Source organism: Sphingobacterium sp. UBA6320, assembly GCF_002440335.1.
Lineage (GTDB): Bacteria > Bacteroidota > Bacteroidia > Sphingobacteriales > Sphingobacteriaceae > Sphingobacterium.
Genome location: NZ_DJTA01000032.1, coordinates 1 through 57,671, shown reverse-complemented (window position 1 = coordinate 57,671; position 57,671 = coordinate 1). Strand labels below are relative to the sequence as shown.

Annotated in this window: 43 protein-coding genes and 1 CRISPR repeat array; of the genes, 22 read left to right on the top strand and 21 right to left on the bottom strand. The window is 38.9% G+C overall.

The genetic code is table 11. The features are described from left to right. The first annotated feature begins 177 nt into the window (after nucleotides 1-177). The 3 genes from B3P23_RS20685 to B3P23_RS20675 are packed head-to-tail and all read left to right on the top strand — an operon-like array spanning nucleotide 178 to nucleotide 5,913. Complete coding sequence (locus tag B3P23_RS20685; RefSeq protein WP_293929240.1) at nucleotides 178-1,326, top strand: efflux RND transporter periplasmic adaptor subunit; 1,149 nt, start codon at nucleotides 178-180, stop codon at nucleotides 1,324-1,326. A 19-nt stretch (nucleotides 1,327-1,345) separates the two neighbouring features. After that, nucleotides 1,346-4,501 (top strand): efflux RND transporter permease subunit, encoded by a 3,156-nt coding sequence (locus B3P23_RS20680; RefSeq protein WP_293929238.1) that lies wholly within the window; start codon nucleotides 1,346-1,348, stop codon nucleotides 4,499-4,501. After that, a complete protein-coding gene (locus B3P23_RS20675) occupies nucleotides 4,501-5,913 on the top strand; it encodes an efflux transporter outer membrane subunit (protein ID WP_293929236.1) in 1,413 nt (470 codons plus the stop codon). Before B3P23_RS20680 ends, B3P23_RS20675 begins: the two co-directional genes overlap by 1 nt. Nucleotides 5,914-6,076: 163 nt before the next feature. Here B3P23_RS20675 and B3P23_RS20670 read toward each other — a convergent pair whose 3' ends face one another. From B3P23_RS20670 to B3P23_RS20615, 12 genes are all read right to left on the bottom strand, one after another. After that, complete coding sequence (locus B3P23_RS20670; RefSeq protein WP_248754374.1) at nucleotides 6,077-6,832, bottom strand: LytR/AlgR family response regulator transcription factor; 756 nt, start codon at nucleotides 6,830-6,832, stop codon at nucleotides 6,077-6,079. Then, complete coding sequence (locus B3P23_RS20665; protein ID WP_260946293.1) at nucleotides 6,807-7,949, bottom strand: sensor histidine kinase; 1,143 nt, start codon at nucleotides 7,947-7,949, stop codon at nucleotides 6,807-6,809. Before B3P23_RS20665 ends, B3P23_RS20670 begins: the two co-directional genes overlap by 26 nt. Nucleotides 7,950-8,477: 528 nt before the next feature. Then, entirely contained in the window at nucleotides 8,478-10,646 is a 2,169-nt protein-coding gene (locus tag B3P23_RS20660) for an IPT/TIG domain-containing protein (RefSeq protein WP_293929231.1), read from the bottom strand. 156 nt (nucleotides 10,647-10,802) lie between these two features. Next, nucleotides 10,803-14,117: a TonB-dependent receptor gene (locus B3P23_RS20655; RefSeq protein WP_293929229.1), complete on the bottom strand. Its 3,315-nt coding sequence runs from the start codon at nucleotides 14,115-14,117 to the stop codon at nucleotides 10,803-10,805. Between the two features lie 31 nt (nucleotides 14,118-14,148). After that, nucleotides 14,149-15,147 carry a fasciclin domain-containing protein gene (locus tag B3P23_RS20650; RefSeq protein WP_293929227.1) on the bottom strand — a complete coding sequence of 333 codons (999 nt, stop codon included), beginning with the start codon at nucleotides 15,145-15,147 and terminating at the stop codon, nucleotides 14,149-14,151. 106 nt (nucleotides 15,148-15,253) lie between these two features. Next, complete coding sequence (locus B3P23_RS20645; RefSeq protein WP_293929225.1) at nucleotides 15,254-16,606, bottom strand: fasciclin domain-containing protein; 1,353 nt, start codon at nucleotides 16,604-16,606, stop codon at nucleotides 15,254-15,256. A 17-nt stretch (nucleotides 16,607-16,623) separates the two neighbouring features. Beyond that, entirely contained in the window at nucleotides 16,624-17,712 is a 1,089-nt protein-coding gene (locus tag B3P23_RS20640) for a fasciclin domain-containing protein (protein WP_293929224.1), read from the bottom strand. A gap of 23 nt (nucleotides 17,713-17,735) precedes the next feature. Further along, nucleotides 17,736-18,941: a hypothetical protein gene (locus B3P23_RS20635; protein ID WP_293929222.1), complete on the bottom strand. Its 1,206-nt coding sequence runs from the start codon at nucleotides 18,939-18,941 to the stop codon at nucleotides 17,736-17,738. A gap of 49 nt (nucleotides 18,942-18,990) precedes the next feature. After that, nucleotides 18,991-20,787 (bottom strand): DUF4397 domain-containing protein, encoded by a 1,797-nt coding sequence (locus B3P23_RS20630; protein ID WP_293929220.1) that lies wholly within the window; start codon nucleotides 20,785-20,787, stop codon nucleotides 18,991-18,993. Nucleotides 20,788-20,789: 2 nt separating this feature from the next. Then, on the bottom strand, nucleotides 20,790-24,269 hold the full coding sequence (locus B3P23_RS20625) for a TonB-dependent receptor (protein ID WP_293929218.1): 3,480 nt from the start codon (nucleotides 24,267-24,269) through the stop codon (nucleotides 20,790-20,792). 206 nt (nucleotides 24,270-24,475) lie between these two features. Beyond that, nucleotides 24,476-25,672, bottom strand: a complete 1,197-nt coding sequence (locus B3P23_RS20620) for a FecR family protein (RefSeq protein WP_293929216.1) — start codon at nucleotides 25,670-25,672, stop codon at nucleotides 24,476-24,478. Between the two features lie 50 nt (nucleotides 25,673-25,722). Beyond that, on the bottom strand, nucleotides 25,723-26,352 hold the full coding sequence (locus tag B3P23_RS20615; protein ID WP_293929214.1) for an RNA polymerase sigma factor: 630 nt from the start codon (nucleotides 26,350-26,352) through the stop codon (nucleotides 25,723-25,725). Between the two features lie 632 nt (nucleotides 26,353-26,984). Here B3P23_RS20615 and B3P23_RS20610 point away from each other — a divergent pair. From B3P23_RS20610 to B3P23_RS20590, 5 genes are all read left to right on the top strand, one after another. Further along, nucleotides 26,985-28,226 carry a GTP-binding protein gene (locus tag B3P23_RS20610; RefSeq protein WP_293929212.1) on the top strand — a complete coding sequence of 414 codons (1,242 nt, stop codon included), beginning with the start codon at nucleotides 26,985-26,987 and terminating at the stop codon, nucleotides 28,224-28,226. A 310-nt stretch (nucleotides 28,227-28,536) separates the two neighbouring features. Then, nucleotides 28,537-29,274, top strand: coding sequence for a type II CAAX prenyl endopeptidase Rce1 family protein (locus tag B3P23_RS20605; RefSeq protein ID WP_293929210.1), 738 nt, complete (start codon nucleotides 28,537-28,539; stop codon nucleotides 29,272-29,274). Nucleotides 29,275-29,415: 141 nt separating this feature from the next. Next, nucleotides 29,416-30,594: a sensor histidine kinase gene (locus B3P23_RS20600; protein WP_293929208.1), complete on the top strand. Its 1,179-nt coding sequence runs from the start codon at nucleotides 29,416-29,418 to the stop codon at nucleotides 30,592-30,594. Beyond that, nucleotides 30,587-31,294, top strand: coding sequence for a LytR/AlgR family response regulator transcription factor (locus B3P23_RS20595; protein ID WP_248754392.1), 708 nt, complete (start codon nucleotides 30,587-30,589; stop codon nucleotides 31,292-31,294). The genes B3P23_RS20600 and B3P23_RS20595 overlap by 8 nt, the downstream gene beginning before the upstream one ends. A gap of 35 nt (nucleotides 31,295-31,329) precedes the next feature. Continuing rightward, nucleotides 31,330-31,848 carry an STM3941 family protein gene (locus B3P23_RS20590; RefSeq protein WP_293929205.1) on the top strand — a complete coding sequence of 173 codons (519 nt, stop codon included), beginning with the start codon at nucleotides 31,330-31,332 and terminating at the stop codon, nucleotides 31,846-31,848. Between the two features lie 16 nt (nucleotides 31,849-31,864). Here the strand turns inward: B3P23_RS20590 and B3P23_RS20585 are convergent, their stop codons facing one another. The 5 genes from B3P23_RS20585 to B3P23_RS20565 form a co-directional block, all read right to left on the bottom strand. Continuing rightward, nucleotides 31,865-34,537: a hypothetical protein gene (locus B3P23_RS20585; protein WP_293929203.1), complete on the bottom strand. Its 2,673-nt coding sequence runs from the start codon at nucleotides 34,535-34,537 to the stop codon at nucleotides 31,865-31,867. A 1-nt stretch (nucleotide 34,538) separates the two neighbouring features. Beyond that, on the bottom strand, nucleotides 34,539-35,420 hold the full coding sequence (locus B3P23_RS20580) for a GLPGLI family protein (RefSeq protein ID WP_293929201.1): 882 nt from the start codon (nucleotides 35,418-35,420) through the stop codon (nucleotides 34,539-34,541). A gap of 322 nt (nucleotides 35,421-35,742) precedes the next feature. Further along, complete coding sequence (locus B3P23_RS20575) at nucleotides 35,743-36,837, bottom strand: hypothetical protein (protein ID WP_293929198.1); 1,095 nt, start codon at nucleotides 36,835-36,837, stop codon at nucleotides 35,743-35,745. A gap of 17 nt (nucleotides 36,838-36,854) precedes the next feature. Then, nucleotides 36,855-37,667, bottom strand: coding sequence for a hypothetical protein (locus B3P23_RS20570; protein ID WP_293929196.1), 813 nt, complete (start codon nucleotides 37,665-37,667; stop codon nucleotides 36,855-36,857). 2,134 nt (nucleotides 37,668-39,801) lie between these two features. After that, the gene (locus tag B3P23_RS20565; protein ID WP_293929194.1) at nucleotides 39,802-40,059 is read right to left on the bottom strand and encodes a hypothetical protein; all 258 of its coding nucleotides are present in this window, start codon (nucleotides 40,057-40,059) and stop codon (nucleotides 39,802-39,804) included. Between the two features lie 639 nt (nucleotides 40,060-40,698). On the opposite strand from B3P23_RS20565, the gene B3P23_RS20560 reads away from it, so the two are divergent. Then, nucleotides 40,699-41,160 carry a helix-turn-helix domain-containing protein gene (locus B3P23_RS20560; RefSeq protein ID WP_293929192.1) on the top strand — a complete coding sequence of 154 codons (462 nt, stop codon included), beginning with the start codon at nucleotides 40,699-40,701 and terminating at the stop codon, nucleotides 41,158-41,160. A gap of 101 nt (nucleotides 41,161-41,261) precedes the next feature. Here the strand turns inward: B3P23_RS20560 and B3P23_RS20555 are convergent, their stop codons facing one another. Further along, nucleotides 41,262-41,759 carry a hypothetical protein gene (locus B3P23_RS20555; RefSeq protein ID WP_293929190.1) on the bottom strand — a complete coding sequence of 166 codons (498 nt, stop codon included), beginning with the start codon at nucleotides 41,757-41,759 and terminating at the stop codon, nucleotides 41,262-41,264. A gap of 57 nt (nucleotides 41,760-41,816) precedes the next feature. Here B3P23_RS20555 and B3P23_RS20550 point away from each other — a divergent pair, with 57 nt between their 5' ends. The 3 genes from B3P23_RS20550 to B3P23_RS20540 all read left to right on the top strand — a co-directional run bounded on the left by B3P23_RS20550 (nucleotide 41,817) and on the right by B3P23_RS20540 (nucleotide 43,211). Further along, the gene (locus tag B3P23_RS20550; protein ID WP_293929188.1) at nucleotides 41,817-42,284 is read left to right on the top strand and encodes a hypothetical protein; all 468 of its coding nucleotides are present in this window, start codon (nucleotides 41,817-41,819) and stop codon (nucleotides 42,282-42,284) included. Beyond that, the gene (locus B3P23_RS20545; RefSeq protein ID WP_293929186.1) at nucleotides 42,277-42,804 is read left to right on the top strand and encodes a hypothetical protein; all 528 of its coding nucleotides are present in this window, start codon (nucleotides 42,277-42,279) and stop codon (nucleotides 42,802-42,804) included. The genes B3P23_RS20550 and B3P23_RS20545 overlap by 8 nt, the downstream gene beginning before the upstream one ends. A 221-nt stretch (nucleotides 42,805-43,025) precedes the next feature. Continuing rightward, the gene (locus B3P23_RS20540; protein ID WP_293929184.1) at nucleotides 43,026-43,211 is read left to right on the top strand and encodes a hypothetical protein; all 186 of its coding nucleotides are present in this window, start codon (nucleotides 43,026-43,028) and stop codon (nucleotides 43,209-43,211) included. 616 nt (nucleotides 43,212-43,827) lie between these two features. On the opposite strand, the gene B3P23_RS20535 is transcribed toward B3P23_RS20540, so the two are convergent. The 3 genes from B3P23_RS20535 to B3P23_RS20525 all read right to left on the bottom strand — a co-directional run bounded on the left by B3P23_RS20535 (nucleotide 43,828) and on the right by B3P23_RS20525 (nucleotide 45,406). Continuing rightward, entirely contained in the window at nucleotides 43,828-44,043 is a 216-nt protein-coding gene (locus B3P23_RS20535; RefSeq protein ID WP_293929182.1) for a hypothetical protein, read from the bottom strand. A gap of 9 nt (nucleotides 44,044-44,052) precedes the next feature. Continuing rightward, on the bottom strand, nucleotides 44,053-44,316 hold the full coding sequence (locus tag B3P23_RS20530) for a hypothetical protein (protein ID WP_293929180.1): 264 nt from the start codon (nucleotides 44,314-44,316) through the stop codon (nucleotides 44,053-44,055). A 640-nt stretch (nucleotides 44,317-44,956) separates the two neighbouring features. Further along, nucleotides 44,957-45,406, bottom strand: a complete 450-nt coding sequence (locus B3P23_RS20525) for a nuclear transport factor 2 family protein (RefSeq protein WP_293929178.1) — start codon at nucleotides 45,404-45,406, stop codon at nucleotides 44,957-44,959. Nucleotides 45,407-46,099: 693 nt separating this feature from the next. On the opposite strand from B3P23_RS20525, the gene B3P23_RS20520 reads away from it, so the two are divergent. The 10 genes from B3P23_RS20520 (at nucleotide 46,100) to cas2 (ending at nucleotide 56,508) form a co-directional block, all read left to right on the top strand. After that, nucleotides 46,100-46,408 (top strand): hypothetical protein, encoded by a 309-nt coding sequence (locus tag B3P23_RS20520; protein WP_293929176.1) that lies wholly within the window; start codon nucleotides 46,100-46,102, stop codon nucleotides 46,406-46,408. A 573-nt stretch (nucleotides 46,409-46,981) separates the two neighbouring features. Then, nucleotides 46,982-47,764 carry a CRISPR-associated endoribonuclease Cas6 gene (gene cas6, locus B3P23_RS20515; protein ID WP_293929174.1) on the top strand — a complete coding sequence of 261 codons (783 nt, stop codon included), beginning with the start codon at nucleotides 46,982-46,984 and terminating at the stop codon, nucleotides 47,762-47,764. A 54-nt stretch (nucleotides 47,765-47,818) separates the two neighbouring features. Then, nucleotides 47,819-49,753 (top strand): hypothetical protein, encoded by a 1,935-nt coding sequence (locus tag B3P23_RS20510; RefSeq protein WP_293929172.1) that lies wholly within the window; start codon nucleotides 47,819-47,821, stop codon nucleotides 49,751-49,753. A gap of 6 nt (nucleotides 49,754-49,759) precedes the next feature. Continuing rightward, complete coding sequence (locus B3P23_RS20505) at nucleotides 49,760-50,674, top strand: type I CRISPR-associated protein Cas7 (RefSeq protein WP_293929170.1); 915 nt, start codon at nucleotides 49,760-49,762, stop codon at nucleotides 50,672-50,674. Nucleotides 50,675-50,685: 11 nt separating this feature from the next. Beyond that, nucleotides 50,686-51,459 (top strand): type I-B CRISPR-associated protein Cas5b, encoded by a 774-nt coding sequence (gene cas5b / locus B3P23_RS20500; RefSeq protein ID WP_293929168.1) that lies wholly within the window; start codon nucleotides 50,686-50,688, stop codon nucleotides 51,457-51,459. Continuing rightward, on the top strand, nucleotides 51,443-54,220 hold the full coding sequence (cas3, locus tag B3P23_RS20495; RefSeq protein ID WP_293929166.1) for a CRISPR-associated helicase Cas3': 2,778 nt from the start codon (nucleotides 51,443-51,445) through the stop codon (nucleotides 54,218-54,220). Before cas5b ends, cas3 begins: the two co-directional genes overlap by 17 nt. Continuing rightward, a complete protein-coding gene (cas4, locus tag B3P23_RS20490; protein WP_293929164.1) occupies nucleotides 54,217-54,750 on the top strand; it encodes a CRISPR-associated protein Cas4 in 534 nt (177 codons plus the stop codon). The genes cas3 and cas4 overlap by 4 nt, the downstream gene beginning before the upstream one ends. A 21-nt stretch (nucleotides 54,751-54,771) precedes the next feature. Then, nucleotides 54,772-55,146: a virulence RhuM family protein gene (locus B3P23_RS20485; RefSeq protein WP_293929162.1), complete on the top strand. Its 375-nt coding sequence runs from the start codon at nucleotides 54,772-54,774 to the stop codon at nucleotides 55,144-55,146. Between the two features lie 86 nt (nucleotides 55,147-55,232). Then, a complete protein-coding gene (gene cas1b / locus B3P23_RS20480) occupies nucleotides 55,233-56,243 on the top strand; it encodes a type I-B CRISPR-associated endonuclease Cas1b (protein ID WP_293929160.1) in 1,011 nt (336 codons plus the stop codon). 1 nt (nucleotide 56,244) lies between these two features. After that, on the top strand, nucleotides 56,245-56,508 hold the full coding sequence (gene cas2 / locus B3P23_RS20475) for a CRISPR-associated endonuclease Cas2 (protein WP_293929158.1): 264 nt from the start codon (nucleotides 56,245-56,247) through the stop codon (nucleotides 56,506-56,508). Nucleotides 56,509-56,727: 219 nt separating this feature from the next. Further along, a CRISPR array of direct repeats spans nucleotides 56,728-57,610; the repeat unit is 30 nt; unit sequence CCTTTAATCGCACCATCTTGGAATTGAAAT. Nucleotides 57,611-57,671 lie beyond the last annotated feature (61 nt).

Below are 57,671 nucleotides of genomic sequence, written 5' to 3'. Positions count from 1 at the left end.
GCCTGCAACTTTTAATTATGCGGCATACGGGTTCCATCCTATACAGCAATATACCGTGTTGATTCAGATGACAACAGTTTCGTTTCAGAAGCCATTTTCGCCAGTTCAGTCACTTATCTCTTTCTTAAATGATAATAACTCTTGTTATTTGTATCTGAAATTTTAATCGTATATAAAATGGTAAAGCAAGAATTCAAAGCAAGGATCAATTTCAATCTATACATAGCCGTATTTGCTTTCGGTATTTTGTTTAGTTCATGTGGAGGACAACAACAGGAAGGATCATACGAACAACAGGCATTACATGCTGATTTCATCGCATTACAAGAGACTCCGACGACCATCGTCGAGACTTATCCTGGTACTATAGAAGGAACAGTCAATGTCGATATTCGGGCACAAGTATCGGGCTATCTAGAGGCTAGTTATGTCAAAGAAGGAGAATATGTACAAAAAGGACAATCGCTGTTCAAAATCAAGAGCGATGTCTTCAATGAGCAGGTGACTAATAGTAAAGCATCATTACAATCGGCCTTAGCGTCGCAGGCCAACGCGCAGATCGAATTGGAAAAAATAAGACCTCTAGTTCAGGGAAAAGTAGTTTCAGACCTACAGTTAAAAAGTGCACAGGCGCAGTATGATGCTGCAACTGCTCAAGTCGCACAGGCAAAATCTGCTTTGAGCTCTTCGCAGTTAAATGCTGCTTTTGCCATTATTAAAGCACCAGTAAGTGGTTACATAGGACGTATTCCAAGTCGGGTCGGCAATTTGGTCACCCCTACCGATGCAAATCCATTGACCACTTTATCGGAGATCGACCAAGTCTTTGTTTATTTCAATCTCAATGAAGCTAAATTCATCGCCTTTATGAACGATCGAAAAACAGATGCAGGGATGAATACCGTAGAGATCATCATGGCAGACGGTAACCGCTACAACCAAAAAGGTCGGGTAGAAATTGCTAGTGGTAACATTGACCGTAATACAGGAACGATATCATTAAAGGCTTTATTTGCAAACCCCGATAAAATTTTACGTTCCGGTGGTGCTGCGCGTGTGGTTTTGACCAAAAATCTGACTAGTGCTCTGACACTACCAATGGCTGCAGTGAAAGATATACAAGACAAATTTTTTGTTTATGTACTCGCTGACAGCAATAAGGTGGCGATGAAAACGATCGAAATAGATGGCCGCACAGGTTCAGATTATATCATCAAATCGGGTGTAAAATCGGGTGATAAAATCGCTATTAACAGTATAGACCAATTAACAGAAGGAGTCGTGGTCGTACCTAAGATCGTGAGCCAAGACTCTTTGAAACATTAATTTCTAGACTAGTATCAACATGTTAAAAAAAATTATAGATAGACCCGTCATGGCCACCGTAATTTCGGTTGTGCTATTGATATTGGGTATTATAGGGTTGTTAAGACTCCCTGTAACGCGTTTTCCGGATATTTCTCCGCCTACCGTGATGGTATCGGGCAGTTATCCCGGAGGGAACAGTGAGGCGGTTATTCGCTCGGTGGTCACACCGCTCGAAGAGCAGATCAATGGAGTGGAAAATATGCAGTATATCAAATCCACTGCGAGTAATGATGGTTCATTTTCTATTTCCATTATCTTCAAGCAGGGCGTGGATCCTGACCAAGCGGCTGTAAACGTACAAAACAGGGTGCAGCAAGCTACGCCAATCCTTCCACAAGAGGTGATCCGGATGGGATTGACGACTTCCAAGCAGCAAAATAGCATGATCCTCATTTTCAACGTATATACGGATGATAATGAAAAATATGATGAGCTTTTTCTGCAAAACTTTGTCAATATCAACGTCATTCCACAGATCAAACGTGTTTCTGGAGTGGGACAGGCACAAGTTTTTGGCGTCAAAGATTATTCCATGCGTGTATGGCTCAATCCGCAGAAAATGGCTGCTTATGGCTTAGAGCCTGCTGATGTCAGTAATGCCATCGGCACACAAAGTATAGAAGTCGCACCAGGTAAGCTGGGCGAAGAATCCAATGCTGCGCTGGAATATGTCATGCGCTATAAGGGTAAAAAGAATCAGCCCCAGGAGTACGAAAATATTGTCGTGAAACGCGATGGTGAGCTTTTGGTACGATTGAAAGATGTCGCCCGTATCGAATTTGGCTCGCTTAATTATAGCGGCAATACGACCATGAGTGGAAAGAATGCCGTAACAGTGGCCATTCTACAGACCACAGGGTCTAATGCCAACGATATTGAGATTGGGGTACAGGAAGTGTTGAAGAGTGCATCTAAAAACTTTCCCCCAGGCGTAGACTATACGAGCTTGATGAGTACAAAAGAACGTTTGGACGAAGCAACAGGACAAGTAAAATCGACTTTGATCGAAGCCTTTATATTGGTGTTTATCGTCGTATTCTTATTTCTTCAAGATTTTAGATCGACTATTATACCCGCTATTGCGGTACCGGTAGCGATTATAGGTACATTTTTCTTCCTGCTCGCTTTTGGATTCACCATCAATGTGCTGACCTTATTTGCTTTGGTACTCGCTATCGGGATTGTCGTCGATGATGCCATCGTAGTCGTCGAAGCCGTCCATAGTAAAATGGAAGGCACGAACATGACCGGAAAAGAGGCGACACATAGTGCCATGGGCGAGATCACGGGTGCAGTCGTATCGATCACTTTGGTCATGTCGGCGGTCTTTATACCGATTGGATTTATGACCGGTTCTGCAGGTATATTTTACAAGCAGTTTGCCTACACATTGGCAATTGCGATTATTATATCGGCGGTCAATGCCCTGACGCTTACACCTGCCCTATGTGCTTTATTGTTAAAAAATAATCATGCCGATGGTCAGCACGGAGCATCTGATAAAAAAGGATTTGGAAAACGATTCTTTACCGCATTTAATGCTGGTTTTGAGAATTTAACCGGTAAATATATCAAGGGGCTGCGGTTCTTAATTGGTAGAAAATGGATCGGTGCTGGTCTGGTGATCCTGATCACTGCACTAGCAGGTTGGATGATGACCAGTACACCCAAAAGCTTTGTTCCTATGGAAGATGATTCCTTTATCATCTTCAGTTTAAGTATGCCTCCGGGTACTGCACTGGACCGGACAACTGCTGCTGCTGCACGTGTGGATGAGATTTTGAAAAAGACAGAATCCGTACAAAATAGTACAACGATCACGGGCTTCAATATTTTGTCAAACAGTGCCAGTCCGGCTTATGCCATGGGATTTATCAAATTAAAAGATAAAAAAGACCGTGGCGCGGAGAAAGATATTGATGTCATCTTGGGTCACCTAACAGCGCAATTTGCTACGGTTAAGGAAGCTACGATCATGGCTTTTAGAAGTCCTCCTGTGGACGGATATGGAGTCACCAGTGGTGCCGAAATCGTGTTGCAGGATAAGACGGGAAAATCGCCAGAAAAACTTAAACAGATGTCTGATGAAGTAATTGGAAAAATTATGCAGCAACCCGGTGTTCAGTTTGCATATACCACATTCCGCACAGATTTTCCTCAGCTTGAACTGGAAGTTGACGAAGATAAAGCACAGCAAATGGGTGTGGAAATCAGTCGTATGATGAATGTGATCCAAACCTATTTTGCAGGTGATCAATCGATGAACTTCACCCGATTCGGTAAATTTTATCGCGTCAATGTAAAAGCAGATGGGATATTCAGAACGGATGAACAATCATTTAATGAAATCTTTGTCCGCAATGATCAGAACCAAATGGTGCCCGTCAATTCCATGGTCACCCTGCATAAGGTATATGGTCCTGAATCGTTGAGCAGATATAACTTATTCAATGCGCTTACGATCAGTGTAGTGCCCCAACCAGGTGCTAGTAATGGTCAGATCATGACCAATCTGGAGCAAAACGTGCTGAGCAAATTGCCATCAGATTACGGATACGAATGGACAGGATTAAGTTTAGAGGAAAAATCTGCCGGTAACCAGACCTTGGTTATTTTGTCGCTGTGTCTGTTATTTGTGTACTTCTTATTGGCCGCACAATATGAAAGTTATCTGTTGCCACTAGCGGTATTGCTTTCTATTCCTACCGGAATTATTGGTGCATTTGCATCGATTAGGGCGATCGGATTGGACAATAATATTTATGTTCAGGTTGGTTTAATTATGCTTGTTGGGCTATTAGCGAAGAATGCGATTTTGATTATTGAATTTGCGGTGCAGCGTCGCGCTGCAGGTTATACGATCGTTGAATCGGCAATTGAAGGAGCAAAATCAAGACTACGTCCGATTATCATGACCTCCTTGGCTTTTATTGTCGGTATGATTCCCTTAATGTTTGCAACAGGTGGCTCTGCCATGGGTAATCGATCGATCAGTACAGGTGCAGCCATCGGGATGCTTTCGGGCGTGATCCTAGGTGTATTTGTCATCCCAATCCTGTATATACTGTTTCAATATCTTCAGGAAAAGGTATCCGGTAAAAACAAAAATCAAAAAATTCAAAGTGTTGAGTAATGGCATTATCTATAAATCATATATTTTACGGTGTTGGAGTGGCAGTTTTACTGTCCTCCTGCTCGGTAAACAAAAAGTATAGTCGTCCAAAGTTGGAGACTCCAACAAGTTATAGGAATACGGTTGAATTGACGGGTGATACCATTAGTCTGCCCTATAAAACGTTCTTTAAAGATGCTTATCTGACCGCGTTGATCGATAAGGCGCTGGACAAGAATAAGGATATATCGGTCGCAATGATGAATCTCCGTCAGTTGGATCTTTCTTATAAACAGGCAAAACTGGGACTTCTTCCCACGGCAGAACTTTCTGTCTCTGCTGCACGAAACTACCTATCAAAAAGTTCTTTGAATGGTTCTTTGAGTGAGCAATTTACAGGAAATCAACACATAGACGATTATTCAGCTTCGCTCACTGTTTCCTGGGAAGCAGATATCTGGGGCAAAGTAGCCATGCAAAAAGAGTCCGCTCGAGCCAACTTTTTCATGCAGCATGAAAATCTATCGGCATTGCGGACCCGTATTGTCAGTCAAGTCGCGCAGGCTTACTATAATTTAATTACACTGGATGAGCAGCTTAAAGTTGCTTCCCGAAACATTGCGTTGAGCGATACGACCTTGCAGATTATCAAGCTGCAGTTTGAATCGGCACAGACCAATTCATTGGCTGTGGATCAGGCTGAAGCACAAAAGAAGACTGCTGAATTGCTTGTCCCTCTGGCCAAGCAAAATATCGCCATACAGGAAAATGTATTAAGCATTCTCTGTGGTTCTTTTCCAGATAGCATCGCACGTGCGTCGACTATGGAAACGACACCTTTTGTAGAAAGCTTCCCGATAGGCGTGCCTGCCGACATGCTCAGTAGACGTCCAGATGTACGTGCCGCAGAATATGCTGTCGTGATGGCCAATGCGGGTACTGGTCTGGCAAAGGCTCAGATGTATCCTTCTTTACGATTGACTCCTTCTATCGGAACCAATTCATTCCAGTTTAATAACTGGTTTGACCTTCCGGGTTCATTGGTAAAAAATATCGCAGGTAATATTACCCAGCCGATTTTTCAGAACAAGAAGTTGAAAACAGCTTACGAAATAGCCAAAATTGAACAAGAAAAATCAGCAGAGCAATTTCGACTGACAGTCATGACAGCCGTAAGCGAAGTGTCCGATGCATTAGCAAAACGACAATACGCCGATCAGCGCGTAGCGCTTATCGACCAGAAAAAAACAGCATTGCAGAAAGCGGTGAGTGATGCCATGTTGCTGTATAGAAGCGGAATGGCGACTTATCTGGAAGTGATCACGGCACAGAATAATTCGCTACAGAATGATCTGGAAGCCATATCGATCCAAAAAGAGCGATTTGATGCCGCCACGGATCTTTACCGTGCTCTGGGCGGAGGCGTGGATTAAAAAAGTATTGATTATCATAAAAATAAAAGCTGTGCTTCTATCCAAGAGTACAGCTTTTATTTTTATATCCAACATGGAAATGGGTTTATAGATCACAATCTCGGCCTGATCAGATCTGATATGCGCCTTAATCAGCAAAACAATGGATCTATTGCTTATGCCGTTACGAATCCAGCCATTCTTTCAAGAGATTGGATTTCTCCCTGCTCACGATCACTTCACAATCAGCATTAAACAGGATAACTTTGAGCTTTCTATTGAAATAATTGACCAGTTGATCTACAGAGTCGACATGGATAATAAATTGACGATTGGCCCTAAAGAAAAATTTTGGATCCAGCTGCTTTTCAAGATCATCCAAACTCAAATTTAACACAACATCTTTACCATTTTTCAATCGTGCTTTTGTCAATTTCATATCCATATAAATAAAGGACAGGTCGGTCACCAATATGGTTTGAAAACCATCTCTAAAGGGAACCAGAAAACGAGTCCGATACTCCTTTTGTTTGACATAACTGATCAGCTTATCAATGGACAACTGATGTTCCATTTTTGATTTATAATCGTCCACCTTGTTTAATGCGGTATGGAGCTCTTCCTTTTCAACAGGCTTTAAGATATAATCAACACTATTGTACTTGAATGCCTGTACCGCATACTCATCATAAGCTGTCGTAAAAATAATCGGACATTGGATAGCCACCTTCTCAAAAATATCAAAACTAACCCCATCAGAAAGGCGAATATCCATCATAACGACATCCGGTTCGTCATTTTCCTTGAACCATTCTATCGTATCCATCACACTGTCCAATACGGCAATAATTTTTACGTTTGGATTGATTTCGCTTATTAAACGTTTCAGACGGTCTGCATTGAGTTTTTCATCCTCAACTATTACTATTTTCTCTATCATACGCTATTAATTGAATAGATACCATAAAGGTATGTTCATTTTGAAATACTTCTGGAATTTTCTTCCCCAAAAGTTTAAAACGACTATTTATATTTTTTAATCCGATACCTGTAGATGCAATCTGTGTCCGATCGATGGGCGAACGTGTATTTTCTATGACCACCCGATCAATCTCAGGATTGTAAATGCTGATCATAAGGGGTTTTTTATGATGGGTCGCATTATGCTTGATTGCATTTTCGATCAATAACTGCAGCGTAAGCGGCGGGATATACAGCTGTTTGCTCCGCTCATCAATTTCGATGGTAAAATGAACACCGGTACCGACCCTATTTTCGATCAAAAAGATATAAGACCTCAGGAATCTGATTTCCTCTTCTAAAGAAATTAAATTCTTCTTACTGTTAACCAGTAAAAAACGGTAGACTTTGGCAAAGTTTTCGGAATACTCAAACCCCAGTTGCTGATCTTCCAAAATCAATTCGGACAATATACTGAGATTATTAAAGATAAAGTGCGGATCGAGCTGCAGTTTCAAGGTATTGAGTTCCGCTTCCACAGAAGCTTGTCTCAATTCTACCGCATGAATTTTATGTCGAGACATTTCCATGGAGGTATCGATCCAGTTATTGATCAAAAAACTCACGGTATTGATGGAAATAATCATAAATGAAATCACCAAGCTGATCACCATCCACTGGAGTAAACCTTTAATCTCTTCCATGGAGATATCGGTATCGGGTAAATCGGAGTAGATCCAAGAAAAACAAAGCATGTTCATCATGATCAGAATGACCACGACTCCAAAATTGAGGATTACTTCGAGAAACAACCTTTTAGATTTATTTTGCGTCCATGGAACACGCAGGTTTAGTTTTTTATGAATCAGGAAGCTAGACTCTGTAATTAAATAGCAGAACAAAAAGGTCACGAGCCATTCAATAACGATTTCATAAGGTTGCCTCTGCAGGTACTCTTTCCAGAAATCACTATAGGGATTGAGGATATAGGATACCAGGTAAAATATAATAAATGCAAAAAACACCAACAACATTTTCCTTAAACGGGTTGGTAAAAATCGTTTATTTATCTGTTCCAGATCGCTATATCCCTTCATACTTGCTATGAATTAAATCATAAATAATGCTTTCATTTTTATTCATTAGACTCCAGTCAATTCAAATAGGCCAGACATCCCTTATCCGTAGGGCAGATCAGTAGAACTGATCGGTAGTAGGATGGTACCGGTATAGCGCTCAGGTCTTCGCTATTGATTGATCAAAACCTGTGCGCTTAGGTTATAAATTTGGTTACGTGTTGCGTGAACATCTGCCCTCCTATTCTTCTTTTACAAAGATCGTGCTTCTTCCGCAAATTAGTTCATACTTACGCACTCAACCCTCAAAATTGAAAGCTGAATATGACCAATCTCATGCTGAAATGTTTATTGAATATAACTGATGGGACACATGCCTCAAATTTTTATTATGGAGGCAATCTATACCGAGGGCGATCTCCGCACACAAACGACTAGATCTTGGGCTACTGAACAATAAGTATATAACAAAAAAACATCCTAACAAACCGATCATAAGACCAATTTATCAGGATGTTGTACCCATTATTTTAAAGAATAAGACCTTTCCTACTTCAAGAAAACCTTCCGGATGGCTTTATTGTCCGGATCCAAGATATAAATATTACCATTCTTGTCGACCGCCATATCGGCCAAAGCTCCAAAGCGTGACTCTACTAAAGATCCATCTGTATAACCCCTGTTATTCGCCTTGAAAATAGTGGATACCTTTCGAGTTGCCACATCAATTTCTCGTAATGCATAATTAAAGTTATCCGTAGCGTACATGGTATTACTTCCAAAAAGGACAACACTGCTAATGCCCTGAAAACGTGCAGCACTTCCAATACCATCCGCATAGCCTGCATCTGAAAAACCGATCCATGCATTCATCGTAATACCATCAGATCCCCTACGCATCAAACCATTCCCACTGATGGCATTTTGATCTGGATAGTAGTAATTTCCTAAAGCATCTACTACCGTGCGGGTTGTCACCCAACCCGTGCCATTAATTTTACTATAATTTCCTGTTGGATTGACCTTATTGACTCCTGCAGCAAATCCATTGATATTGACATACAGATTTCCAGCATCGTCGATACTCATATGCCCGGATGCAAATCCCGACGTGTGGACCGAACGTTGACCAGCCGATGTAATCTTGATCACCTGATTGGTACCCTGATCACTCACATACATGGTATTCTGCTTATCGATGACGATGCCATACGGTTTGACAAACACCGCATCTGTTCCATTGACCTGCAGAATGGAAACAGCTCCCGAAGGGGTTATTTTTTTCACCTGTTTATTATTCGTATCGGTTACATAGATATTCCCTTGCTGATCGGTAGCAATGGCAGACATATATCCGGCAAAGGTATTACTGCTAGGTCCCCCCGCCAAAGTCATTACACCTGCTCGTTTAAACAATTGCGGAGCAAGGGCTTCCTGCCCACCAACAACCACTTTCACATTTCCAGTGCTTAATCCTAGAGGTGCTTCGAGCACTAAACTATTCTCCGTTGCTGTTTTTACCATTGCTAATACGCCATTGAAATACACTTTATTTTCTGATGCTGTTGTGCTAAAACCTGTGCCTCTAATCGTCACACTCGTACCGGTCAATCCGTTGTCTGGTGTCATCGCAGTAATCCCCAGATTTTGATCTTTAAACTGTGGACCATGACTCACCTGATCGTTCACCACAACACGGATAACGCCAGACCCAGTACCTCCTGGAACGGTTAGTTTCAGCTCCGATTCATTAGCTGAGGTCAACGGTATCAATATATTGTTGATATATACTTGGTTTTCATCCAGCTCTTTACTGAATAAAGATCCACTAATCGTCATTTGTGCCCCCTTTGGACCGCTTAATGGGGTTACTGTTTGGATGATTGGTTTATCCACCACAGTAAAAGACGGGCCTGTTGTTTTCTGATTATTGATATTGACCGATAAGGGTCCTGTGGTTACTCCTTCTGGAACCTTTACGACCAAACGCTCTGGGGTAGATTCAACCACAAGAGCTTGCTTACCATTAAATTCTACGATATTTTGGGTAGTCAATTGCTCAAAACCTTCTCCCGAAATCACCACACGCGTGTCTTTTCCTCCGCTTAATGGCTTGATACCTTTTATGGCCTGATAAGTGAAGTTTTGCCCTTTCGCATCCATGCCATCCACTTTAACCCATACCGATCCGGAACCAGCTTCATTGGGCACCTCTGCTACGATCAAGGTATCACTGATACTGACGACCAACGCTTTTTTTTCATTAATAAAGACTTCCGCCGGATGAGTAATACTTCCAAATCCCGTACCTCCAATGCGTATTTGGGAACCAGCAGGTCCATTAGCAGGAAACACCTGACGTACACTTAAATTTTGATAGGTATAGGTACCCACATCCATCATCTTGTTATCATAGCTCAATACCAGTTTTCCGGTACTCCCGCCCACCGGTATACGAATGACAACAGCCGTTGCTGTAGCGCTGATCACAGCGGCATCTTGACCATTTACCGTTGCTTTATAGGCATCTATACTGGTGCCAAAGCCTTCGCCTTCAATGGTCACAAGCGTACCCTCTTTTCCTGAATTTGGATAATAATCGATTATGTTCATTGCAGTCTCAGGAAGCGCATCTTCCTTCTTTTCACAACCTGCACTACCTCCAAGTACCAAAATAAAGAGGATGATACTGAGGCTATATTTTGTCCATGTTTTCATGACTTTCATTTTTTATTTTACCAGATGGAATATCCATATGCTCTCTTTTTTTTTTGCGTTCGCATGAGCAAAAGATACTATCTTTTGCCTGCCTCTAACCCTGATTTCAGGGCACTGAGCAGCTGTTAAATTACTCCTAAAGGTTACTAACAGGGCTTAAAACGTATACCGAACTCCGAGTTGTACCTGTGCTCTTGAATTGAAATAATCAATACTATAAGTTTGTCCAGGTTCATTGAACGTAAATACGGACCAGTTTCCATTATTTTGCTGTGGTGGAAACAAGGTCGGTGTCAAACCCACGCTACTGGTCGAATTGAACGTATTAGGCGAAAAATATTGTACGCCCCACTTTTTGTACAGCAGGTTTGTCACATTGACCACATCGGCAGAAATCGTCATAAACTGTCCTTTTTTAGTGCTCACAGGCAAATCATGCGCAATGCGGAGATCCGCTTGCACATTCCAAGGTGTACGTCCCCTATTACGTTCCGTAAAATCTCCTCTTCTGCTGCTGAGATAAGCATTGCCATCGATGTACTTGTTAAATGCTTCAGCTTGTTGTACCGCTGTTTTTCCACTAGGAATATCTTTAAAATAACGGATTGCTTCCTCCGGATTTGGTACATAGACTAAACTCACCTGTTGTGGTAATCCTTGAATACTGTTGTTTACTATGCCATAAGTAAATGGAGATCCCGATTGTGCACTGATAAACAAGGTGATGTTTGTTTTTCCAGCCGTTCGCCAATAATGATCGTAACTGATACTGGAAACGATGCGGTGACGAATATCAAAATTACTATAGGCTAACTTTGGATTGTTTGGTATAAGCGATTGGTTCAGTTGCCAATTTGATTCCATAGAATTACGCACCCCGTTGCTCAAATCCTTTGATTCTCCGTACGTATAACTCGCTGTTCCATTAAAATTCTTCATTCGTTTGCTGATTGTCCCCGTGATGTTATAACGGTAGCCCTGATCGGTATTGCTCAATACATAAATATTCGAGAAACGATCATCAACCGCACCCTGATACACCGGTTGCTGTTGATGAATATCATAACCATAATAAAGTGGATTATCATGGACATTCAACTGTTGAAAGAGCACATCGCTGATATTTTTGGTATACAAACCTTCGACTGTAAACTTCCAGTTGTTCGCTGTTTCATAGTCAATACCCAGACTACCACGCAGTACCTGAGGCATTGTAAAGCCATTATCAACCAGATCAACCTGCGTTTTACCACTCTTCGGATCATTTACTACAGCTCCATTTGCGGCAATAAAATCGGCCAATCCATTGGGGCTGGGTTTAATCGCATCACTTCCCGGAGCAAAAGGTTTCTGATCTGCACGCTGATCAAAAGCACCATAACTGTCCCCTGTATTATAGAACGCATAGGCCAACCATGCAAAAGGAATCCGTCCTGTAAAAAGTCCTGCTCCACCACGTACTACTAAACTTTGATCTTCCAACACCTCCCAGCGGAATCCTACACGGGGCGACAACTGTACGCGATTAAGGAAATCATTTGAAATCCGTGACAAAGGCGTATAGTCATAAGTAGTCCCAAAGTATGGATCAGATTGTATATTCCTGACCTTATCACTTAATAATGGCATTTCCGGTAGGTGTGTAAAATCGGCACGTAAACCTGGCGTAACGCGAAAATGATCACTTACCCTGATCTCATCCTGTACATAAAGACTGTACATATTGATTCCAAAATCTGTCGAAGGATGGTCCACAATATAGTCCCGCGTATTGTTTTTATAGTTGTAACTACCGCGTACACGGTAAGGATTATTACTTAAAAAATCGTCGATACTATTATAGTCTACACGTCCATTCCAAGCATTCACAAAACCATAGCGAATACGGTAAAGCTCATTATGAGTACCAAAAAGGAGTTTATGCCGGCCAAGGTTCCAGTTCAGATTTGCCGTCAGTTCCCATGTCCGCTGTTGCATATCAAAAATACTGGCTTCACGGTCAGTTCCCAGGTAAATTGTCGTACCCGGAGTGCGCCCCTGAATCTGTACTTGAGGAAGCGTAGGGTCACTCAACGGATCCCGTCTATCGTTTACTACTGTAAACCCCAGTACTGCATTAGCAGAAAGATTATTGCTAAAGCGGCTTTTCAATTCAGCTACTGTACTGCTTTGATTATTTGTTTGCTTAAACGCCATACTTGAAAAGCGGAAATCCTGTTGATCCCGGTCCATGTGAGTCGCACTACTAAAAATAGTATTGTTACGAATGGCTAATTGATGTCTATCATTGATATTCCAGTCGATACGGTTAAAAAACTTAGTGGATTTTGACCAGTTGGTGTACTTACCGGCAGTACCTGCATCAAACACATCTCCATAACGGCTACCCACTGCTGTAGCAATCGATTTGACATCATCCTCACTCAGAATATGGGCTGTCTCGGTAGTACCTGCATACAGTTGTGTAGGATCTTGACGACGGGTGATCTCTTCATTACTAAAGAAGAAAAGTTTATCTTTTATAATTGGAAAACCAATTCTAAATCCGGACTGGTAGTCATAAAAATCATGATCCATTTTACCGAGACTTCCCACACGGTCTTTACCCGTTAAAGCAGCATTGCGTCCATATCCATAGACTGAGCCTTCGATTTTATTGGTACCGCTTCGGGTTACGGCATTGACCGAACCTCCCGTAAAATTTCCGATTTTAACATCGTAGGGTGCCAGATAGACCTGCATATCTTGTATGGCATCTATGGAGATCGGGTTGGTACGCGTACTGCTTCCGGCCATGCCCGAAGTCCCTGTCTGTCCACCCAGTGAGGGTGAAAAACCAATTGCATCGTTATTGACTGCCCCATCTACGGTGACGTTATTATACCTGAAATTAGTTCCTCCGAAACTATTGTCTCGACTTCCTTGTGGTGTCAGGCGGGTCACATCTGTAATCGAACGACTCACCGTAGGCATATTGCGCACCTGTTCAGCACTGATATTACGTCCTGCACCATACGTATCCACACGTTGTCGCTGCGCACGTCCGGTTACAGCAACTTCGCCCAATGCTTGACTGCCCTCCTGCACTTGTAAATTGAGTTCCTGTGCCGCACCCAGACGGATTTGAATATCCGTACGTGTGTCACTTTGCATCCCGACCATACTCACGGTCACCGTATAGGGTCCACCAATACGGAGATTGTTTAAGGTGTAGCGCCCATCTTTATCGGTAGCGAGCGAATAGCGTGTCCCCGATGGGGTATGTACAGCCAGAATTGAAGCGCCTGCAACAGCATGCCCATCGACATGTTGCACACGCCCTGTTAAAGCACCTGATGTTTCCTGCGCGAAAAGTGAGGTACTTATTAGAAAAAAGAAGCACAACAAGGCTACTTTTATATGGTTCCACCAAACCATCCCTTTCCCTAAAGACGGACCAGATCTTGGCTTCCTATTGCTATAACTGTTCATTTTTAATTTCTTTTAGCTAATCCTAATTTGATTATTGGGTAATCCGTAAACCGCCATCGATCACGTGCAGTACCCCATTTCCACTTAACATATCTTGTTTTAGTAATTTGATCTCTGAAGTATTCCCTATTCCACGTAAGCTGATCCCTTGAAAAGAATTAGGAGCATTTGGATTGGGGACCAGTGAGATGCTGATGCTATTACCGTCCATCATGCCCTGTTGCGCCTTATTGGAAGCACCCGTACTCAGAATATAGTCGTATACAAAACGTCTATCCTTCACAATATGGTAGCGCAACAAACTTCGGAGCTTATCTGGATCTGCCAATTGAATCTGCTGCACCGTACTGTATCCCAAAACCTGCATCGCTGCATTATTTGGTGCAAATACCGTATAGGGGCCGGCATCACTTATCGTCTGTAGCAGTCCAGAAGTTTTTAAAGCTTGTGCAAATAAGGTGATACTGGGATCAGCAGCAATAGCATTCCCAATCAAATCGTGCACATAGGGCGTCAGCACCCGATCTAAGACCTGAATCAGTCCATTGGATGCGGCGATGTTTTGAGCCAGTACACGTGATCCGTTGAGCGTCAATACCGTATCCCCTCCCTTTAACCAATGGGTCGCATACATTTTTCCTCCGCGCGTGCGTAATTCCTGATTAAACAAAAAAGGAAGTTTATTTAACTCATATTTACCATCCAACATATGATAATGAGCAATTCTGCTGATCACTTTCGTATTTCCCGCCAAAACTGATACCGCATCGCCATAACCTGCTGCTGAAAAAGCCGCATCGGAAGGTGCCAATAAGGTATAGGGTCCTTCTCCATCCTGTAAAACTTTATCCATGCCGCTTTTACGCAAAACGGCACTAAAACTGGACAGATTAAAGTTGTCGGCTATGACCAAATTGACCCTATTATTGTCATGACTATTCAGTACCTCGTCCTTTTTACATGAGGTCACCATGAAAGTTGCAAAAAGCAATATCCCCAATTGCTTATAATATCTTAGCTGTAGTTTCATCTATCGTTTATTAATCATGAGCTTACCAGCTCGTTTTGTTATTCAGCGTTCACCTGAAATCGTATCGATATCTTGTTATTTTTCAATTTCCATACGATTTAAGTGTCTACTTTAATTTAAATTCCTTTGGCAACAGCAGATTGTCCACAACATGTATCGGTCCATTGAGGGTATTGATATCGGTATCGATAATCTGTACAGGTGTACCGCCACTTTCTTTTATGGTCATGGATAGCTTTCCATTGGATGCTGAAAAAGCAAAAGGATTTTTATAGGCATATTGCACCTGCGCATTTCCACCGATGTTGACGTAATAATCCTGTAAGAAATCGGCCGTCAGATCATTACTAAAAAATACCGTACTATTGGGATATGCCAACCCATAAGCCGGATCTTTGATCGCAAAAAAGCGTCCCCAATCCCGATGATAGTTGACGATACTATCCAATGGATAACCACCAGAGGGTTGAAACGTTCCTTCATCAAAAAACACATGTCCACGAGTCTCATTGAATTGAAGCATTTCTGCTACAGATTTAAATCCTGCACGCTTAAATGCAGCGTCTGTCGGTGCAAACCAAGTCGATATGGTGATATTGGGATCAGCATAGTCGGGATTGGGTGTTGGTCCAATTAGCCATTTTTTTGTATAAGGCTCCCGCGCATCAGGAAAATTCTGCCAATATTCTTCAGGTGACATTTTATAGCCAAATAAAGGCTCCATTTGAGTCACCATCACTTCCACGAAAGCATCATCAGAAAGGCGTTGCAATTCGAGAAACATGGTAAAACGCCCATCCTGCTCCAAGGCTTCCAAAACAGTTTTTGTCGGTTTGGTAACGGTTTGCTCCAAAAAATAAAGTGCACCATTACGTGCCGGTTGATACTTCATTTTACCGGCTTTCTTTCCATTGATCAGCAATTGTTCATCGCGTATAGCCAGATAATGTTTGTAATAGTAGGGATCATATCGTTGGCCAAGACCTGATCCCACTCCACCTTCATAAAAAGGAACTCGTAAACCCGGATTCATCAGCATACTTTTTACAGGTAAACTATTATCTCGAAGTTCATCACGGGATATCATACCCAAAACCGTATAAAATAACAGGAGGCTGTCTACATCTGCCCGTGGCATTTGTGCAATCTTTGCTTCGGTCAGACCTGCGGCAGTCATCGCCGCATTGTTGGGAACCAACAAAGTATAGGTGGTATTACTTCCTTTTTCCTTGATTTTCTCCTCCATGCTGCTCTTTTTCCAAGCCGTATAAAATAATGTCGCATCCGGATTTTTACCTAATATTTCGGTAACACTCTCGGTCGCATCAGGTTTATAAGGCACCTGCTCGCCTTCCGCCGCAGGCATAAACTCTGTTTTTTTACAGGCGGCAAATAACAGCGTCATGAGCAAGCCCATAAAGGCCAGCTTATATAGTGTATTGATTTGTTGCATTTTCATCAGCATAATTTGTGATATTATTTAATAGCCTGTTCAGGTCTTACCAATCCTTGATTAAGATCATGTACCACACCATTACGACACAGATAGTCCATCTTTGCCCTGATTCCATACGATACTTGAGCAATTATAGGTGCTGTGACGGTACGGTCTGCACGCAATCTGAGGTAGTAACTTAATATAAAACTGGGGTAGTCCTCTCCGGCAGCAAAACTCATCTCATGCAGATTGTTCTTTAACTGATAGGTATAGCCCCCAGTAGTCGCAATGATCCCCATAACTTTAGCATCGGATACAAAAAAGTGTTTGTCATAGATGAGGTAAGATCCAAACAGCACATCAGCACGATATTTTTCTGGGCTTAATGTTTGTAATGTTTCTTCGGTAATACCCACTTCTTCCAATGCTTCATTGGTCGGCGCAAAGATGGTGAAGGGCCCATTCGTTGCCAGTTGATCCCATAAACCAAATTTTTTCAACCCACTTACAAAAACACGGTAGGTAGGACGTGCTGCCAACCAGGCCTGAATAGAGGTATCAAATTGTGGTTTCATCATTTTATCCAAAACATACAAAACGCCATTGGCTAAAATCACATCTTTTCTAGACGCCTTTGCTCCACTGAAAAAAAGCTCATTTGTAGGCGTACCACCATTTGGTCCCACCGAACCTAGCGAAGCATATAACTCCGAACCGGCTAGCGTGGCATAGCGCACATCTACCCCATTTGATGGGATATCCCGCAAGAGCATACGGCGAGGAAGAATATGGTATTGGATCACTTTTTTTAAACTGTCCAGATTCATCTTATCAAAATCTGAAGGTCTAAATATGCCTAATTCATTAAATGCGGCATCTGTAGGCACCAAAACGGTATAAGGTCCCTTTTCATTTAATGTTGATGCGAATCCCACTTTTTGCAGCGCGGCACTGAATAAGGTCATTTCATAATTATTTTTGATAAAATCCGATGCCGGACGTAAGTTCTCGTTGGGTGCGACCACCGTTAAATCCGGATGTTCGCAAGAGAAAAGGAAAAACGAAAGCATAACCAGTACGAACTGCCATACTTGATTCCTTCTCTTATCGATTATCTTATAGTTCATATTTAAAATCTCCTAGCTAACTGTTAATAAACTGGTGGTGCATATTTGCGTTGAATGGTGGTCAGGTAAATCCGGCCATTGACCACTTCTAATGTGTTGACTGTTGCAAAAGTTTGTGGATTATGGGTGCCGGAATGCACATTCACCAAGAGGTTTGGCAACTGCGTTCCATTATCAGATCCTTCTAATGATACTTTGCCATTCTTCAGACAGTTCACGGATGCCCAATTGCCTCCAGTAGCAATATCACCGGAGAAAAAAGGATTATTGGTAATATCCATACCTGGAATAAAGAAATCAAACCGTTGCCAGATATCAGTCTGGATACCATTACTTTTACTGCTTGCCCACAGCGGAAAACTCACATAAGGACTGACCGCAGCGGTGGTATTATTACGGGTCAATCGCGTTAAAAATTTACCTTTATAACCAGGTACTGTCTGTGCTTGAACAAAAGGTTTTTCTTGACTTTCATACAGCGAAAGAAAGATATTCATCTCGTCTTTGATCCCATTTTTAAAACTCCGCAATAAGTAATCATCATCTTTCAAAGTCAGATCGGCCTCTAAGAAGCCTGTTGCACTCATGTTGTAAAAATTGACATAGACCAAGGAATCAGAAAGTGGCAGTTTATGAAAATTCTCCTGACGCAAGAGCAATCCATGCGTTTTGGTCACAAAATCTTTTTGCAGCAGATGCAGGGTATACACCTCTTTACTTGCTAAATGGATCACCGTATCGATTAAAACATCTGTCTTCAGGTGACTTTCTAATTCCAAAAAAGGAATGCTGTTCTTTGGTCGATAGGCGAAAATAATGCGCAGGTCTCCCGACGGAACTTGAGCCCAGCTGCTTAAATCAAATCCGTTTAAGATAGGGCCTACCAGTACATTTTCTTTACCTGGATATTCTGGATTATCCACTGTGGTACTATTTCCGATATGTGAGGGATAAGGTGGAGCATAAGCTGCTCTTTTATCCAGAAAGTCACCTACAATCTCGGCTCCTGTTATTGCTCCTCCTGCACCAAAGGTAGGATTGATCAACATACAGAAATAGGGCACTTTATCATCTTTACTGCCTAAGGTCTGAACATAATTGAGGTTGTTGAACACCCGTAGATAGGCAGGTTCGGCGATGGCTGTATATTCCACCTTATTACAACTTGTAAATAGGGAAACACACAGCAGCCATAGTGCTAAGTAAATCGTTAATCGTTGATTTTTCATATCAATATTTTTTTAAATCATGGTCAGACAAGAATACTTATGCCTTCCATTATCGGGTATGTTTAACTAAAATCATTCTTGCTTTATCGGTCGCAGTAGCATCTTTTGAACTCTTGCCAATAAGAGCAACCGTATATACGCCTGCTTCCTGTATGGGTTCGGGGCGTCCTGATTTCTCGTAAAGTTTTTTATTGGCGATAAAAGCTTCGTGTGTCAACACGCTGATATCGCTTGCCCAAATACCTGGAATGACATCAGGTGTAGAACGATAGACCATAAATTCAAAAGGATTATAGAGCGTTCGATATCCGATATATGGTCTTTCCATCTTCGGAATTCCAGGTTGTAGATTTTCTACCGCGTCCCGATTATCGAAAGACGTGGCAGGAGACTGTCCATTGCCCACGGTAAACGTCACATATGGATTTCCAATGGATAAGTTTAAAAAGCGTTTTGGGAAATAAAACTGATATTGTAAACGGGCAAAACTGGCATCATCCTGAGCTCCTGTATAGACCGAACCACTTAAGTCATTGGCCACTAATAGCAGTTGAGGTTTACCATCTTGTTGGGGATAAAGCCAAATGGTATAATTTTGTGCCGGTTGCATCGCCTGCTCCAAAGAAGCCAATACTTTGCCTGATGCATCCAAGGCTTCTATCATATGTGTTCCCTGAATCATATTGAGATAATTACTGGCCTGACCAAAAGTCAAAGCATTGGCTAGTGGTTTACCATCAACCCGAAAATTGACCGGTTGACCTGCTCGCGCATTAGCTGCTTGAATACGGGAATAGGTACGGTTGGCAGGAGCTGCTACATCGGTCAATACCTGAAAAGCATTCTGATAATAGGAAGAGGTATTTCCGATTTCATCGACGTAGTAATTAAATTCTCCGGGAGCAACCAACAAGGTATACACGCCACCGGGTTGATAGGTCGTGACGGGAGCGTAATGCAAATTGCTATTGCTCGAATGATCGATAGCGATCGTGGATGTCGACGGATGAAGGACAGTGTATGCGTAAGTATCTGCTCCCAAAGCTGGAATCTGCCTTCCGTCTTGGAGCAATAACCTAAACTGATAGGTACCATAAGGCAGTTCAATATAATCAGAAGCTACTGCATTTGTCTGTATATTATTGGTTTGTGTACTGACCAATGTACCATCGGCATACGCTAGAGATACGGCCCCCGTAATATCTTCCTGCATACCCAAAAGGCCCATGGTCTGATGTTTGATAGGACCACCCAGATTGACGACTCGGATTTTAAAATGATCCGGTTTTGAAGGAGCGGAAACCGCACGTGGCACTGCTACTATATCCGGTTGTCCATCCATAAATAACGTAGGCATCAAGAAATAATCCATCGGTTTACGGTAATCGTTGGCAGCCTGAAAAGTAATGTCCCGATCTAAAGCCCCCTGATAATGACGTATCCCCAACGTAAGCTTTACTTGATCCTGTTGGTTAAAGAGATCCTGTGGAATTACCCAGCTTTTACCCAATCGTCCGTCTACAGGAAAATAGGATGTACCCGGATAGCGATCCGTATCTGGAGCGTCTGGACGACGCACGATAAAATTGGTTAAACTATCTTTACCTGAAATAACCTGATTAAATCCAGCCATATTTATAATCCGCACATTGGATCGTTCACGGTTTTCCGTTACCGCCCGATTGTCAACACCCATATCCATTTTTTCTTTCTGACAGGCCGTAAACATGAAAAAGAGCAATAAAATGGCCACATATATGAGGTGGTTATCCACTAGGCGACACCAATAAGCTTGTTGCGTATGATCGCGTTTGTACTGTTTAAAGTCTAATTTTTGATATCGCATGACTACAATAAATTATATGTAAAGCCTACCATGATTTCCGCACCGCGTTTATAACTACGGTTGATGTACTCGTTGCCGTACCATTTTCCTCCCGTTTGCGGATTAGCATACACCGTTTTAATCGCTGGATTCATGATATTTTTGGCAAAGCCCTTAAATTGAATTCTTTTATTGATCCGTTGACTAAATACAAAGTCCAGATAAGGAACTGGCTGTGTATATAGATCTGGCTCACCCGTTAGATTGATCTGGACCAAGCGTTCGCCGACCATATTAAAGGTCATCGTTAGATCTGTTCCTGATTGATCATTATCATAATTTAACCAAGCGTTGATCGAATAGGGAGCTTGTTCAAACAGGGGACTATTTTTTGGTGAGTGTCGATCCAATGAGCGATTGGCTTCATAGCGCGCCGCTGATTTTTGGATCTCACTTTGAGCAAGCATGAGGTTGGAGCCTACGAAGAAATTGCGTAAAGGATCGATCAAAGTTCCCAAGTTTTTAACCACTTCAAACTCTACTCCCCATACTTTACCGACATTGACATCATTCTGGAATTGTATGGTCGGAAATTCTGGGTAAGTAGCTGCCAATCCCTGAGTTTCCAGATTAAACACTTTGACCAATTGGTTTTCGATACGCTTACCAAAAGCCGAAACGGCTATAACCTCACCTTTTGCCGGAAACCATTCCCATCTAAAATCTGCATTTTGTGTATATTGATTTTTTAGATTTGGATTTCCAACGACCAATCCCATTTGAAAAGCGTCAAATTCAAATACATTGGTTATTTCCCGAAGCTCCGGCCTTGCTAAGGTCGTATTGACAGCGCCCCTGAAATTCATGTTATCATTTAAGGTAAACGTTGCATTCAACGAGTAAAAAGGCTTATAACCTGTTTTATAGACCGAGTTTGGATCAATCGGATTAAGCGGTATTGGAGCTTCTCCATTGGCACCTGTTGTCAATGAAGGATCCAAAAATACGCCAGCTGTATCGACTGTAGAGCCAATATTGGTCATTTCAAATCGAACACCCCCTGCCATACGGAAACGGTCGGTCAATTTTAGATCAAGCATACCGTATAGGGCATTGGTTTCAAAATAACCGGTATAATTGTTCGGTGATTTCTGACTGTTATATAAAAATCCGCCGATAGGCATCATTCCTTCACCCTGACCTGCTGCTGGTATTTTCACTCCAATGATTTCATTACTGACCAGACGATTCAGATTACCTTCAACGTCATAGAGCGGTAATGCTTTATTTCTGGTAAAATTCGATCCTGGTAAGAACAACTGGTTTTCTGTAAAATCCCGATCCCGAAACAAATAGTTTACCCCTGTTTTGAACTCTTGCTTCTGACCTAATAAGCGGAAAGGAATGCTGATATCAGCTTTGTAATTGTAATTCTGTTCTGTCAGATTTCGCCATCTCCGGCCATTCGGCTCCGCCTGCATAATACCATAGGTACCAAATCCATTGACATAACCTGAAGTCAAGGCATACAAATGTTGAGTATACACCTCTTGTGTTTCACCATTATTTGCGCCCACAACTGGTCTGCTATAATAACCTCCACCACGCGGGATATAGTCTGCTAGACTCGCGAAACGAAAATCAGGATCATTCTGTTTGGATTTTGAACTGGCCACATTGTAACTTAGACGAGGAGAAAGATCACCTTTTAAAAATTTGTGTTCTCCTTGTAAATTGAAGGTATTCAAGTTTCTGAACGTCTGTTTAAGCGAATAGGTTGTACTTCTCACCTCTCCCGGCAAACCCGTGTATTCGTATCGACCATTTAGGTGAGTAGATTTCGTTTCACCGCCCCAGCTCCCGAGGTACTGCATACTGATTTCATGCTGTGGATTAAATCGGTAGGTCAGTCCCACCAGCGTTCCATAATTCAATGTTTCGGTTCCGGTATTTTCCTTATAAGTCTGATATTTGCCCATGTACAGACTATTGGGTGTAATATAATTTGGAATATTGCGGACACTGTACACGTCTGGATTACCAGTTACGACTCCTTGATAGATACTATATTGTGTCAAGTCACCGCCACTGATATCGGTTGTTCTTCTATAATAATTACCACCTAAAATGACCCCTAGCTTATGTCTCTTATTAAACAGGTCATAACTGTTTCCAAAGGTGGCCGAATACAACTGGTTCAATGGCGCTTTTTTATAGGTACTGGTCATCACAGGATCAAAGCCCTGCATAATGCCGTTAATCCGTCCGACCTCCTGATAAGCATTGTTGCTATAATTACTGTTGGCGATCATATTGTGGATCGATGATAAGCCTGCGGGATATTCTTTTGCTAGATGTAAGAAATCAGTCGACAGATTTTTATTATTGATCTTTGTGCCCAAAAATCCCATCTCACTATTCCAGAAACTATTGTACTTCCCTCCCATCCCAATATTGGAATTTAATCCGGTCTGTGCTATGACTTCGAAAGTCATCCGATCGGGGACAGACTTTGTTTTCAGTTCTACAATCCCCGAAGCCGCATCTGCCGGTTTATCAGGTGTCACCGTTTTATATATGGTGATGTTATCCAATAAGGAAGCAGGTACCAAATCTAAAGGGATAGAACTACGGTCAGGATCCGATGATGCCAGACGTACTCCGTTTAGCTGTCCAATCACCGATCGGTCACCAAGACCGCGTACCGCAACATATTTATCGTCAGTAACGGTTACTCCGGTGACCCGTTGTAAAGCTTGAGTCGTGGTAATACTTCCCGTACGCTGTATCAATTCAGCCGAAATGGCATCCTGAACAATAGATGCTCGTTTACGCTCTTCCAAAACGGCAACTTCGGTATTTGCTTTACGTCGCGCCTGTACCCTGACTTCCACCTCATCTAATGCTGTTGAAGCAGAACGCAGTTGAATTAGGATATTACGTTCGGCGGCATTAATCGATACTTCTCGGGATTGGTATCCCAATAAGGTGAATACAAACACCTGTGTGCTTTTGGGAACAATAATTGTAAAATTGCCCGCGGCATCGGTGGTAGCTCCTAATTGAAGACCCTTGACCCGAATGGTAACCCCTGCAAGAGCCGCTTTATTATTCACATCTTGGACGCGTCCGGTGATCGTAAATTGCTGCTGTTCGGGTTTGGATTTGCTTCCAGCATTTTCTGGAGCTTCGGTCACCACTACTAATTTATTTTTAATCACATATCGAAAAGGCAGATCAGAAAAACAAGCCATTAATGCCTGTTCAATGGAAGCATCCTTCAGGTTAATATGGATCGGTTTGGTATTTTTAAATAATTCAGTATCATAAAAAAAGTCGTACTGACTTTGTTTTCTGAATTCCTGTAATATGGATGGTATGTTGCTATTTTGTTTATTCAGTGTAATACGCTGCCCAAAAGTAGACGCACTGACCTGAACCAACAAGCAAGTCATTAACATCATGGTGATTTTCATAACACGCATGCATTGATAAAAATTCATATGTATTTATTGTCCTTTCACAAGACTATATAGCAGATTCATGACGGGTGTTTACCCAATGCAAATGAATATTTTATATATTTGTTGTCGTTAATATTAATTGATGATTTTGTTCGCACAACGTTATTGATCAGCTTAACGCACTAGCCAGAGGTGTTACGAGCACCTTTGGCCTTTTTTTAAGCCGATCGGGTATTATAGAGGTATTAATCGGTCACAATAATCCTCCTTTCTGTCAATTTCAATTTTGCTTTTCCCGTTATTTCAACCATATCCATAATAGCATTCAATGGCTGAGAACGCGAAACAATGCCATCAAATTTGAGTTTTCCTAAATGTGGTGGACATACGATATCCACATCGTACCAGCGCGATACTTTACGCAAGATACTGGCTAATGGCTCACTTTTAAACACAAAATCTCCCGCAGTCCACGCTACCTGCTGCTCGACATCTGCTGTACTTACGACCAGGTGTTTATCTAAGAATGATTGCTGTCCAGGACGCAACAGAATCGATTCGCCGTTTAAAGATGAAGTTACCCGCACACTTCCTTCCAGCAGTGTGGTAACTATTCCGGGTTCATCGGGATAGGAATTCACATTAAAATGCGTACCTAATACTTGGATCTCCTGATGCGCTGTTTCCACATAAAAAGGGATACGCTCGACCCGACCATGTTGACGCTTTTCCATTTTGGCAATTTCAAAATATACCTCACCGGTCATTTTTACCCGGCGCTCGTGATGTTCAAAATGCAGGGGATAGTGTAAGGTTGATGAAGCATTCAAACAAGCCTTAGAGCCATCGGGTAAGGTAAGTCGATACTGCCCTCCTTTAGGAGTGGTAATGGTATTGGAAGCATTCCTGTTACTGGATTCGGATTCGGAAACACTGTAAATAAGCTGACCACTTTTTGTTTTCTCTACGCGCACACCGCCTTCTAAGGCCAATGTTCCGACTGCAACTTCATCTAATGAGATGGTCGAACCATCTGCCAAAGTCAATAAGGCTTTATCTTCTCCAGGGATTACTACACTTTGCTTATGGTGATCAGGTTCAGATAGGAAAGATTGACGTAACATCAAGTACGATAGGGAACCGATGAGCAATAGTGAAGCCGCGATCTTTAGCCATGGGAAAATTCGAAAGCGGGTATCCGTTTTCTTATTTTTTTTTGCGATCTGCTCCTTGAGGCGGAGATAATGATCTTCAACAGTAGTTACGGCAGTATGATAGGCCAACGTTTGGACTATCCGCTTCTGTTCTTCTACTTCTTTACGGTACTGCGCATGGTCTTGCAGCCAGTTTTCCCATTTGGCAACATCCTGAGCTGGGTATCCTTTACAATAGTTGATGAAGCTCTCATCTGCTAACAATGCTTTCAGATTCAGTTCTTCCATGTTTTATTTCTCTTCATTTGATCAATAGAGCATGGAGTATGCTATTTTCACTACTGATTTTCTAAAAAAAATAAAAAAAATGTTGAAAGGGCCCCAATGGCTATTTTAAGAAAGGTTTCTTGTTCTGCAGTCAACAGATTTCGTAATTTATCCACAGACTTATAGATGGTATTGTAGACGGTATTGATGGAAACACCATTTGCAGCAGCTATTTCTTGGTAGGATAATCCAAGATAAAATTTTTGATAAATCAGCAAACGTTGTTTCTCGCCTAGCTCATCAACTTTTTCTTTTACAAAGCGTCCCACCTCGTCTTCCGTATAGCGCTGTATAAATCCATCTTCAACAGAAGGAACTTCGCAGTTCTCCAATAAAGTGGCGATGGTCGGAATCATTTCATACTTCTTGGCATCATCGCGAAATAGTTTCCGCAAAAAGATGGTAATGATGTAATTATGGAGATGGTGTATGCTGCTACTTTTAGCTCTGTTTTCCCATAAATGAAGAAACACATCATTGATAGCATCTTGAATGATATCGATAGCAAAACCACGTTTGGTACCTACATAACTGAGATAATGATGGTAGTATTCGTAAATCTGATAAAACGCTTCTTCACATGCTGCTGCAACAAATGTATTCCAGTGTTCTTTCAGTTCGTGACGTGTTATAACAGACATAAATTCAAGATCATACGGTTAACTTTTCTTTACAAAGAAATAGAACGCATATTAACAGAGCATTAATTATAAATAACCAAATCATGTCATATTGATCCTCCATATAAAGCCGAGCAGCAGCTCGGCACACGATGTACCTGCCCCCTATTGTCTATCTAATATATCCGATGCCTTTATCCGGATCATTTAAAAGGTATATTATCTTGTCCATCATGTCTGTATGTGTACCTGATCTGTTTTCTCAATTTCTTTAATTTTACAAATGCAACTATATTGCATTTACTATATTAGTTTTATATCTTTGCTTTTGTATTACACTTAAGAAAACAGATTATATATGATACCTGAAACATTTGAACAATGGAAAACCTGTTTGGTACATGATTGCAAGATCCCGCTAACAGCAGAATTTGCCAGAACGAGACTTGCTGTTTACCAGGACTTCAATAAGTCGGAAACGAAAACATTCATCCGCTTATATGGCCCTCAACACCATCAAAACATCATTGGCTGGTTTACAAAAATAGTTGAAGGTTCGATTGAGGATCAAATCAGCTAGGTTTTACACGAGCGGACTTTATCTCACGCAAGTACCCCTACCACTTACATTAAAATACTAAAGAATGAAATACATGCAGACAAAAACATCCGTATCCACTCCTGATGGGATCACGCAAAAGAAACTCCCCGTTACCGTATTAAGCGGTTTTCTTGGTGCTGGAAAAACAACCCTTCTCAATCATATTTTACATAATAAGGAGGGGTTGAAGGTAGCAGTGATCGTCAACGATATGAGCGAGGTCAATGTGGACGCGCGCTTGGTTGAACATCAGCACACGCTATCACGTACAGAAGAAAAATTGGTTGAAATGAGCAACGGTTGCATTTGCTGTACCCTGCGCGAAGATCTCATGGTTGAGGTGGAAAAACTCGCGAATGAAGGTCGATTTGATTATTTATTGATTGAGAGCACAGGCATCAGTGAGCCTATTCCGGTAGCGCAGACTTTTTCCTATGTTGACGAAGATCAAGGTATAGACTTGTCTCGCTTCAGCTATATCGACACCATGGTGACGGTGGTGGATTGCTTTAACTTTTTCAAAGATTTTGGTACAAATGAAATGCTACAGGATCGCAATCTAACAGATATGGAAGGTGACGACCGAACGATCGTCAACCTGCTGACCGACCAGATCGAGTTTGCGAATGTCATCATCTTGAATAAAACAGATCTGGTGGATGCTGGGACCGTTGGTGTTTTAAAGGCTGCGATACACAAATTAAATCCTGGGGCAAAAATAATCAGTTCTGTTTTTGGAAAAGTAAGTCCGAAAGAAGTGTTAAACACCAAACTTTTTGATTTTGATGAAGCCCAGACTTCGGCAGGATGGCAAAAGGAATTGGAGTCGGAACAGCATACTCCCGAAACAGAAGAATATGGCATCAGTTCGTTTGTATTCAGAAATCAAAGACCTTTTCATCCTGAACGGTTTTGGCATTACTTAAACCATCAGTATCCCGCAGGTATTATACGTGCCAAGGGTCTTTTCTGGCTAGCCTCCCGTCGTGATGAAGCTTTAAATTTTTCTCAGGCTGGCGGCTCTTCGCGCCTAGAGACTGCTGGTGTGTGGTGGATCAGTATGTCCTACTTCGAACGCATACAATTTGAAAGTTACGTCGCCAATAAAGACTATATCGAACGTCGCTGGAGTAAACAATGGGGGGATAGAATAAATGAACTTGTCTTTATTGGACAAGACATCAATGAAAACAAGGTGAGGATGGACCTGGAAAAATGCTTACTCCAAGAAGATGAGTTTTATCTGTTTGATAAAAATATCAGGTTTGAAGATCCTTTTCCAACAAATATATAAGGTAGATCATCTTGATTAAAAATGTAATAACATGGTTGCATACATAAGCACCATGTTATTTTTTGATCAGGGGACATCATTATAGATGTGTACATCAGCCCTGTAATTGATTTCCTCATCTCTTAATGATCTTTCAGATCTTTTAAATTTTTACTGCACTATTTTTTCAATCTCCAAGGCGATCAAACGCTTAATAACGGACCTGCTTAATCGATCAAAAAATAGCTTCTATCGGTTGATCATACCTTTTCATCGGTAGAATTTTTAAAGGATGTGGTGTTGCGCTACTTTTAAAGAAAAATTAAAAGATATGTCACTATACACACCGCTTATTTGGATCTCTTTCATGCTACCGTTAATAGCGATTGCATTTGCCAAAACGAAAAAAGTAAATTCAAAATTTTTAATCCTTTTCATCGTCTATTTTCTAGCTGATTGTTATATCCAGCATTTCAGCAGACAGTATGTTAGCCTTGATTCCATTGGATTAAAATTTTCTTGGGTCGGTAAAATCTTAAGTTTATTGTTAGCGCTGACCATCATTTTTTCGGTAAGCAAAACTCATCGTGAGCAGATCGGATTCACCTCGAAAAGTAATACAAAGAAACAGGTCCGATTCGGCATTTTTCTATTCCTTGGATTCTTATTTTTTGATTTGATTTTCAAATTGATCCTATTCCCTAAAGGAGGTCATTTTGATCTTGAAACATTCGCTTTCCAGGCAACAATGCCCGGTTTAACGGAAGAATTGGTCTTCAGGGGCATTTGCTTTTGGCTTCTTGATCAAGCTTTTACTCCCCAATGGAATATCAAAGGGATCTCATTGGGTTGGGGATTTGTTATCGTGACGCTTTTATTCAGTGTTGCACATGGTGTTGTGCTCACGGAAGATCATCAACTCAAATTTGATATCATCACGATCATCTACCTCACGCTGATATCTTCGCTCAGTCTGGGCCTATTGCGAAAATTTTCAGGTAACCTAATTTACCCCATCCTTGGACACAATACCGTCAATCTATGTAATGCTATCATTAGAATTTTATAAGGAAACAGCGGCTAACAATAGCAAGGATAATCTTTCCAATAAGCGATCACCAACAGTATGGTCGCTTGTCTTTTTATACAAAAACTATCCCTATAAAGCGTTCAAAAAACTATATTTGGTTGATCTTTTTAAACACATTTCATGTCGCAGGATACACAGGTTTTCTCCAGCTATTTAACGAGTAAGATAGCAGAATTTGATTTTGAGCGTTTATATACCAAAACAAATCGAATGCTGCTGCATGTCTGCATGTGGTTTACTTTTTCAGTCTTATTGCTGCTAAGCTACATACTGGCTTACAAACTCTCTCTATTTAATGCTGTGATCCTCACCATCAGGATGACGACTGTTAATATGCTCGTATTCTATCTCTTCTTTTATGTCTTGCTACCCAAGATTTTATCTGGAGGCAGGAATAAGATCATTGTACTATTGATCATTAGTTTGCCTTTCCTGTTGTTTATCTGGATTGCGATCACCTATTTCTTTTCCCAGCTCTATCATGCTTTGGGGTTTGAAATCGAAAATGGGGAACTTAAAGGTGCGATTAAGATGAGTGCCGATCAAACGTTTTTACAGGCTGTTTCTTTCAAACGCATGATCTCGCAGGCCTTCATCGTGATTTCGATTCTATCGCCCTTCTTTTTTGTGAAAATTCTATTTGAAATCTCTAAACTTTATAGTAAAACTTTAAAAATTCAGCAGGAAAAAGCAAGCTTAGAAATAGAAAATATCCATATTGAAAAAAACTTTTTGAAAGCCCAGCTCAATCCACATTTTCTGTTCAATACCTTAAACAATCTATATGGGCTTGCGATAAAAAAAGATCCCGCGACGCCAGATGTGATCGTCAATCTTTCGGATATTATGAGTTACACCCTCTATGAATCCAATACAGAAAAGGTATCCTTACAAAAAGAACTGGAATTTATAAAAAACTATAGCGAACTTGAAAAAATGCGCTATCCGACTGATAAAAAGATTGTATTACACCTTCCTGATGAAAACAATTTGATGGGATTATATATTGCTCCATTGCTCACTTTTACTTTTATAGAAAATGCCTTTAAATATGGTCTTAGCCATAACAAAGAACAGTTTATAAATTTGAGTATAAAAATTGAGGACAATCAATTTTACTTTCATCTTGAAAATGATGTAGATGACCATGTTGCCACAAAGGAGTTTGGAGGTATTGGGATTGCGAATGTTCAAAAGCGCTTGCAGTTGTTATATCCCGATAAACATGAACTCAGGATTGAAAATCTCCAACATAAATTTGTTGTCAGCTTAAAAATAAATTTAACAACTCATGGATAAGTTCACGTGCATCGTTGCAGATGATGAACCGCTCGGTAGAGAGGTGATCGAAACGTTTATAAAAGAAATTCCTTTTCTGACCCTCGTGGCATCCTTTGGTGACTCCGTAGAAGCGCTGCTCTATTTACAAAACCATCAGGTCGATATTATGTTTAGTGATATCCAAATGCCAAAAATAAATGGGATGGAGCTGGTACATGCCTTGGTCAATCCTCCTGTTATTATTTTTGTTACTGCCCATCGCGATTTCGCATTGGATAGTTTTGATGCTGGGGCAACCGACTATCTGGTAAAACCGGTTCGATTCGATCGGTTTTTAAAGGCTGTCAACAGAGCTAAAGAAAGAGTCCTGACAAGTAAGGCTACTACACGCCCAGAGACTAAGCCTGACCGTATATTTATCAAATCGGAAGGAAGGTTAGTCAAAATTGTATTGAATGAAATCCTTTATATAGAAGCGCAAGGCGATTACCTGAAGATCGTCATTCCCGAAAATAGCTATACCACGCAAGCTACGCTCAAATCTATGGACGAAATCCTAGATAAGCAGCTCTTTTTTCGTGTGCAGCGTTCGTTTATCCTTAACATCGAAGCTGTCAAAACCGTCAGCGGAAATATGATCGAGTTGACCAATGGTAAATCAATAGCTATTGCTTTAAATAAAAAGGAAGAGTTTTTCAAGTTGTTGGGCATCAAATAAAAGAGATAATTTTATTATATTTACATGAGATCCTTATGGTAGATATACAATTTAAGAACAGTAAAATTAGTACAGGTATTTTCCTATGTATAGCCTTTATTGTGGTCTTACTTTTCTTTATTTTTAACTCGTCAAACAGCTATGCTCCCATACTACTATTTTTAATATTCGTCACGCTTCATATCTTATATTTTCATAAAATTAGGTTCTGGATCGAACATAAAAAAGGACGACCAGGATTAAGCATAGAAGAACGAGGACTAGTAAATAACACAGCAGATACCCCCATTTTTATTCCTTGGAATGATATTCAAACTTTTGAAACCGGCTTTTATCGCGCGCAGAATCAAATCTTTATCCAGGTTAAGGATGAGAAAAAATATGACCAAGTTAAACGTACGGCTTACTTAACTGCTTTAAATGCGATAGGTCGTTTTTTCAGATCAAAACCTGATTTACTTTGGATCGATGTTGCTATTTTAGCGATTTCTGAACCACAACTTTTGCTGTTACTTCAAACTCGATTAAAAGCATATGGTGAAGCGAATCGGTGAGTGCTGTTATGATTGCTTATTTAAAATTAAACACCGCTTTTAAAACGGCCATTCGCCCTCTTAGCTCATAGCTGTTATGCATTTGCATGTTAGCCGATACCGAATAGGTTTCAAATTTTTTAACATTCGCCAGATTCGTCAAGTTGAGTTCAAAGTCCGTTTTTGATTTTTTGTGACGATAGCGGATGAAGGTATCGAAAAACAAGTAATTAAAATCGTTGAATCCAGGTTGATGCGCATAGACATTCCGAGCACTGAACCGTACATGAAAACCGGAAAATAAGGTCATCGGTAACCCGAGCTGATGGGAAGACTGGAATGTATTTCGATCCAATCCCTGCACCTTTCCTTTCTGTTTACTGCTCATCCACGACAACTGCCCCGTGTACGAAAGATTCAACTGCTTCCAGATTTTTAATTCCAAATTAGGTCTCAAGGTATAGCCTATATTTTGAAATGGAAGGATCTCGTTATTGAAAAACTGGTTATAATCGGATAGGGACCACGATGCTGCCAGCTTCATGGTACTGGATAAGGCAAAGATGTATTTGTCAAATCCGACAGACGCCTGATAAGAATTGACGATATTTTCCTGTTCGATCAATTGTGTCTGTGTCGATTGATCATTCACCACATTGGATAGTATGGTGTTGGAGATGGATTGTTTATAATTCAATCCCACATTCATAAATAACAATTTTATCGTTCTCCCTACCTTATAATTTAAGCCAAACTCATTGTTTTTATTTTCGGTGATGACACCGTTATTGCTTGAGAAGGTGCGATAGTTTCTAATCAATAGCCCCTGATACACATTTTCTATATTTCCAAATGAATGGCTTCGTTGATAAGAAAAACTAAGTTCATCTTCCTGACTCACACGAAGCCTAGCGGAAAATGTAGGATTGAATACAATATCATGTTGATTTTTATCGAGGTTAAAATAAGGATCCGCATAACAGGTATATTGCCATGAAACCGGCAATACCAGTCGAGTGGCCCATCTCCTATTGCTCCATTCATATTCTGCATTTGCAGAAACGGAGGAGCGATTCCAGTGCAGCTTATTTTGAGTAGAATCTAGCGCGACATCCGCGATATTGCCCGCTTTATGGATCGCGATATTGGATCTCAATTTTTGATCTTCGACCATCGCACCGAGATTGTAGTATTGTTTTAATTTCCCTTTAGGAAGTCTATATCCGACACTTGCTTTCGTAAAAACTGTTGGAACTTCCACATGCTGCCAAGTCTGTTCATAAGGAACCCCTCCTGAGAACACATCAGGAAAGAGCCCTGGGGAGAATGATAAAGTTTGCGGTTTGGTCGCATAATTGAGATACCAGTTTACTTGGACAATATCACCATTTTTAAGTGCAGGTACCCATTCCAATTGATTTGAAAAGCCTTTTATTTGATGATGGAGACTGCCCAAAATAGTCTCCCCATTGCTTCCGATATTCGCCGCACGATCTTCCTTTTCATACTCAAATGAAAAAGCATTATTGATATAGCGTTTCTCTATATTTTTATTTAAACTCAAGCGCAGTGCCGCTAGCCATTCCGTTGTTTGGGTATACTGATTTTCATCAAAAATATAATCGCTATCTTCTGAAAAATAACTCGTCTCTCCTTTAAAATTGGTATTATTTTTATCCTGTAAGAGCTGAATATTGGATTTCAATTGGAAACCATTTTTGATATTCAATAGATTGTTGGCATTTAAAGCCACCGAATTATTCATAAAATAATTTGATTTGGCTACAGGTGGACCGCCGACAGTACCTAGAGCCAGTAGATTATTAACGGCCGAATACCCCATTCGCGAGAGCACAGTAGCTTGGTTAAACCCTGTAAAATCTCCCGTCAGATCATTTCCAATATTATTGCCCTGCAAGACATTCAATACTTTATATTTTTTATTAAACAGGATCGTATTGAGTTCGCCGTCATATTGCTTGGGTAGTCCTGCACCTAATTTTGCTTGACCCGTCAACTTCAGTTTCGCATCGTCCTTGATCACGAGATTGATCGCCACTTCATCAGTATAGCGTCTATTTTTGAGCACTTTCATGTGTTCATGATTGGTCAGTACCTCGATGTCCTTCACCATCTTATGCGGGATCGTTTTGGTTCCGATCGCATAGCGGTCATCCAATAAATCATCTCCATCAATATAGAACTTCGAAATCGCTTTTCCCTGATATTTGATACTTCCATTGTCCCCGACCTCAATACCCGGCATCCGTTTTAATACCTCACCAATGCTACGGTCCTCCTCTTTTGCAAACGAAGCCACGTTATAGGCAAGCGTATCACCAATCTGTCTGATCTGCGGTCGGCTTTTGACTTCTACATCTTCCAATAGCACTACTTTTTGCTCCAGTTCAATTGTTTTTTTTAAGCCAACTTCTGTCCATGGGATTATTTTTTTGTGATAACCAAGATGATTGATCTCCAGATACGCTCCATCCACATCTTTAACTGTAGCCAAAGAGAAAGCACCATCCGCCTTTGTTTCTTTGAAGGTTAACAATTTATGGTCACTAGATTTGAGCAGGACATGGATATGATTTAAGGCTTTCTTCGTGTTTTTATCCACTAAAAATCCTTCCATCACATGTTCCTGTCCAAAAATCTGTGCACTACAAAGCAGCAGGTAAACAATAAAAACAGCGCGTTGTAACATACTACGGTTTTAATTCTAAAGGATTATTCGTGACCGAAGAAGGTTTATAATTATCGTCATTTTTAATGGACATGGATTTAATTTTTGATGCGTCGATAGCTGAGGAAGATGAAGTGCCGCTACCTCCGCTGCTCACAAAAACACCTGGACCTGCAATTCTCACGTTGGACTTCGATTGCATATAGGCACTGGGATTTGCCTTAAATGCCTTTTCTAATTTTTCGACTTCATCTTTTGTCGACAAAATAGCCTTTGCGGGAGTTCCAATGGTCACTTGGACATCAGCCGCCAATTTATCAAAACCTGAATATTCAAACTCCACCTCATTCTGATCATCCTTTGCGGCTAGAATAAGTCCTGGCAAACCGTGTAATTTCCACGGTCCAAAAGAAAACGGAATATCGGTTGTAAACCATGCGGTATAATGTCGACCTGCAAAAGTGGTGGTGGCTTTTTGACAGGTATATCCACCTATTACTTTTGTTTCATCGGCTATATTCCAATCTTGTTTAGGATAGGTAGTCTCTAATAAAAACTCATCTGAAGCAACACGCTTCACTTCTACCATCTGGGATTTGGCAGGTTCGAGCAGATAAGATTCTTTGATGCCACTGGTGGATCTGGAGATCACTAAATTACCGTCAAAATCTGGAGCTGAAATCATTTTTGTGGTTTGCTCCTGCATTCTGGTCGTTGAATAACTGGTATAATAACTTGTTTGCTGACCTAAATAAGTAACGACTTCATCACGGGTATGCTTATCTCTTTTTGTCGTGTCATTGACATGCTTGAATATGTAATGCACTTTGGCGATTGCCTTTTCTTGCGCTTTAACAGCCATAAAACTGACTGAAATCAATACGGTTAGTAAGATCTTTTTCATAATGTTTACGATTTTTTTGTAAACTTACGAAATATTCGTAACTAACAAATACTCCTCATAAAAAATCATTCAATAAAAATGCAAGCAACTGATTATTTGATCAATAAAATTACGATATGATTATTTTTACATAAAATAGCCCATTTTTAGTGAGCTGTAAGTAGTGTTTTTTATGCTGGGAGGAAGATTTTTCCTGCTGCTTGGATTGTTAATCTCCAGTCGTTTCTGAGCCCCGGTTGAATTTGATATGCACCTTCTCTGCACCGTAATTATTGACCAATGCGGAGAAGGTGCAAGATGGAGAAAACTTCAAAGCAATGATCTATTCTACGATCAAATTAATTCCAGCCATATTCGCTTTGTATTTTATCTTTTCAATCAGGCCATAGTAGCTCCAGTTTCGCAAAAGGAATTCATCTTCTTTAGCAAACTCTTCCTTGTTCGTCTGATTGACCAATAATAATGTTCCTGCTTCAGATTTTACACATAGATCAATCAGCCTTCTGCTATAGAGATGCAAACGACTATCCACATAACGTTTCTCCTGTTCATTGACTTGCTCCATACTTTTCATCTTTTTCTTACGTCCATGACCACCTCTGTTGAAAGCTGCACCTTTTTGCAATCGGTATCTCGCCGCCTGAATAGCCATCCGCCGATATAGAAATTCTTCTTTGTTTCCTATTTGGTAACTATTTTTATCAATAGACACCGTGATCGGATGTTCTACAGACAACGATGCTTCAGCAATGATATGGTCTTTTAGTTCGTATTTCTTTTTCGGCAATTCCAGAGCGAGCAATAAAAATATCTTGCCTTTTACTATCTGGATGGAGCTTGCACAGATCTTGATTTTTCCGACCAGTGCCCTCTGCAATAAAACCCTCTTGTCCGATCGATCTTTGCCGAGATACGTGCGAAAGGGTATTTTGAACAGTTTCAATATAAAATCACGCCCTTTCTCATCATTGCTCAGTTTCACTTGATCTCCTCCAAATGGAATCGGCATATCTTTTTTATAATTTCTCAACGATTTTTCTCCTTTCCAATAGGCTAAACGATCAGTACTATAAGCCCTGTTTAAGGTCATATTCATGGACGAAAGAATATCCGATGGCAGTTTTCCTTTAAAATATAGAGACAATATGCGATACGTGGTATTCATCTTAGAAGTGGTGAATATACCTTCTGGATCTTTATCAAAATTAGCGAGCTTCACTTTGACGTCATCGCGCAGATAGATTAAATCCTTCATCTGCTCTTGGATGTATTGGTGCGTCATAACCATATTGGATCCGCGATACACCATGTCCTGCCACTCAAATAACTTTTTATAATACGCAGACCGTTGTTCTTGATCATCACAGTCCAAATAAATCTGAACTTTTCGGGTTAAAATTAGGGTATCTTTTTCCATAAGCGATATCTCTTTAATTATGCTGTTTTCTTGGCGTTTTTGATTTTAGTATGCGCCTGTACGAAGAGTTTTTTAACCATCGATGGATTCAAATTCAACGCTTCGGAAATCTGCTCAAATGACAACTGTAGCTCATAGCGCATATGAAAGATTTCGGCCTGATGCTCATTGAATTCACCCTCCAGTACCACCGAAGACCGTCTATTTAACAACTCCATTTGTTGCGAGTTATTGAATATGGAACGTAGTGTATCAATGGTTTTTTCGACCTGCAAACTGACTTCATAGTCAGATATACCACCCAAATAATAGGCAATGCGCTCGTAGTTAAAACTATACTGTAAACAGAGTTTGATGAATAGCTGCTGTTGATTGCTGAGGCTTGGCAACAGCCGGTTAAGTTTATCCAATCGCTCCTGCTTTTCTTCCTCCAGCTTCTCCAGATAGACGATATCCGTTTCCTCCTCTTCCTCTAGGGTATATCCCACCAGAAACTCTTGGTAATCTTCGATACCATCCAACCGTAGCAGTTTTCGGTGAAATCTAGTTTTTGTGGTATTGTAAAATGCATCTATAGCAGCTTTAACCTGTGCTTTTAAAAAGGCAAAGGTATCGTCTATTGTCTTCATCTGTTTTCGGCAGAGCCACAGTCGCAATAATGCTTCCTGCGCGATACTTTCAGCCGCACAATCATCCTTGGTCACGCGATATGATTTTACGAAAAGATATCCGTAGAAACGATTGTAAAAATAGGTCAAGCCTCTTTCATCTCCGTTCTGCAGAAAGGAGAGATATTTTTCAGCTTGCTGTGTTTGTAGTGTTTTACTCATAATCATTATTTTGGTCAGGGCACATGAGAATGCCAATACATTGGTTATTTATCTAAACAGATCTCAGCTGGTCTGGCGGATTTTTTTGGGAACTGAGATCATGTTTAAGGCATATATTAAAGCGACTTAGAACACTCCTGTCCTATTGGAATTGACCGAAAATATGTGGCTTTTTATCAAGAGCATGCAATATATCTTGTATCTAATGCCATAAACTCAAAGTGTCATTACCTAAATTATGTGTAGGCTTGCTTTTTCATCGTCATCAACGTGACCTGAGCGTACCTGAGATGGATATGGAGTTTTTAGAATATCGACTTACTTAGGCCATTGTGCAGTGACAGTTCTGTCAACTGTATAGCTTCCCTGTCGATTGCATATTCAATTGCACTAAGCTCAACCCCCTATTGCAATAAATTGAATTTAGCGAGTGGTACCCTCCTCACCCTACGGCTGTACAAGCAGCCTCCATTATTTTATATTGAGCGAAGTCAAAATTTCTAACTTTCTAACCCTCTAACTATCTAACGATTCTTCAACGTGTAGTCAGCAACAACAAATACAGCCAGCTAATTGTACACACCTTTCAATTTGTGATCAATAAAAACCCATGCTATTTTCGGTATTCAGTGAGTGGTAAAAATCCCTCACCCTACGGCTCTACAAGAAGCGTCCATTATTTTATATTAAGCGAAGTCAAAATTTCTAACTTTCTAGCTTTTCTACCTATTCTTTCAACTTCAAGTCAACAAACATTTTTTTAGTTTTTCTTTTTCGCATTACATTGTACATACTGTTTTCAGAACTGTACTTAGTAACTCTGACATTTGATAACTTTTAATCGTTTCATCAATTGTAAATACCATTAATGGTATTCGCGATTGATTGTACACACCTTTCAATTGTGTTCAGTAACAACTTGATGCTCTCTAGCTGATTCACAAACCGAATTGTACACAGCTTTCAATTTGTTGTCAGTAAAAACCCATGCTATTTTCGGTATTCAGTGAGTGGTAAAAATCCCTCACCCTACGGCTGTACAAGCAGCCTCCATTATTTTATATGATGAACTAGAAACTAACCTTCTAATCCTTTCACTTTCTAACTATTCTTTCAATTTGTGGTCAGTAGCGACTTACCTCCGTACCGAAGACCCGCAGCACATGTTGTATATACCTTTCAATTTTTGGTCAGTAGCGACCCCCTTACTATTATTCAGTATTCAGTGAGTAGCAAAAATCCCTCACCCTACGGCTATACAAGCAGCCTCCATTATTTTACATTGAGCGAAAAGTCAATATTTCTAACTTTCTCACCCCCTAACTTCATAACCTTCTAACTATTCTTTCAAATTGTGGTCAGTAACAACAGACTTTAATCTTAAACCTCAAGAAGACTAAATTGTACATACCTTTTAAGTTTGTAATTAGTTGTGATATCTTTTGGTTCCTTTTCGTTGCATCAATTGTAAATACCATTAATAGTCTTCATTATTGATTGCATATACCTATGATCAGTAACTACCCATGCTATTTTCGGTACTCAGTGAGTGATCATGATCCTCACCCTACGGCTGTACAAGCAGCCTAAATTATTTTATATTGAGCGAAGTCAAAATTTCTAACCTTCTCACCCTCTAACTTTCTAACTATTTTAAACGCTCTGTTAAATTTTGGTTAGCAACAACGAAATCATAGGGTTATATATCAGCATCACGGTTGTCTATACTTTCCACATTCTGGTCAACAACAACTTTTCCAAATTGAATAGAAAAGTGAAAATAATTGTACACACCTTTCAATTTGTGGTCAATAAAAACCCATGCTATTTTCGGTATTCAGTGAGTGGTAAAAATCGCTCACCCTACGGCTGTACAAGCAGCCTCCAGAATTATTTATTTGTGAGGATATTTTTGAGGAGTTTGCGTGGTATGAAATACTGCTTTGAAGATGATCAGTTCCTGCTCATCATCTAACGTATAAAAAACGATATAAGGAAATTTCGTTAGCACCCTGCCACGAAAGTTAAGGTAGAATACCTGAAAATATCGGACTTTCAAAATATCAGCAAGAGCTTTTTTATAGTCCTAAAGAAATTTTAATGCAACTTTTTAGATGCAGGAGTGATCAGTATGCTATAGGCCATATTTGACGTTCAACTCTTCGAAAAATAGATGAGCAGGCTGGCAATCATCTAACGACACGTCATTCTGAGACAAAAGGAACTGCTCTTGTTCATCAGTTAGTTTGAAATTGGTCTCTTTCGACTCGTATGTAGCCCCGATAAGTTCGAGTACTTCGAGGAAAAAAGAAGTCTTGTCTTCTGGAACAGATACTTTAAATGTAGTCATATTCAAATTTAACAATAAATATTCTAAGTCCCCAACTGGCAACTGTTAACAGTAGTAATGAATATTAATGGACATCACTTTCGAATTGTACTCATTAACAGATACCCTTCGATAATAGATAATATGCTTATCTATGTGTTTTGTACATACCTTGAAATTTGTTAGCATAAACAAATCATACTATTTTTCAGTATTCAGTGAGTGGTCATTTACAGCGCAAGCCTAATAATTTTAAAAAAAATGCAATTTTAGTCGTATTGTACATGTCTTTAACATTAAGGTCTGCAATAACCAATGCTTTTTTCAAGTACTCAGTGAGTGGTCATTCCCCTCACCCTACGGCTGTACAAGCAGCCTCCATTATTTTATATTGAGCGAAAAGTGAAACTTTCTAACCCTCTATCTATCTAACAATCTAACCTTCTCACCCTCTAACTATCTAATATCCTAACCTTCTCACCCTCCCAACCTTAGCTAAAATTCCGATCAATACCAATATGTCAAAGAACTAAATCATTCTAATGATGGTTTATATTTCTTCGTACTGAAGAACAAATTACAATATTGTCATTCCCAACAAACTTTCGTAATTTTAAATCAAATTTAGGCTTTGCCAACCATAATAATTCATGGTATCCTACCGATTTACCGGTAAAGTACCGATCCAAAAAATCATAGTATATGAACACTATTTTTGAAGAAAAAAAAGAAACCATGCACATCGGTCACAATATAAAACGGATAAGAGAAATTCAAGGAATAAAACAAGAGGCCTTTGGGCAATTGTGCAAAAGCAAATACTCGCAGCAACGGATTTCTGATTTTGAAAATATGGTCGCTTTTGAAGAGCCACTACTAAAAGAATTGTCAGATGCACTTGGGGTAACACCAGATTTCGTCAAATCGTTTAAAGACGAAAATGTGATCTATAATATACAGAATAACAATAACTCCACATTTAGTGACAATTCTGTCGGTCAGAATGCACAGCCCGTATTCAACAACGACGGCTCAGACAAACTGCTCGCACTATTAGAAAAATTTATTGAAGAAGACCGCATCAAGACCCAATCTATTGCTACATTAAGCAAAGCGGTACTGGATCTTGCCAGTGAAGTGAAGAAATTGAAAGAAGATAGATAAAGAATTATCAACATCATTTTAAATGATTAAATTCAATTTTGCAACGGGCGTTGCAAAATTGAATTTAAAATCGGTATTCACTTTATCACTGATAGTGAAACTTATCTTCCCAGTGCTTTTCTACGCTCCACCTCAGCCTGGAGGCTCTGGAACCACTCCTGATAGACACGAGGCTCATAGATCAGTTGCTCCTTACTATCCTTATTCACTTGCCCCCAATAGCCGCTTTTACTGGATTCGCTCCCTTCATACATCGAGATCTTAACCTCCGTCACATCATCATTAACGGTCTCCACATAAAACATGGTTTTAGAAGTGTTGGCATCTTTAGAAGAGCCAGTCCAAAAGCGATGTGATGCAGCATTTTTATTTTCAATTCTCTTACTCGCATTGATTAGACCAGTCTCTTTATCAGCACGGTCCAAAATATAACTCTCCGACTGCAATAAGCTAATAATGGACTTAAATATCAAATCATGACCTGATTCAAATTGTTTCGTTGTCATCATTTTTACCTCAGCAGGTGATTTAGTTACCATTTGAGTAGCGCATGAACTCAACAATGCGATAAAACATAACAATACTGTCGTTTTTTTCATTTCAATAAAAAACAAAAGTTTACAATATATGTAAACTTTTTTAGTTAACTTAGTATAGTGAATATAACCGAAGTAGCTACAAGTCAAACTCATCTAGTCGAAATTGTTTCAATTGAAAAAAGCGACTTCGAGAAATTACCTGCTGATAGGTATTTCTTTGATTGGAATGAAGAAGCTACTTTTGAAATATTTAAATTGACAATTAAAGGCAAGGACGATATACTCGGACTGATTTCATTTGAAACAATTACTGAAGAGAAGCGGATTCACATCCGATTGATAACCGCATCCCGGGAAAATGTAGGAAAAGATAAAATATATGATAAAGTTATTGGCAATTTATTGACACATGTAGCCAAACTTGCTGTACGTGATTTTGGTGAATGGGCATGTATTTCATTAAGACCCAAAACACAAATCGCACAACACTATATCGACAAATATAAAATGAATATAACGGGAATGACGCTGAGTTTAGAAGTTCCCAAGATTTTAGAATTAATAGAACTTTATGACCATGACTAATAAAAAAACAGCTCTTTTGGATGCTATTGAATATGGCGTAGATGCTAGATATGATTCTCAGGAGGATAAACAAAAGGAGGGTTTGGCTTTGATGGAGGCGAGAAGATTGAGAATGTCCAACATGTCTCAACAGGATCTATTACGTGCAAAATTGATGCAGTTAAAATTACAAATGGATGAATACCTGAACTCCTCAGAAAGCAATAAGGAATATCAATTCACTTCGTTTTTACATACCTATATCGATGCAATCTATGATAAACAACAAGATTTTGCTTTAGATTTAGATATTACTCCGGTGTCACTAAGCCAAATCTTAAACAATCATCGTGAACCAAAAGAAGAGTTTTTCAAAAAGCTGATGATTCATTCAGAACGTGTTTTTAAAACAATTAAAGGTTTTCATAATCAGAGTTGGTACATGATATATTACCGCGACAAGATCAACGAAACTATGGCGCACCAGGATGAATGGAAACCAGAATTAGAAAAAAAAATAAAGTTTCCTGCATTTTCTTAATGTATCACTAGCAAAAGTAGAAAATTTACGAAAGGAAATTCGAGACCTCATATATTTACTCAAAGAAGAAAATATCGTTCAACCGATTTACACCAAATTAGATGATAGTCTGATGCGGGACGAAATTGTAGAATACGATATTATTGAAAATTTCACAAATCTGCAAAGCTATAAAGACCGTGTAACATCTCTTATCAAAAAGAATAAACACCATATGGTCATTGATAAATTGCATAAAAATCATCCGATCAATTCACTTTGAATTACAGCAGCTCGAACAATATCTAATAGCCGAAGCATTAGGCTCAAAAGAAGAGTTTACAAATGAATTTGGTGACCAACCCCTAGGAACCTTTATCCGTTCCATAATCGGCTTGGATCTAGAAGCCATTACATCTGTTATATAACGGTTAAAGGTAAATAAAATATAATCCCTAAAAGGAAATAAGGCATTCTTCGTCTTCCTTCTCATAAGCAACAACTTTCTCTGTCAAAGAGTATCCATTATTTTATTTTAAAAGTGGAACTGTAACTAAAACTAAATACTTCTATAGTTTCTTTAAGTTGAACATTTTTAAATAGTTTAGTTGCGTAAGCAACAATAGTATTTGAGTACATTCAGGGACTTGGATTTTTTACTCCAAATCGGTCAATTTCACCGCTGCACATAAGCCACAAACAGATTTTTAAAATGGATATCTAACCACTACCCCTTCATTCAAACATCAACACTGCGATCATCAAGATGGAAAATCTAGATTTTAACAAAAAAATCCTTGCGGCACCATTCACCAGATCATAAACATATCAAAGCTTTTTATTTAATCATCATTTTAGCCGATCAGAGAGATTATTAATACAAAACCGCTCAGATACCCGACAAAATAAATTAGATCGCTTAAAAGTGCTTATTTGAGATGAAGCAATCTTCAGGCATTGATCAAGTATAGATGAAGCATAGATAGAGCGTTGATAGTGCATGGATAGTGTATCAACAGGTACCCTTTTACACACTATCTATGCTTAACCATTGCTTAGCATATGCACTACGCAAGCTTGGGAGATACATGAACCACCGTGTTCGCGTGCTGGTCTAGGCTCTGCTTGTAGATCCTCAGTCAAGCTACTGGCTTTAGTAGCTCTTTGGTACCTTCTTAGTAGCTTCTCCGTACATTCTTGGTACAGGATTGGTACACTCCCCGTGAATAGCCCGTACACTAACGGTACACTCTTGGCCACTTGAAAGCCTTATTTTCCTTCAAAATCAACAGCAGGGATGTCCAGCCTATTTGGATCTGATTCGTACGTTGTTTTAACCTTGTTCGCACCTTGTTTTGAACTTTCCTGTCCCTGCACCGCAGTTGCAAAGTCCCTGCACCGTCCATTTCCCGGGTCAGGGACGGGAAATAGGCGGTGCAGAAGCGGTATACAGACGGCTTTCGGTAGAACAGTGTCCGAATGTGGTATGAAGCTGGTATCGAGCTGGTTGCTGCCAAAACTACTCCGAAACATCCAATTTGGTATTTTTCTGCATTTCTTCGACCTTTCTTCTAGACTTGTTCTACCTCCACGTGAGTCCGCTTCGAGTGGGCTTCGACTCTCCCCTCACTCCCTGTCGAAGCCCACTCGAAGCCCACTGGGAGCCCACTCGAAGCGACCTAGGAAATGGGGCGAAGTTGGTTAGGAAAAGGTTAGAGGATTGCCCACCGAATGTCGAGCCAGTCTCCAAGTGATCCCAAAGGGCATTCCAAACTTGATCAAAGCATATGAAAAAATTAAAGAAAAACAATGCTAGTTGCTTATGCAATAGTATTTTTTTTAGATTCTCTATATTTTAAAAAACAATGTGTTATTTCAGTTTTTCGATTTTATTGCGTAGAACCTTGCTGGCATAGTAGATCGTGCGTAGTTTAAGATTGGTCTGTGTAAGGGTCTGCATCTAGATGATGATCGACTCGCCTGTACTGAGCTGGACAAGGAGATCAATGATAACTTTGATTAAAAATATTAGCCTCGCAATAAACATTTATAGTGGACTATAGTCGTTTGCTATCGGTTAGTGCAAATTGATCAATCCTGTCAGATAGAACAGGAAATAGAAAAGCCACATCTCACGACGTGGCCCTACTAAACATATGAATTAAACAGTAAATTATTGATAAGAGTTAATGGATTGAGATACTTTCCAGTTACCACCGTCATTGACCAAAGTAACTAAATCGATCTTGGTAAAACCTTCAAACTGCAGGATTACTTTTGCAATCATATAATCACTTGACTGCTCAACGATGGTGGTGCTTGTTTTACAGTTCAAATGTTCACCTTTTTGTTTTTTCAGTAATGAAATAACTTCTCCCCGGCTGTTAGTTTTATCTGTTGCTGCCTGTACTTTTTGACTGAAACCGGATGCGAACAACTGCTCTACTCCTGCTGACTCTCCTTCGGTCATCACGGCTACATAATGGTCAATGGCAAGATCTGCTGTGGATAAGTTGACAGCTGCTTTCTTAGAGTGGTCGCCTACTGGTTTTGCTGCCCCCATAGTGAACGTAGATACTGCGATCAAGACTGCTGCTGCGAATGTTTTTGCTAAAGTTTTCATATTGTCTTTATGTTATATTGTTAGTTTTTTATTTTAGTTGTTGATTCAAAAGTAGGGTGTAAATCGTCCCTACCCTATGGCAATTAGATTAAACCAACTAAAAACTCGGTGAATGGTGGAAATAAGGAGGTGAATCATTTTTGGATATTTTTGATTTGAGTATACTAACCGCCGAGGTCGATTGGCTAAATATTTTTTGTAAACAAGTCTGCCTAAAAAATGGCTTGTGAAGCTGTATGCTATAGCAAGTTTATTATGATCGAAAGAATTAGAACTGGAGTAGCATACTAACCGACAGAAAAGCTATTGATGACAATTTGTGAAAAAGTAAAATTTCTTTTGGAAAAGGATTTTCTGATCGATACATACACAATCTATTATTAGGCCTTGTTTGACATCGAAAATTAGCGGAAAATCACTCTTTTTATGAGAAATATCTGATAACATAATAGACTTACATTGCCTATAAATATCACTATTTTTTAATTATTTAGAAGGCTTATATGTTTTTATTAAAAACTTATCCTCCTGTTTTTTTTATTTATACTTGTAATAAATAATATTTCCATAACCTATGAATCTTCAAGAAGTAAAATCATACATAAGAAATTGAAACCAATATTTGCTACAAAAAGGAACTAAGGGATTGGTTAAAAAATTAGAAAAATTTCAATATTTTGAATTCCGGGAATTATGAATAAACTCGCTGCTGGTGATGGGCGTGCTACGGGAGCTATTGTAAACAGCATACTTATACTTCCGGCTCTGTTCTGCTCATGTTGGCATTTTTACGAACTAGCCCAGGAAAAAGAAAGTGCTACACGCAGTGTCGCGATCATTAATGAAACAAGCAATATGACTTCATATATCAGCAGGCTTTCTTATGCCGTAGCTGTCAATGTGAAAGATCCAGAGGTGAAAGCTGTCTCCATTGGAGTACTAGTGGTGGCGAATATATGCACATCAGGCTTGCAAACGGCGAGTGCAATAGTGAATGGATAGGTCATTCTGAAAGTAGGGATTAGTTTTTTTAAGCCGCTTAAGATTTTAATTTTAAGCGGCTTAACCATATTTACAACAGCCACCACCTAAATTTTCCCCAAGGGTAACGCGCTGTGAATTGCTTTCATTATCTATTTATAATTTGTTTGTCTTGTTGGGAGCTATTACTTTGGGAATTACAATTTAAAACTAGCGACTAACTTATAGTCCAATCTTTGTATTGAACTATATGTTGGATATAGTTATTCACCACATGAATTAGGGAAATTGGTCATTTTAAGAACATGTATTTATAGGTTTTTAAAAACGCAGAGCTTTGATTTTACAAACATAACGGCTTCGACTTATTGAGCGATAAAGATGATATGGAAATATGTGATGTCAATCCATGGGTTCCAAAATAATGATATCCTCGATCTTAAATTACGAAGATCAAACTGAAAATAGATAAAAAATGGATACTTATACGGTTTACCGTAATCTTATATTCTAGAAATAATCTTAACTTCGATAAAGCGATAGTCAAGATCTTGTTTTTAACAATGTAATTCACAACCAATATTAACCGTAAAAATGCAATTTAAAATAACGCTATTATCGAAAAGTAATTCAACTATAATACCGATTAATTATCAGTATCCATTGTCTAGTGCTATTTACAAGATTATTGCAAAGGGTGATCGTGAGTATGCTAACTTCTTACATGAGTCTGGTTATGGAAAAGGATTCAAATTATTTTGTTTCTCACAGATTAGCTGCCCATTTAAAATAGAGAATGATCGTTTAAGACTCTTAAATCCTGAACTTTCATTCTATGTCTCCTTCCATCTACCTGAAACAATGGAAAACTTTGTTAAAGGATTATTCCAATCGGAAACATTGGATATTGCCGATCATAAGTCAAAGGTAAGTTTTAATGTTAAATCCGTGGAGTCATTGCCAAATCAGCTAACAGATTATATAGAGAATGAATTAATAAATATATCAATGAAACCGCTATCCCCTATAGTTGCTAGTATGCCTAGAGAAAGTGGAATATCCGAATACCTTGCTCCATCTGATCCCAGATTCATAGAATCTCTAATTTACAATTGGCGAAGCAAAATCGCCACCTGTTATCATGAACAAACAGCTTCAGAAGCCTTACTTCTATTGGAAACTATATCATTCGTAAAATCTGCTAAATCAAGATTAATCACAATAAAGGCAGATGCAGCAGAAGAAACAAAAATTAAAGGATGGTGGAACTTTGGTTTAAAAGTAACTGCGGAACGTCGATTTGTGGAGCTTTTACTAAATTCTGGAATCGGCAGAGAAAATAGTATGGGATTGGGGTATGTGGAGCTGATAAAATAGAATTGTTATCAATTGTATTAAAGAATATGTGATGCCTAAAAAAGTATTAAAATTATGATAAAAGAACTGATAAATTTCACAAATAACCTAGATGAGGAATTTAAAAACTTAGGTTCTAGTCCAAAAGAAGGATTGCATATCCTGATGAGATATCAAACGGATGAATATGGCGTAATATCAATGGATGAAACTGATTATCAATATGAATTTTTCTCTAAGAAACAAAAAACAGGCACATCTGAGTTTTTGAACTACTGTAAATCATTACATCAAAATGCTTGGTGTATTGACACAAATAAGTGCTTTGACTTACCTACGAAAGCAATTCATACCTGCTCACCTTTCAGCGTAGCTTTTAAACAGGAACATTTAGAAGGTGGTGCAAAATTTAATGCTAATAAAAAGAAAAAACAGATTTACGATCGGTTCAGTGATTATTTTGCAAAAGCGTTTGCTCTTTTTAAAGATAATAACGAACAGGAAAAATATATTGTCTTCAAGAATTTCTTTAGTGATAATGCATTTTCTAGCGTGCTTAAAAAAATCGAAGAAGAACGAGCTGATCAATTCAATAAATCAACCGAAGAAGCAGAGAAATTAAAAAGTCAATTCAAAGAGGAGAAAGATAAGTCCATTAAAGAATCTTTAAAAAGTCAAATAGCAGATTACGAGCAAGAATTGCTAAAAGTAAAACCTTTGGACGATAGCAACTACATCATTTTTTATCTTGACCTCCCCCTAGAACAATACAAGGAAGTGCACAAAAAGTATTTGGATGACAAACTTTTTAATACCGACAAATATAACACAGCCCCAAATGAAGAAGGTTTAATATTAGGCACCAACAACTTCATGAATGGCTTTAATGGAAATATGCCTTTTTTAATGCACCAGACAGCCAGTTTTGATATTACGGGTAGAATTTCAAATCAAGATGCAAAACTTTTGAACGATCTTAAAAACATGTTTCCAAATAAAACGCTGCCCAATCCATTGCCTATTTTGATCTATGAGGATGAATTGCAAAATGAGGTGATCGGCTTATTTAAAGAAAGCAGCTTTAAACTCAGTTATAGAGAAATTTTAGAAAGACTAATTGCTGACAACGAAGTTGATTTATCCAACTACTACCTATTATTCTGGCAAAACACAATGGACGGAATTGTCTTCAAAGATTTCGATTATGTGTCAAAGTTTGATTATAAAGTCAAAGACCTAATCATCCACAATCTATTTGAAATAAGAGAGAAAGGTGGTAAAGTAGATAAGCACTACTCTCTAATCAAAAATATCTTTGATTTTGAATTACAGGTTTTAAAACCTCTTATTCAGAATAAATATCATCGTGTTGACTTCTTCGGCGACCTTAATAAGGATGAGTTCGCTAAACTTGATTTGACCTTTTCTTCCTTCTCCAAATACCGAAAGGCGGTGTACGATTTTGTGTATAAATCTCAAAGAAGCAGTATTGACGGTCATGCTTTTTACGAAATGGTATTTAACAGTATACTTGATGACATCAAGAACGGAAACAACTACGGAGTCAAAGAAAAACTCAATATATGGTACAGCCTTTACGACTATTTTAATCCTAAAAAAAATATAAATATGATAAATAGATTAAAAGAATATCAGGACTTTGTCCGAGAGATTATAAACGATGAAGATCTAAACGATATTACTGATGAGAAATTCGCTTTTGCTGCAGGTCAGGTTATTGAATATATTTTAAGTAAAAGTAAATCGGCAGACAACAGCTTCAATTTGCTTGAACCTTATTTGCAACAATCTAGATGTGCAGAATTCAAAAAAGCTATCGCTAATGACTTTAGCCGCTACAAACACGAGAACTTCTCCAAAAACTTCGAGAAGGTCGCAGCTTTCGTATTGAGTTACGAAACAAGTGCTAATTTAAAAAATTTGTTACCACAAATTCTCTCGGGAGCATTTGCCAAAAATCAATTATTCAGTTCTAACTCTTCAAAATAAAATATCATGACAACATTTAACAATCGCGTTTACGGAGCAGCTATCATCAAATCAATCAACTCCAACTACAATGCCGACTTTTCTGGACAGCCCCGCAAACTACCAAATGGAACGGTGTATGCAACCGATAAAGCTCTAAAATATTCCATACGTAATTTCTGGAAAAATGTTCTTTCAGAAAAAATATTTTATTTCAAATCATTAAGTGAAGAAATGTCTCCTCGTACATTGGATGAAACTTACAATCTTCATTTTGGCCAATTTAAAGGGAAAGATAAAAGCCCGGAGTTAAGATTAGAAGTTATGGGTAATATATTAAAATGTTTAGATGTCAAACTTTTTGGTGGAACCTATGCAGGAAAAACCAACATTTCTATTCATGGCACTTGCCAGATAACCCATGGCTTGAATAAGTTTACTGAAAATGTAATTTATTCAGAGCAAATCATGTCCCCTTTTAAAAACTCAAATACGGACAGTAAAGATAGTACAATGACTACTTTAGGCTCACAATCTAGGTTACAAGAAGGGCACTATGTGCATCATTTTTCTGTAAACCCTAAAAACATCGAAGAAGACACAACTCGTGTCGGCGGAGACGGCCTGACAGATGGAGACATTGCAAAACTAAAAGAAGGGTTACGCAAAGGAGCTACCTATTATGATTCAGCAGCAAAAGCAGGTACTGAAAACGAATTGTTACTATGGGTGCAATTAAAAGCTGATTCGAAATTAGTGCTACCTTCTTTTGTGAGCTTGATTGAGGTAAATGAAGACAAAGAAATCGATCTATCGAAAGTTGCTTCTTTATTAGCTGAGAATCATGTGAAAAGTGAAATCGAAAAAATAGAAATTTATTACAACAAAGCCAATACTAAAGTATTAAGCGAACCAGCCGGTGCTGTATTTACTGAACTCTAAAACAGCAGCTTATGAAACTGATATCATTTGATGTGCAGGCAGATTTTGCTTTTTTTCGAAAGCCTGAAACCAACAACACCATTAACCTATCGTACAACATTATCCACAAACCTGCGATTTTAGGTTTTTTGGGGGCAGTATTGGGGTTAGCCGGCTATCAGGAGAAAGGTAAACTACCTGCTTATTACGAAAAGCTGAAAGATGTAAAATTGGGGGTAGAACCATTGGGACACGAAAAAGGAAATTTTGCAAAAACAAATATCAAATACAGCAATACGGTTGGATATGCCAACAAGGCGGCTAATTTCTTAACGGAAGAGCTTACTTTGATAAATCCTGCATATCGTATTTATCTACTTTTGGATGAAAATGACCTATTGCAAGTTCAACTTCTTAGCTCACTACAAAAGGGCGAATCTGTTTATGTACCTTATTTAGGTAAAAATGAATTTACAGCTTGGTGGGAGCCTATTACTTACAAGGAGTACGCATTTAATCACAAAAAAATTAAAGATGGGGAAAGCGTGAAAATTATGACTTTATTTCAAAAAGATATAAAACTGAAAGATCAATTAGAGCCACCTTTCCCAGACTTTTCCAAACCATTCAACTTTGATGAGTCACCATTTATCTATTTTGAAAGGTTGCCAAAACAGTTTGACGAAGTACTGATGCAATATGAACTGGTAGAATTTGCTTATTCGACCTATCAGATTAAAAATGCGAACCGTCTGGAAAACCTTTATTTTCTAGAAGATTTAGATGCTTATGTCCAATTATTTTAAATCAATAAAAGACATCTTAAATGAGTTACCTGCATTGTCGGATTATCTGGTTAATGCAGGAACTTATTTTGCGCACTTAGCCAAGAAAGATGTCCTCCTTCCAAAAGAGAAGTTAGAAGAGCATATCAACCTGGTAAACGATTATGCCAACGTCTTAACTGAACAGCATCAACTTGATCATATAATCAATAAATTGATTACTGATTGTATTGACAGGAATGATGATAAAACTTCTAATTATCTCAAGAAGTTATTTATCAACACTATTGTTTTTCATGATTTTGGAAAAATCAATGAGCACTTTCAGCTCGATAAAATGAAAAATAATTTATTTAAAGAAAACGTTCCAAACAATAGCCCAATAGGGTCGACGCATTCGGCATTGGGCGCTTATCTCTATTTGACAAAACACCTCAATGAAATTGTATTTGAATACAATCAGGATCCACGTTTAATGACAGCCTGCATTTATTTATCTTATTCCATTTTCAAACACCATGGTAGTCGATTTACTGATGATACACTGAGTACAACCAATTTTGATGAATTACAAGCTAAATACAATTTTGAAGAAGTGTCTCAATTTCTTTCCAATTATTTGATTCATTTTGATTATCAAATCCACCCAAATATTCTCGCAATAATTGGAAAAAATGATTGGCTAAAATCAAACTTAAAATTGGTCGAGAATAACTCGTTTTCACTATATGCACTTTGTCGGCTCAATTTTTCGCTTCTAACTGCATCAGATTATTTGGCGACCAACGAGTACATGAACCAAGCTCCGTTAAAAGAATTCGGGGTATTGTCATTAGAGCGAATAAGTGAAATCTATGCGCATGTCACTACAACGGAGTGGATAAACGAAACCGAGGGTAAGCGAAACTACAACAAAGCGGTATTTGAAAAGATAGGCAACTATCGCTTGCAGCACCCAGTAGTGGCAAGTGGCGATAATTTGAATATCCTTCGAACTGAAATGGCTATTGAAGTCATTCGGAATATCCGTAGCAATAAAGATCAAAACCTCTTTTATATTGAAGCGCCTACGGGTGGAGGAAAAACAAATCTGTCAGCTTTAGCCGCTTTAGAATTGCTGAAGCTACACAAAGGTAAATACAATAAAGTCTTTTATGTGTTTCCTTTTACCACCCTGATTACTCAGACATATAAATCGCTAAAAGAGACCTTATTTTTGAATGATAATGAAATGGTGGAGTTGCATTCCAATGCGGGAATGAAGGTGAAAGAAAATACAGAAGATGATGCCTATGGTAATAATAAGCTAAATTATATCAACCATCTTTTTGTCAACTATCCGTTTGGATTTTTATCGCACATACGCTTCTTCGATATCCTAAAAACGAACGAAAAGGAAACCAATTATCTGCTGCACCGCTTAGCAAACTCTATTGTGGTTATCGATGAGCTACAATCCTATAATCCAGAACATTGGGATAAGGTGATCTATTTTATAAAGCAATACGCGGATAAATTCAATATCAAATTTATCTTAATGTCGGCTACCCTCCCCAAATTGGACAGATTAGATGTAATTAAAAATCAAGTGCAGGAGTTTACCTATCTATTGCCAAATGCAAAAGAAAAATATTTCAAGAACCCCAATTTTGCAGGTCGGGTTGCCTTCAATTTTGATCTTTTTGACCGTAAAGATCTACAACTACAAGAAATTGCTGATAAGCTTTTATTTGAGTCAGCGGTGTATGCAGACAAAGACTTTGGAAAATCAAAACCGTTGGGAAGTGTTTATACGATCATAGAATTTATCTTTAAAAAAACAGCAACAGAATTTTACGAATTGATTAAACGGTCTGATTTCTTTGATGAAACCTTGTTGCTATCTGGAACCATTCTGCCACACCGCAGAAAGGAAATCATCAACTTCCTTAAAAATAAAAACAACCGTCAAAAGAAAATTCTTTTGGTGACAACTCAAGTGGTGGAAGCCGGTGTAGATATCGATATGGATTTGGGATTTAAAGACCGGTCATTGGTTGACAGTGATGAGCAACTGGCAGGTCGGATCAATCGGAATGTCAATAAGCAAGGTTGTTCTTTATTTCTCTTTAACTATAATAAGGAGGCTATCATCTACGGAAATGACAAAAGGCTTGAGCTTACACGGAAATTTATTAGCCGAGATACCTATCAAGAAATCTTAGTTAACAAGGATTTTGATAAACTCTACGATCTGGTACTCAATGATAGGAATGAATGGAATAATAGAGAAATGGCCGTTGGTTTCAAGGATTATGAACATAAAATCAAGCAGTTAAAATACCAATCCGTTCATGAGCAATTTAAACTAATAGCGCAAAACAACTTATCTTGCTTCGTTCCAATCGCTGTTCCGATAACGGTTGAAGGTGTTATGAAGGGACATATTGATACTGTTTTTACTTCTTCAGAATTATTATTTTTAGCCAAACAACAGGTTTATCCAAATGTAAATAATGAAATAGAAGGTGCTGAAGTTTTTGAAGTCTATTTGAACTTAATACATAATAAACAAGAATTTATAAAGCAAAAAACAGATAAAAAAATACTGCAAGGTATCATAGGAAAGTATGTCTTTTCATTGTTTGCAACAAACAAGATAGAACAACAGATAGTATTATTTTCCGACGAAGAAAAAAGTGCATTTGGTTATAAATACATCGAACGTTGGCGTGACTTCTATGCTGTAGAAACAGGAATGCGCGATAGTGATTTTAATAGTAATGAAACCCAATTCTTATGACCATCAACGCTACACTTATTAATCTACACAATATCTGCCAAAGGGAATGTTGGCTCCATGCCAATGGTGTGCGTATGGAGCATACTAGCGACACAGTTGCTGATGGAAAGTTATTGCATGAAACGAGCTATGCTGATCGTAATGTAAAACATTCAGAATTGGCTATCGAAGTTATATATGAATCGATACATCTTTATGGTAAAATCGATTTCTACGATGCTAAGAGTAAAATCATTCACGAAACCAAACGAGGTAACAAAGTCGAAGAAGCCCATAAGTGGCAGGTAAAATTTTACCTATGGCTATTGAAACTAAATGGAATCGATGGTACCACTGGAATTATCGAATATCCGTTGTTGCGACAAACTGATACAGTGGCATTATCCGTATCAGATGAGTTGCATCTCCAAAAACTAGTATACCAAATAAACGTTTTGCAAGAATCACAAACTTGTCCGCCTGTGATCAATAGCAAGATATGTCGGTCGTGTAGTTATTATGACCTGTGTTATATTGGTGAGGAAATTTAGACTTTAAATAATAATCAACAGATGAGCGAGATACTTTTATACCAGACAAAGGATAACGAAACGGCTCTTAAAGTACGGTTTGACGGTGAAACAGTTTGGCTGAACCAATATCAATTGGCGGATTTGTTCGAAACTGACAGCACCTCTAACTTTAAGCATTTAAAGAATATATATGCTGAAGGGGAATTGAATGAAGATTCAACTTGCGCAAAAATTGCACAAGTTCGCCAAGAAGGAAAAAGGTTAGTTACGAGAAATGTATTAAATTACAATTTGGACGCAATTTTATCTGTTGGTTATCGAGTGAACTCGAAACGTGGTACTCAATTTCGTCAGTGGGCAACCAAACACTTAAAGGATTACTTGGTACAAGGGTATGCAATCAACGAAAAATGACTTGCAGAAAAGCAACAACAGGTAGAATGGAAATTGTAAAACAGTTTATTATTAGCATCCTAAATAGAAGTGAATAGAGACTTACTATGAAAAAAACGTACTATCTCTTTAATCCAGGTCGAATGAGCCGGAAAGATAATACCCTAAAATTTATACCTGTAGATGAAGATGGTATAGAAGGAACTCCTAAGTATATTCCTGTAGAAGGTGTATCTGATTTATTTTGTTTTGGAAGCTTAGATGCTAATAGTGCTTTGTACAATTTTCTTGGCAAGGCTGGCATTGCTGTTCACTTTTTCGACTACTATGAGCATTATACAGGTTCGTTTGCACCAAAAGAGTATCTCCTTGCAGGAAAAATGCAAATTGAACAAACCAAGCGATATATAGATAAAAAGAAGCGTATGGAAATTGCTAGGAAATTCGTTTCAGGAGCAGCATTCAATATGGGTAAAAACTTACGATACTATATCAATCGGGACAGACCAAACCTCGCTCCTACGCTAGAAGTAATTGAAAGCTTTGGTAACTTAATAGCCGATACTTCTGCTATTGATGAGTTAATGGGAATTGAAGGTAATATCAGACAAACGTATTACTCGACTTTTGACTCGATCATAACTTCGGATTTTCAAATGGATAACCGTAGTAAAAGACCGCCTAAAAATGAAATCAATGCTTTGATTTCATTTGGCAATATGCTTTGTTATACTTTATGTCTAAGCCAAATTTATCATACACAACTCAATCCAACGATAAGCTTCCTTCACGAACCTGGATACAGACGATATTCACTAGCTCTCGATGTGGCAGAGATTTTTAAACCGCTACTGGTGGATCGTATTATTTTCAGATTACTCAACAAAAAAGAGCTGCAGGCTAAAGATTTTGACCATCAAATCAACAGCTGTGTGCTGAAGGAGTCTGGACGTAAGACCTTTGTTCGCATCTGGGAAGAAAGAATAAATGAAACCTTTAAACATCCAGTACTAAAAAGAAATGTGAGTTATAAACATCTGATAAAACTGGAATGTTACAAACTGACTAAACATATTTTAGGTATGGAAGAATATAAACCTTTCAAAGCAAGATGGTAGTATGTATGTGATATTAGTTTATGATATGGGTGAAAAGCGCGTTGGCAAAATGCTCAAACTTTGCAGACGCTACCTCAATTGGATTCAGAATTCTGTTTTCGAAGGAGAAATTACTGAAATTAAATTGAAAGAGCTTCTATTCAATGCAAAAGAAATAATGATTTTAGATGAAGATAGCATTATACTTTTTAAAAGTCGACAGGAAAAATGGATGGAAAAAGAAGTTCTCGGAAAAGAAAAAAATGAATTAACTACCTTCCTATAAATCATCTACATGTCGTCGATGAGGACGACGAAAGAAAGATCTTTGACATGTTAATTACTAAAATACTTCTAAATTGCCCTTTAACAAGAATTAAAGAGGGTTGTCGCTGATAGGGGTAAATCTTACTATTGTGCATCGACTAATTTTCACAAAGAATAAGTGGATGATACATTGGTTTTCTCGCCTTTAAAAGCTACATTTGTATGTCGTATTATACGGCCTTTAATCGCACCATCTTGGAATTGAAATCATCATGCCACATAATTCCCACTATCCTTGGGTTCCCTTTAATCGCACCATCTTGGAATTGAAATATGTGTTTGTATATTTCTATACCTCCAATTTTAACCTTTAATCGCACCATCTTGGAATTGAAATAAGATATACATCTTACCTGATGCACCTTGAACTCTACCTTTAATCGCACCATCTTGGAATTGAAATTTTTGTTTGGTTTTTATATTAGTTTAAAATTCGACCTTTAATCGCACCATCTTGGAATTGAAATATAATAAATAATAATATTATTGATAGTATGATTATACCTTTAATCGCACCATCTTGGAATTGAAATAGGCGAGGGAGGTTTACGTAAACAGCGTGCTATGACCTTTAATCGCACCATCTTGGAATTGAAATCTTATTTGAATTTTAAGACGATTAACACTTTCTTCTAACCTTTAATCGCACCATCTTGGAATTGAAATTCAATTAAAGTAAGTGCATGACTTACTTTTTGATCCCTTTAATCGCACCATCTTGGAATTGAAATCAGTTTGGACCGAAAAAGGTAAAAACTACATAGGCAGCCTTTAATCGCACCATCTTGGAATTGAAATATAGATGAAGAAACAGAACAAAAATACTTAGAATACCCTTTAATCGCACCATCTTGGAATTGAAATCTAAATATATAATGTTCATCCTCATGTTCGAAACTCCTTTAATCGCACCATCTTGGAATTGAAATTATATTCCTAAATCTGTAGGATTTATATCATCGTAATCCTTTAATCGCACCATCTTGGAATTGAAATTCCTAGAATCTACAGATTTTAGAGAAAGTAAATCACCTTTAATCGCACCATCTTGGAATTGAAATATAATACCCGTTACCATATTGATAAACGGGTTGTGCCTTTAATCGCACCATCTTGGAATTG

Bases quoted from the DNA above. Each gene is read 5' to 3' on its own strand.
- B3P23_RS20665 (WP_260946293.1), bottom strand. From the start codon at position 7,949: ATGAAGGGATATAGCGATCTGGAACAGATAAATAAACGATTTTTACCA.
- B3P23_RS20685 (WP_293929240.1), top strand. From the start codon at position 178: ATGGTAAAGCAAGAATTCAAAGCAAGGATCAATTTCAATCTATACATA.
- B3P23_RS20670 (WP_248754374.1), bottom strand. From the start codon at position 6,832: ATGATAGAGAAAATAGTAATAGTTGAGGATGAAAAACTCAATGCAGAC.
- B3P23_RS20610 (WP_293929212.1), top strand. From the start codon at position 26,985: ATGCAGACAAAAACATCCGTATCCACTCCTGATGGGATCACGCAAAAG.
- B3P23_RS20560 (WP_293929192.1), top strand. From the start codon at position 40,699: ATGAACACTATTTTTGAAGAAAAAAAAGAAACCATGCACATCGGTCAC.
- B3P23_RS20505 (WP_293929170.1), top strand. From the start codon at position 49,760: ATGACAACATTTAACAATCGCGTTTACGGAGCAGCTATCATCAAATCA.
- B3P23_RS20640 (WP_293929224.1), bottom strand. From the start codon at position 17,712: ATGAACTATAAGATAATCGATAAGAGAAGGAATCAAGTATGGCAGTTC.
- B3P23_RS20635 (WP_293929222.1), bottom strand. From the start codon at position 18,941: ATGAAAAATCAACGATTAACGATTTACTTAGCACTATGGCTGCTGTGT.
- B3P23_RS20680 (WP_293929238.1), top strand. From the start codon at position 1,346: ATGTTAAAAAAAATTATAGATAGACCCGTCATGGCCACCGTAATTTCG.
- B3P23_RS20590 (WP_293929205.1), top strand. From the start codon at position 31,330: ATGGTAGATATACAATTTAAGAACAGTAAAATTAGTACAGGTATTTTC.
- B3P23_RS20655 (WP_293929229.1), bottom strand. From the start codon at position 14,117: ATGAACAGTTATAGCAATAGGAAGCCAAGATCTGGTCCGTCTTTAGGG.
- cas5b (WP_293929168.1), top strand. From the start codon at position 50,686: ATGAAACTGATATCATTTGATGTGCAGGCAGATTTTGCTTTTTTTCGA.
- B3P23_RS20580 (WP_293929201.1), bottom strand. From the start codon at position 35,420: ATGAAAAAGATCTTACTAACCGTATTGATTTCAGTCAGTTTTATGGCT.
- B3P23_RS20630 (WP_293929220.1), bottom strand. From the start codon at position 20,787: ATGCGATATCAAAAATTAGACTTTAAACAGTACAAACGCGATCATACG.
- cas6 (WP_293929174.1), top strand. From the start codon at position 46,982: ATGCAATTTAAAATAACGCTATTATCGAAAAGTAATTCAACTATAATA.
- B3P23_RS20675 (WP_293929236.1), top strand. From the start codon at position 4,501: ATGGCATTATCTATAAATCATATATTTTACGGTGTTGGAGTGGCAGTT.
- B3P23_RS20575 (WP_293929198.1), bottom strand. From the start codon at position 36,837: ATGGAAAAAGATACCCTAATTTTAACCCGAAAAGTTCAGATTTATTTG.
- cas2 (WP_293929158.1), top strand. From the start codon at position 56,245: ATGTATGTGATATTAGTTTATGATATGGGTGAAAAGCGCGTTGGCAAA.
- B3P23_RS20645 (WP_293929225.1), bottom strand. From the start codon at position 16,606: ATGAAAATGCAACAAATCAATACACTATATAAGCTGGCCTTTATGGGC.
- B3P23_RS20660 (WP_293929231.1), bottom strand. From the start codon at position 10,646: ATGAAAACATGGACAAAATATAGCCTCAGTATCATCCTCTTTATTTTG.
- B3P23_RS20525 (WP_293929178.1), bottom strand. From the start codon at position 45,406: ATGAAAACTTTAGCAAAAACATTCGCAGCAGCAGTCTTGATCGCAGTA.
- B3P23_RS20650 (WP_293929227.1), bottom strand. From the start codon at position 15,147: ATGAAACTACAGCTAAGATATTATAAGCAATTGGGGATATTGCTTTTT.
- B3P23_RS20625 (WP_293929218.1), bottom strand. From the start codon at position 24,269: ATGAATTTTTATCAATGCATGCGTGTTATGAAAATCACCATGATGTTA.
- B3P23_RS20620 (WP_293929216.1), bottom strand. From the start codon at position 25,672: ATGGAAGAACTGAATCTGAAAGCATTGTTAGCAGATGAGAGCTTCATC.
- B3P23_RS20605 (WP_293929210.1), top strand. From the start codon at position 28,537: ATGTCACTATACACACCGCTTATTTGGATCTCTTTCATGCTACCGTTA.
- B3P23_RS20570 (WP_293929196.1), bottom strand. From the start codon at position 37,667: ATGAGTAAAACACTACAAACACAGCAAGCTGAAAAATATCTCTCCTTT.
- cas4 (WP_293929164.1), top strand. From the start codon at position 54,217: ATGACCATCAACGCTACACTTATTAATCTACACAATATCTGCCAAAGG.
- B3P23_RS20520 (WP_293929176.1), top strand. From the start codon at position 46,100: ATGAATAAACTCGCTGCTGGTGATGGGCGTGCTACGGGAGCTATTGTA.
- cas3 (WP_293929166.1), top strand. From the start codon at position 51,443: ATGTCCAATTATTTTAAATCAATAAAAGACATCTTAAATGAGTTACCT.
- B3P23_RS20585 (WP_293929203.1), bottom strand. From the start codon at position 34,537: ATGTTACAACGCGCTGTTTTTATTGTTTACCTGCTGCTTTGTAGTGCA.
- B3P23_RS20595 (WP_248754392.1), top strand. From the start codon at position 30,587: ATGGATAAGTTCACGTGCATCGTTGCAGATGATGAACCGCTCGGTAGA.
- B3P23_RS20530 (WP_293929180.1), bottom strand. From the start codon at position 44,316: ATGTTTCGGAGTAGTTTTGGCAGCAACCAGCTCGATACCAGCTTCATA.
- B3P23_RS20615 (WP_293929214.1), bottom strand. From the start codon at position 26,352: ATGTCTGTTATAACACGTCACGAACTGAAAGAACACTGGAATACATTT.
- B3P23_RS20510 (WP_293929172.1), top strand. From the start codon at position 47,819: ATGATAAAAGAACTGATAAATTTCACAAATAACCTAGATGAGGAATTT.
- B3P23_RS20555 (WP_293929190.1), bottom strand. From the start codon at position 41,759: ATGAAAAAAACGACAGTATTGTTATGTTTTATCGCATTGTTGAGTTCA.
- B3P23_RS20485 (WP_293929162.1), top strand. From the start codon at position 54,772: ATGAGCGAGATACTTTTATACCAGACAAAGGATAACGAAACGGCTCTT.
- B3P23_RS20545 (WP_293929186.1), top strand. From the start codon at position 42,277: ATGACTAATAAAAAAACAGCTCTTTTGGATGCTATTGAATATGGCGTA.
- B3P23_RS20600 (WP_293929208.1), top strand. From the start codon at position 29,416: ATGTCGCAGGATACACAGGTTTTCTCCAGCTATTTAACGAGTAAGATA.
- cas1b (WP_293929160.1), top strand. From the start codon at position 55,233: ATGAAAAAAACGTACTATCTCTTTAATCCAGGTCGAATGAGCCGGAAA.